General features: G+C 71.2%; 50 protein-coding genes and 7 tRNA genes (1 of these 57 only partly in view). 16 read left to right on the top strand and 41 right to left on the bottom strand.

Features of this window, described 5'->3' with window-relative positions; all coding sequences use genetic code 11:
* A protein-coding gene (locus AC07DO_RS26010; protein WP_479063034.1) for an ATP-binding protein crosses the window boundary here: on the top strand, nt 1–1,352 show its 3' portion. It extends 781 nt beyond the left edge of the window; 1,352 of the gene's 2,133 nt are visible here — the last part of the coding sequence; the start codon falls outside the window, past its left edge; the stop codon is at nt 1,350–1,352.
* On the opposite strand, the gene rpsD is transcribed toward AC07DO_RS26010, so the two are convergent.
* From rpsD to AC07DO_RS25985, 5 genes are all read right to left on the bottom strand, one after another.
* On the bottom strand, nt 1,340–1,954 hold the full coding sequence (rpsD, locus tag AC07DO_RS26005) for a 30S ribosomal protein S4 (protein ID WP_055563995.1): 615 nt from the start codon (nt 1,952–1,954) through the stop codon (nt 1,340–1,342). The two genes, AC07DO_RS26010 and rpsD, sit on opposite strands and share 13 nt — an antisense overlap.
* A gap of 384 nt (nt 1,955–2,338) precedes the next feature.
* Nucleotides 2,339–3,700 carry a replication-associated recombination protein A gene (locus AC07DO_RS26000; RefSeq protein WP_479063032.1) on the bottom strand — a complete coding sequence of 454 codons (1,362 nt, stop codon included), beginning with the start codon at nt 3,698–3,700 and terminating at the stop codon, nt 2,339–2,341.
* Between the two features lie 46 nt (nt 3,701–3,746).
* The gene (locus AC07DO_RS25995) at nt 3,747–4,388 is read right to left on the bottom strand and encodes a vitamin K epoxide reductase family protein (protein ID WP_479063031.1); all 642 of its coding nucleotides are present in this window, start codon (nt 4,386–4,388) and stop codon (nt 3,747–3,749) included.
* Nucleotides 4,389–4,516: 128 nt separating this feature from the next.
* The gene (gene hisS / locus AC07DO_RS25990; RefSeq protein ID WP_479063030.1) at nt 4,517–5,779 is read right to left on the bottom strand and encodes a histidine--tRNA ligase; all 1,263 of its coding nucleotides are present in this window, start codon (nt 5,777–5,779) and stop codon (nt 4,517–4,519) included.
* A 13-nt stretch (nt 5,780–5,792) separates the two neighbouring features.
* Nucleotides 5,793–6,506: an MBL fold metallo-hydrolase gene (locus AC07DO_RS25985; protein WP_479063029.1), complete on the bottom strand. Its 714-nt coding sequence runs from the start codon at nt 6,504–6,506 to the stop codon at nt 5,793–5,795.
* Between the two features lie 167 nt (nt 6,507–6,673).
* On the opposite strand from AC07DO_RS25985, the gene AC07DO_RS25980 reads away from it, so the two are divergent.
* Together AC07DO_RS25980 and AC07DO_RS25975 are read left to right on the top strand one after the other, a co-directional pair.
* Complete coding sequence (locus AC07DO_RS25980; protein ID WP_479063028.1) at nt 6,674–7,495, top strand: peptidylprolyl isomerase; 822 nt, start codon at nt 6,674–6,676, stop codon at nt 7,493–7,495.
* Nucleotides 7,496–7,629: 134 nt separating this feature from the next.
* Nucleotides 7,630–8,862, top strand: coding sequence for a DUF349 domain-containing protein (locus AC07DO_RS25975; protein WP_479063026.1), 1,233 nt, complete (start codon nt 7,630–7,632; stop codon nt 8,860–8,862).
* A gap of 70 nt (nt 8,863–8,932) precedes the next feature.
* On the opposite strand, the gene AC07DO_RS25970 is transcribed toward AC07DO_RS25975, so the two are convergent.
* The 15 genes from AC07DO_RS25970 to pgsA all read right to left on the bottom strand — a co-directional run bounded on the left by AC07DO_RS25970 (nt 8,933) and on the right by pgsA (nt 24,568).
* Nucleotides 8,933–11,473: a RelA/SpoT family protein gene (locus AC07DO_RS25970; RefSeq protein WP_479063023.1), complete on the bottom strand. Its 2,541-nt coding sequence runs from the start codon at nt 11,471–11,473 to the stop codon at nt 8,933–8,935.
* A 295-nt stretch (nt 11,474–11,768) separates the two neighbouring features.
* A complete protein-coding gene (locus AC07DO_RS25965) occupies nt 11,769–12,317 on the bottom strand; it encodes an adenine phosphoribosyltransferase (protein WP_479063021.1) in 549 nt (182 codons plus the stop codon).
* A complete protein-coding gene (secF, locus tag AC07DO_RS25960; protein WP_479063019.1) occupies nt 12,314–13,441 on the bottom strand; it encodes a protein translocase subunit SecF in 1,128 nt (375 codons plus the stop codon). The genes AC07DO_RS25965 and secF overlap by 4 nt, the downstream gene beginning before the upstream one ends.
* 1 nt (nt 13,442) lies before the next feature.
* Nucleotides 13,443–15,212, bottom strand: a complete 1,770-nt coding sequence (secD, locus tag AC07DO_RS25955; protein WP_479063017.1) for a protein translocase subunit SecD — start codon at nt 15,210–15,212, stop codon at nt 13,443–13,445.
* A 162-nt stretch (nt 15,213–15,374) separates the two neighbouring features.
* Nucleotides 15,375–15,839, bottom strand: a complete 465-nt coding sequence (gene yajC, locus AC07DO_RS25950) for a preprotein translocase subunit YajC (protein ID WP_479063016.1) — start codon at nt 15,837–15,839, stop codon at nt 15,375–15,377.
* A gap of 196 nt (nt 15,840–16,035) precedes the next feature.
* Complete coding sequence (gene ruvB, locus AC07DO_RS25945) at nt 16,036–17,118, bottom strand: Holliday junction branch migration DNA helicase RuvB (protein WP_479063014.1); 1,083 nt, start codon at nt 17,116–17,118, stop codon at nt 16,036–16,038.
* Nucleotides 17,119–17,179: 61 nt separating this feature from the next.
* On the bottom strand, nt 17,180–17,791 hold the full coding sequence (gene ruvA, locus AC07DO_RS25940; RefSeq protein ID WP_479063012.1) for a Holliday junction branch migration protein RuvA: 612 nt from the start codon (nt 17,789–17,791) through the stop codon (nt 17,180–17,182).
* Nucleotides 17,788–18,417: a crossover junction endodeoxyribonuclease RuvC gene (gene ruvC, locus AC07DO_RS25935; protein WP_479063010.1), complete on the bottom strand. Its 630-nt coding sequence runs from the start codon at nt 18,415–18,417 to the stop codon at nt 17,788–17,790. The genes ruvA and ruvC overlap by 4 nt, the downstream gene beginning before the upstream one ends.
* 127 nt (nt 18,418–18,544) lie before the next feature.
* On the bottom strand, nt 18,545–19,297 hold the full coding sequence (locus AC07DO_RS25930) for a YebC/PmpR family DNA-binding transcriptional regulator (protein ID WP_479063008.1): 753 nt from the start codon (nt 19,295–19,297) through the stop codon (nt 18,545–18,547).
* A gap of 83 nt (nt 19,298–19,380) precedes the next feature.
* Nucleotides 19,381–19,983: a pyridoxal 5'-phosphate synthase glutaminase subunit PdxT gene (gene pdxT / locus AC07DO_RS25925; RefSeq protein WP_479063004.1), complete on the bottom strand. Its 603-nt coding sequence runs from the start codon at nt 19,981–19,983 to the stop codon at nt 19,381–19,383.
* A complete protein-coding gene (gene pdxS, locus AC07DO_RS25920) occupies nt 19,983–20,897 on the bottom strand; it encodes a pyridoxal 5'-phosphate synthase lyase subunit PdxS (protein WP_479063003.1) in 915 nt (304 codons plus the stop codon). The genes pdxT and pdxS overlap by 1 nt, the downstream gene beginning before the upstream one ends.
* Before the next feature lie 165 nt (nt 20,898–21,062).
* Complete coding sequence (locus AC07DO_RS25915; protein ID WP_479063001.1) at nt 21,063–21,608, bottom strand: hypothetical protein; 546 nt, start codon at nt 21,606–21,608, stop codon at nt 21,063–21,065.
* Between the two features lie 211 nt (nt 21,609–21,819).
* Nucleotides 21,820–22,983, bottom strand: a complete 1,164-nt coding sequence (locus tag AC07DO_RS25910; protein WP_479063000.1) for a glycosyltransferase family 4 protein — start codon at nt 22,981–22,983, stop codon at nt 21,820–21,822.
* On the bottom strand, nt 22,980–23,900 hold the full coding sequence (locus AC07DO_RS25905; RefSeq protein WP_479062998.1) for a phosphatidylinositol mannoside acyltransferase: 921 nt from the start codon (nt 23,898–23,900) through the stop codon (nt 22,980–22,982). Before AC07DO_RS25905 ends, AC07DO_RS25910 begins: the two co-directional genes overlap by 4 nt.
* Nucleotides 23,897–24,568, bottom strand: a complete 672-nt coding sequence (pgsA, locus tag AC07DO_RS25900) for a phosphatidylinositol phosphate synthase (protein WP_150182884.1) — start codon at nt 24,566–24,568, stop codon at nt 23,897–23,899. Before pgsA ends, AC07DO_RS25905 begins: the two co-directional genes overlap by 4 nt.
* Nucleotides 24,569–24,826: 258 nt before the next feature.
* Between pgsA and AC07DO_RS25895 the strand changes: the two genes are divergently transcribed.
* Together AC07DO_RS25895 and AC07DO_RS25890 are read left to right on the top strand one after the other, a co-directional pair.
* The gene (locus AC07DO_RS25895) at nt 24,827–27,034 is read left to right on the top strand and encodes an elongation factor G-like protein EF-G2 (RefSeq protein WP_479062996.1); all 2,208 of its coding nucleotides are present in this window, start codon (nt 24,827–24,829) and stop codon (nt 27,032–27,034) included.
* Nucleotides 27,035–27,214: 180 nt separating this feature from the next.
* Nucleotides 27,215–28,882, top strand: a complete 1,668-nt coding sequence (locus tag AC07DO_RS25890; protein WP_479062995.1) for a hypothetical protein — start codon at nt 27,215–27,217, stop codon at nt 28,880–28,882.
* A gap of 16 nt (nt 28,883–28,898) precedes the next feature.
* Here the strand turns inward: AC07DO_RS25890 and AC07DO_RS25885 are convergent, their stop codons facing one another.
* The 6 genes from AC07DO_RS25885 to AC07DO_RS25860 all read right to left on the bottom strand — a co-directional run bounded on the left by AC07DO_RS25885 (nt 28,899) and on the right by AC07DO_RS25860 (nt 38,391).
* Nucleotides 28,899–32,087, bottom strand: coding sequence for a M20/M25/M40 family metallo-hydrolase (locus AC07DO_RS25885; RefSeq protein WP_479062993.1), 3,189 nt, complete (start codon nt 32,085–32,087; stop codon nt 28,899–28,901).
* Nucleotides 32,088–32,305: 218 nt separating this feature from the next.
* The gene (locus AC07DO_RS25880) at nt 32,306–33,724 is read right to left on the bottom strand and encodes a helix-turn-helix domain-containing protein (RefSeq protein ID WP_479062991.1); all 1,419 of its coding nucleotides are present in this window, start codon (nt 33,722–33,724) and stop codon (nt 32,306–32,308) included.
* 146 nt (nt 33,725–33,870) lie between these two features.
* Nucleotides 33,871–34,437, bottom strand: coding sequence for an HIT family protein (locus AC07DO_RS25875; protein ID WP_479062989.1), 567 nt, complete (start codon nt 34,435–34,437; stop codon nt 33,871–33,873).
* 60 nt (nt 34,438–34,497) lie between these two features.
* Nucleotides 34,498–36,477 (bottom strand): threonine--tRNA ligase, encoded by a 1,980-nt coding sequence (thrS, locus tag AC07DO_RS25870; RefSeq protein WP_479062988.1) that lies wholly within the window; start codon nt 36,475–36,477, stop codon nt 34,498–34,500.
* A 106-nt stretch (nt 36,478–36,583) separates the two neighbouring features.
* Complete coding sequence (locus tag AC07DO_RS25865; RefSeq protein WP_479062987.1) at nt 36,584–37,825, bottom strand: hypothetical protein; 1,242 nt, start codon at nt 37,823–37,825, stop codon at nt 36,584–36,586.
* Nucleotides 37,825–38,391, bottom strand: coding sequence for a DUF4365 domain-containing protein (locus AC07DO_RS25860; RefSeq protein ID WP_479062985.1), 567 nt, complete (start codon nt 38,389–38,391; stop codon nt 37,825–37,827). Before AC07DO_RS25860 ends, AC07DO_RS25865 begins: the two co-directional genes overlap by 1 nt.
* Before the next feature lie 168 nt (nt 38,392–38,559).
* Between AC07DO_RS25860 and AC07DO_RS25855 the strand changes: the two genes are divergently transcribed.
* Nucleotides 38,560–39,285 (top strand): exonuclease domain-containing protein, encoded by a 726-nt coding sequence (locus AC07DO_RS25855; protein ID WP_479062983.1) that lies wholly within the window; start codon nt 38,560–38,562, stop codon nt 39,283–39,285.
* 78 nt (nt 39,286–39,363) lie between these two features.
* On the opposite strand, the gene AC07DO_RS25850 is transcribed toward AC07DO_RS25855, so the two are convergent.
* Both AC07DO_RS25850 and AC07DO_RS25845 read right to left on the bottom strand, forming a co-directional pair.
* Nucleotides 39,364–39,435 (bottom strand) — tRNA-Val (locus tag AC07DO_RS25850).
* A gap of 39 nt (nt 39,436–39,474) precedes the next feature.
* Nucleotides 39,475–39,921, bottom strand: a complete 447-nt coding sequence (locus AC07DO_RS25845; protein WP_479062981.1) for an SRPBCC family protein — start codon at nt 39,919–39,921, stop codon at nt 39,475–39,477.
* A 67-nt stretch (nt 39,922–39,988) separates the two neighbouring features.
* Here AC07DO_RS25845 and AC07DO_RS25840 point away from each other — a divergent pair, with 67 nt between their 5' ends.
* A complete protein-coding gene (locus AC07DO_RS25840) occupies nt 39,989–42,415 on the top strand; it encodes an SCO7613 C-terminal domain-containing membrane protein (protein WP_479062979.1) in 2,427 nt (808 codons plus the stop codon).
* Nucleotides 42,416–42,525: 110 nt separating this feature from the next.
* Here the strand turns inward: AC07DO_RS25840 and AC07DO_RS25835 are convergent.
* Both AC07DO_RS25835 and AC07DO_RS25830 read right to left on the bottom strand, forming a co-directional pair.
* Nucleotides 42,526–42,597: transfer RNA gene (locus AC07DO_RS25835), tRNA-Val, on the bottom strand.
* Between the two features lie 62 nt (nt 42,598–42,659).
* A complete protein-coding gene (locus AC07DO_RS25830) occupies nt 42,660–43,094 on the bottom strand; it encodes a TIGR02611 family protein (RefSeq protein ID WP_479062977.1) in 435 nt (144 codons plus the stop codon).
* A 191-nt stretch (nt 43,095–43,285) separates the two neighbouring features.
* On the opposite strand from AC07DO_RS25830, the gene AC07DO_RS25825 reads away from it, so the two are divergent.
* Nucleotides 43,286–43,699 (top strand): SsgA family sporulation/cell division regulator, encoded by a 414-nt coding sequence (locus AC07DO_RS25825; protein WP_003959770.1) that lies wholly within the window; start codon nt 43,286–43,288, stop codon nt 43,697–43,699.
* A gap of 214 nt (nt 43,700–43,913) precedes the next feature.
* Entirely contained in the window at nt 43,914–44,483 is a 570-nt protein-coding gene (locus AC07DO_RS25820) for a CGNR zinc finger domain-containing protein (protein WP_479062975.1), read from the top strand.
* Here the strand turns inward: AC07DO_RS25820 and AC07DO_RS25815 are convergent.
* Both AC07DO_RS25815 and AC07DO_RS25810 read right to left on the bottom strand, forming a co-directional pair.
* Nucleotides 44,480–44,728 (bottom strand): hypothetical protein, encoded by a 249-nt coding sequence (locus tag AC07DO_RS25815; protein WP_479063280.1) that lies wholly within the window; start codon nt 44,726–44,728, stop codon nt 44,480–44,482. The two genes, AC07DO_RS25820 and AC07DO_RS25815, sit on opposite strands and share 4 nt — an antisense overlap.
* A 263-nt stretch (nt 44,729–44,991) precedes the next feature.
* A complete protein-coding gene (locus tag AC07DO_RS25810; protein WP_479062973.1) occupies nt 44,992–45,438 on the bottom strand; it encodes a hypothetical protein in 447 nt (148 codons plus the stop codon).
* 207 nt (nt 45,439–45,645) lie between these two features.
* Between AC07DO_RS25810 and AC07DO_RS25805 the strand changes: the two genes are divergently transcribed.
* The gene (locus tag AC07DO_RS25805) at nt 45,646–46,176 is read left to right on the top strand and encodes a DsbA family protein (protein ID WP_479062971.1); all 531 of its coding nucleotides are present in this window, start codon (nt 45,646–45,648) and stop codon (nt 46,174–46,176) included.
* A 24-nt stretch (nt 46,177–46,200) separates the two neighbouring features.
* Here AC07DO_RS25805 and AC07DO_RS25800 read toward each other — a convergent pair whose 3' ends face one another.
* The 3 genes from AC07DO_RS25800 to AC07DO_RS25790 are packed head-to-tail and all read right to left on the bottom strand — an operon-like array spanning nt 46,201 to nt 48,925.
* A complete protein-coding gene (locus AC07DO_RS25800; protein WP_479062969.1) occupies nt 46,201–47,028 on the bottom strand; it encodes a GNAT family N-acetyltransferase in 828 nt (275 codons plus the stop codon).
* Nucleotides 47,029–47,081: 53 nt separating this feature from the next.
* Complete coding sequence (locus AC07DO_RS25795) at nt 47,082–47,903, bottom strand: aminotransferase class IV (RefSeq protein ID WP_479062967.1); 822 nt, start codon at nt 47,901–47,903, stop codon at nt 47,082–47,084.
* Nucleotides 47,900–48,925, bottom strand: coding sequence for a chorismate-binding protein (locus tag AC07DO_RS25790; RefSeq protein WP_479062965.1), 1,026 nt, complete (start codon nt 48,923–48,925; stop codon nt 47,900–47,902). The genes AC07DO_RS25795 and AC07DO_RS25790 overlap by 4 nt, the downstream gene beginning before the upstream one ends.
* Before the next feature lie 187 nt (nt 48,926–49,112).
* On the opposite strand from AC07DO_RS25790, the gene AC07DO_RS25785 reads away from it, so the two are divergent.
* From AC07DO_RS25785 to AC07DO_RS25765, 5 genes are all read left to right on the top strand, one after another.
* A tRNA-Gly gene (locus AC07DO_RS25785) sits at nt 49,113–49,185 on the top strand.
* A 40-nt stretch (nt 49,186–49,225) separates the two neighbouring features.
* A tRNA-Cys gene (locus tag AC07DO_RS25780) sits at nt 49,226–49,299 on the top strand.
* 1 nt (nt 49,300) lies between these two features.
* A tRNA-Val gene (locus AC07DO_RS25775) sits at nt 49,301–49,372 on the top strand.
* A 39-nt stretch (nt 49,373–49,411) separates the two neighbouring features.
* Nucleotides 49,412–49,483, top strand: a tRNA-Val gene (locus AC07DO_RS25770).
* A 29-nt stretch (nt 49,484–49,512) separates the two neighbouring features.
* Nucleotides 49,513–49,587, top strand: a tRNA-Val gene (locus tag AC07DO_RS25765).
* Nucleotides 49,588–49,644: 57 nt separating this feature from the next.
* Here AC07DO_RS25765 and AC07DO_RS25760 read toward each other — a convergent pair.
* From AC07DO_RS25760 to AC07DO_RS25745, 4 genes are all read right to left on the bottom strand, one after another.
* Entirely contained in the window at nt 49,645–49,947 is a 303-nt protein-coding gene (locus AC07DO_RS25760) for a TFIIB-type zinc ribbon-containing protein (protein WP_479062963.1), read from the bottom strand.
* Nucleotides 49,948–50,017: 70 nt separating this feature from the next.
* On the bottom strand, nt 50,018–50,965 hold the full coding sequence (locus AC07DO_RS25755) for a phosphotransferase (RefSeq protein WP_479062961.1): 948 nt from the start codon (nt 50,963–50,965) through the stop codon (nt 50,018–50,020).
* Between the two features lie 777 nt (nt 50,966–51,742).
* Nucleotides 51,743–51,946: a hypothetical protein gene (locus AC07DO_RS25750; protein WP_055569527.1), complete on the bottom strand. Its 204-nt coding sequence runs from the start codon at nt 51,944–51,946 to the stop codon at nt 51,743–51,745.
* A gap of 199 nt (nt 51,947–52,145) precedes the next feature.
* Nucleotides 52,146–52,424: a hypothetical protein gene (locus AC07DO_RS25745; protein ID WP_150219720.1), complete on the bottom strand. Its 279-nt coding sequence runs from the start codon at nt 52,422–52,424 to the stop codon at nt 52,146–52,148.
* A 196-nt stretch (nt 52,425–52,620) separates the two neighbouring features.
* Here AC07DO_RS25745 and AC07DO_RS25740 point away from each other — a divergent pair, with 196 nt between their 5' ends.
* Nucleotides 52,621–54,018 (top strand): serine/threonine-protein kinase, encoded by a 1,398-nt coding sequence (locus AC07DO_RS25740; RefSeq protein ID WP_479063269.1) that lies wholly within the window; start codon nt 52,621–52,623, stop codon nt 54,016–54,018.
* On the opposite strand, the gene AC07DO_RS25735 is transcribed toward AC07DO_RS25740, so the two are convergent.
* Both AC07DO_RS25735 and cobA read right to left on the bottom strand, forming a co-directional pair.
* Complete coding sequence (locus AC07DO_RS25735; protein ID WP_479062959.1) at nt 54,019–54,837, bottom strand: TrmH family RNA methyltransferase; 819 nt, start codon at nt 54,835–54,837, stop codon at nt 54,019–54,021. It lies immediately after the preceding gene.
* Between the two features lie 90 nt (nt 54,838–54,927).
* Nucleotides 54,928–56,160: a uroporphyrinogen-III C-methyltransferase gene (cobA, locus tag AC07DO_RS25730; protein ID WP_479062957.1), complete on the bottom strand. Its 1,233-nt coding sequence runs from the start codon at nt 56,158–56,160 to the stop codon at nt 54,928–54,930.
* Nucleotides 56,161–56,396: the final 236 nt, after the last annotated feature.

The following is a 56,396-nucleotide window of genomic DNA, read 5'->3' as shown; positions in this document are numbered from 1 at the left end:
TGTGGTCACGCCTCTCGGTGTTCGCCGGACAGTTCGACCTGGAGGCCGCCGAGTACATCTGCGCCGGGGACGGACTGCCCGCCGAGGACGTGCTCGACGTCCTGGACGAGCTGCTGGCCCAGTCCGTCGTGAACCGTGAGGACGGCCCTTCGGGCGTGCGCTACCGCATGCTCGACACCGTCAGGGCCTATGGCGCCGACTGGCTGGAGGCGGCGGGCGAGAGCGACCGGATGCGGCGCAGGCACCGCGACTGGTACATGGGGCTCGCCACCTGGTGCGAGCTGGACTGGTTCTCGCCGCGCCAGCCGGAGGTCGCCGCTCTCGTCGATCTCGAACTGCCCAATCTGCGTGCCGCGTTGGAGTTCTGCCTGACCGAGGGCGACCAGGCCCATCTGGGGCAGTACCTCGCCGGCACGCTCTGGTTCTACTGGGCGGGCTGCGGCCGTCTCGCGGAGGGCAGGCACTGGCTCGACCGGGCCCTGGAGCTCGACGGCGGGCACGACGACTCCCGGCTCAAGGCGCTGTGGGTGCTCGGCTACGTCGCGGTGCTGCAGGGCGACACGGTCGCCGCGCTCGCCGCCCTGAACGAGTGCCGTGACGGCGCGGAGCGCACGGGCAGCGCGCTCGCGGCGGCGTACGCGGAGCACCGCATCGGCTGTCTGGCCCTGGTCACGGACGACCTGCCGCGCGCGGAGGCGCTGCTGCGCTCGGCGCTGGAGCGGTACCGGGAGATCGGTGAGCTCAACAGCAACGTCGTCATGGGGCAGACCGAGCTCGCCATGGCACTGGCCTTCCGGGGTGAGCTCGCGGTCGCGGTGGAGCTCTGCGAGGAGGTGCGCCGGATCTGCGACGACCACGGCGAGCGCTGGACCCTCGCCTACGCCCTCTACGTACTGGGTTTCGCTGCGTGGACCCGCGGCGAGGCGGGGACGGCGCGGGAGCTGCTCGCCGAGTCGCTCCGCCTCGATCACCGTTTCCACGACCTGCTCGGCACGGTCCTGTCCATCGAGCTGCTCGCCCTGTTCACCGCGGCGGAGGGCGATCCGGCGGAGGCGGCGGTCCTCCAGGGCGCTGCGGCGAGCATCTGGCCGTCGGTGGGGCTGCCGCTGTTCGGCTCGGTGCACTTCGGCGGGCCGCATCTGATGTGCGAGCGGCAGGCACGCGAGGCGCTCGGCGACGTGCGGTACGAGGAGTGCGTGCGGGCGGGTGCGGGCCTCGGCCTGGACGCGGCGGTCACCCGGGCGCTGAACAGCGGCCCCGGAAACGAGCGAACCCGCCGCCTGCCCCGCCAGGAAGGGCGGGGAGGCGACGGGCTGCAGCAGGGTGAGCTACGTCCGGGTCAGCGGGCGTAGTACTCGACGACGAGCTGCTCGTCGCAGATCACGGGGATCTCCTTGCGGTTCGGGTCGCGGTCCAGGCGGAAGGCCAGGGCCTTCAGGTTCACCTGGAGGTAGCGCGGGGTCTCACCGTCGGGGGCGAAACCACCCTCGCGCGCAACCTGGAACAGCGGCTTCTCGCGGCTGCGCTCGCGGACCATCACGACGTCGTCGGGACGGACGCGGTACGACGGCTTGTCGACCTTGCCGCCGTTGACCTCGATGTGGCCGTGCACGACCATCTGGCGGGCCTGGTAGATCGTGCGGGCGATGCCCGAACGCAGAACCAGGGCGTCGAGGCGACGCTCCAGCTCGATGACCAGGGCCTCACCGGTCTTGAGCTGCGTCTTGGACGCACGCTCGTAGGCACGGACGAGCTGGCGCTCCGAGAGGTCGTACTGCGCGCGCAGCCGCTGCTTCTCGAGCAGACGGACCTTGTAGTCCGAGTTCTGCTTGCGCCCACGGCCGTGCTCGCCCGGCGGGTAGGGGCGGGCCTCGAAGTACTTGACGGCCTTCGGGGTCAGCGCGATGCCGAGGGCACGCGACTTCTTGACCTTGGGGCGGGACTGGTTCGGCATGAACCAACCTCTCTGTTCTCTGTGAAATCGGCTTCACCAGGGTTAGGGGAGGTCGCAATCCGCAGCCTGGGAAACCTCGCGGGCCGTGGGCTCGAAAGCCGTGGGGCCGTGAGGCAGCCGCTCCCTGGTCTGGGCACAATGTGCAGCACGCGAGTGGCCCACCGACCGATTCCCGGGGCTGTGGGCTCCGGGTGGTGGTGGGCTGCCCGCGACACCTTCAACGGTGCGCGACGCTCCTGGATCCCCTCGCCTCACGGCGGCGGGGTTCCGGCTGGATGTCCCGTTCTGGTGGTGCCGGTACGAGACCGGACACGGGACGCAGCACTTCGGGCAAGTGTACCGGGTGCGGCGAGGTGCCTCAGCCGCGGGTGTCCGGCCCGTACCTCAGCCCTCGGACTGTTCGCCCTTGAGGCGGGCGCGGACCCGCTCGACCACGTCGGCGTACCGGGCCTCCGCCCCGTACCTCGTCGGCTGGTAGTAGCGCTTGCCCTCGATGGTGTCCGGTGCGTACTGCTGGGTGGCGATGCCGCCGGGGACGTCGTGCGGATACACGTACCCCTGGGCGTGGCCCAGCTTGGCCGCGCCCTTGTAGTGCCCGTCGCGCAGGTGGGGCGGGACGGGGCCCGCGAGGCCGCCGCGGACGTCGGCCTGTGCCTGCTGGATCGCGATCGTCGCGGCGTTCGACTTCGGGGCCAGGGCCAGGGCGATCGTGGCGTGGCTGAGGGTGAGCGCGGCCTCCGGGAAGCCGATCATCGCGACGGCCTGGGCGGCGGCGACCGCGGTGGGCAGCGCCGTCGGGTCGGCGAGGCCGATGTCCTCGCTGGCGGAGATCATCAGGCGCCGGGCGATGAAACGGGGGTCCTCCCCCGCCTCGATCATGCGGGCCAGATAGTGCAGGGCGGCGTCCACGTCCGAGCCGCGGATGGACTTGATGAGGGCGCTCGCCACGTCGTAGTGCTGGTCGCCGTCGCGGTCGTACTTCACGGCGGCCCGGTCGACGGACTCCTCCAGGGTCTGGAGGGTGATCGCCTCGTCGCCCTTGGCGAGCGCCGAGCCCGCGCCCGCCTCCAGCGCGGTGAGCGCACGCCGGGCGTCGCCGCCCGCGATCCGCAGCAGGTGCTCCTCCGCCTCCTCGGGCAGCTCGACCGCGCCGGCCAGGCCCCGCTCGTCGACGAGCGCCCGGCGCAGCAGGCCGCGCAGATCGTCGTCGGTGAGCGGTTCGAGGGTGAGGAGCAGGGAGCGGGACAGGAGCGGGGAGATGATCGAGAAGTACGGGTTCTCGGTGGTCGCCGCGATCAGCGTGACCCAGCGGTTCTCCACGGCGGGCAGCAGGGAGTCCTGCTGCGCCTTGCTGAAGCGGTGGATCTCGTCGAGGAAGAGGACGGTCTCCTTGCCGTGACCGCCCATCGCCCGGCGGGCGCCGTCGATCACGGCGCGCACTTCCTTGACGCCCGCGGTGATCGCGGAGAGCTCGACGAAGCGCTTGTTGGTGGCTTTGGAGACCACGTACGCAAGGGTGGTCTTGCCGATGCCCGGCGGGCCCCACAGGAACACCGAGGAGGGTCCGGCGGGTCCTCCGCCGCCCTCGCCGACGAGGCGGCGCAGGGGCGATCCCGGCTTCAGCAGGTGCTGCTGGCCGACGACCTCGTCGAGGGTGCGGGGGCGCATCCGGACGGCCAGGGGGCTGCTGGACGGGTCCTTCTCCTGGCGGTCTTCGGCTGCGGCGGTGAACAGATCGGGCTCCACGTCAAGAACCCTATGTCACCCCACTGACAATCCTTCCTGGCGCCGGTCAGGCCCAGAGGTCGGCGCCCCAGCGGGTGAGGATCAGCATCGCGATGACGCCGGTGTGCATCACCGGCAGCGCCCAGGTGAAGTCCGCGAGGAAGCTCCTGGCCCAGGCGGGCGCGGGCAGGAAGCCGGCGCGGATGTTGGACGACGTGACGTACCAGAAGATCAGGAGTGTCACGACCCAGGCCAGGGTGCACCAGAGGCAGAGCGCGTTGATGTGGTAGAGCGACTGGATCATCAGCCAGGTGCAGAAGCCGACGCCGAAGAGCGCGCCCGCGTTGAACGTCAGCCAGTACCAGCGGGGGAAGCGGGCTCCCGCGAGGAGGCTCATGCCGACGCAGATCACCATGCCGTAGGCGACCAGGCCCAGCATCGGGTTCGGGAAGCCGAACGCCTCCGCCTGCTCGCTCTTCATGATGCTGCCGCAGGCGACGACGGGGTTGATGCTGCAGCCCGGCTGGAAGTTCGGGTCCTTGAGGAGCTCGAACTTGTCGAGGGTGATGACCCAGGAGGCGAGCAGACCGGCCGCGCCGGTGATCACCAGGAGCAGGGCGAGCGCGCGGCTGCCGCCGACGGAACCGGGAGCGGCCGTACGCTCCCGCTCGTCCAGGGCGCCGTCCTTCGCTGACATCGTTTTGCTCATCACGCCGTTCCGTCGCTTGTGGTGGCCGCGGGCAGGGACATTGTGCCGTACGTACCTGTGTGTCCGTCCCGGGAACGGCATCGCGGGGTCCGTTTCCGGACCCCGCGTGGGAAAGCGTCTCGCGCGCGTTACGCCAGCTTCGCCGTGAGCACCGCGACGACCTCGTCGAGCGCGACGGCGCTCTGCTCCCCGGACTCCATGTCCTTGAGCTGGACGACGCCCTCGGCGAGGTCACGTTCACCGGCGACGACGGTGAAGCGCGCACCGCTGCGGTTGGCGTTCTTCATCGCGCCCTTGAGGCCCTTCCCGCCGTACGAGAAGTCCGCCGCTACGCCCGCCCTGCGCAGCTCGGTCACCTTGGCGAACAGGACGCGGCGCGCCTCGTCGCCGAGCGGCACCGCGAACACGCTGGTGGCCGCGGGCAGTTCGAGCTCGACGCCCTCCGCCTCCAGGGCGAGCACCGTGCGGTCCACGCCGAGGGCCCAGCCGACCGACGGCAGCGAGGGGCCGCCGATCATCTCGGAGAGGCCGTCGTAGCGTCCGCCGCCGCCGACCGCGGACTGCGAGCCGAGGCCGTCGTGGACGAACTCGAAGGTCGTGCGGGTGTAGTAGTCCAGGCCGCGGACGAGCTTCTCGTCGTCCTCGAAGGCGACGCCCGCCGCCGTGATCAGCTCGCGGACCTGCTCGTGGTACGCCTTGCACGCGTCGCACAGGTAGGCGCGCAGAGAGGGCGCGCCCACCAGCTGCTTCTGGACGTCGGCCCGCTTGTCGTCGAGAACCCGCAGCGGGTTGATGTCGATACGTCGACGTGTCTCCTCGTCCAGGTCCAGGCCGCGCAGGAACTCCTGCAGCGCGGCGCGGTAGACGGGGCGGCACTCCTGGTCGCCGAGCGAGTTCAGCAGGATGCGGAAGTTCCGCAGGCCGAGGGCGCGGTACGCCTGGTCGGCCAGGATGATCAGCTCGGCGTCGAGCGCCGGGTCCTCGGCGCCGATCGCCTCGGCGCCGACCTGGGAGAAGTGCCTGTAGCGGCCCTTCTGGGGGCGCTCGTACCGGTAGTAGGAGCCCGAGTACCAGAGCTTGACGGGGAGGTTGCCCGCCTTGTGGAGGTTGCCCTCCAGGGCCGCGCGCAGCACGGAGGCGGTGCCTTCGGGGCGCAGCGCGAGTTCGTCGCCGCCCTTGGTGGTGAAGGCGTACATCTCCTTGGTGACGATGTCGGTGGACTCGCCGACACCGCGCGCGAACAGCTCGACGTTCTCAAACCCGGGCGTCTCGATGTAGCCGTAGCCGGAGTTGCGCAGCGGCGCGGCGATGGCCTCGCGGACCGCGAGGAACTTCGCGGAGTCCGGCGGAAGCAGGTCGTACGTGCCCTTGGGGGCCTTGAAGGTGCTCACGGAATTTCTCTCGTCACATTCCTCGTCGCGGGCCGGACGTGTCGTCCGCGCCCAGGCCGGAGGCCACCTGCCGCATGTACGGATTGGTGGCGCGCTCCTGGCCGATGGATGTCTGGGGGCCGTGGCCGGACAGCACCACGGTCGAGTCGTCGAGCGGCAGGCACACGCGGCCCAGCGACTCGAGGATCTCGGTGTGGCTGCCACCGGGCAGGTCGGTGCGTCCGATGGAGCCGGCGAAGAGCAGGTCGCCCGAGAAGAAGACCGAGGGAACCTCCTCGGTCTCGGGCATCCGGAACGTCACCGACCCCTTCGTATGGCCCGGAGCGTGCGCGACGGAGAAGTCGAGGCCCGCCAGCTTCAGGTCGGCGCCGTCGGACAGCTCCCGCAGGTCGTCGGGCTCCCCGACCGTCAGCTCGCCCATGAGCGGCATCCCGATGGAGCGGCCGAGCGCCTTCTCGGGGTCGCTCATCATGTACCGGTCGGAGGGGTGGATCCACGCGGGTACGTCGTGCGCCCCGCAGACCGGGACGACGGACGCGACGTGGTCGATGTGGCCGTGGGTGAGGATGACCGCGACGGGCTTGAGCCGATGCTTCTTGAGTGCGTCCTCGACTCCCTGGGCGGCCTGGTGGCCCGGGTCGATGATCACGCACTCCTCGCCTGCGGCGGGGGCGACCAGGTAGCAGTTGGTGCCCCAGGCCCCGGCGGGGAACCCGGCAATGAGCACGATCGTCCTTCGTTCGTCGTCGGGTGGCGGGTGACCGCGGCCCCCGGCGGGAGAACGCGGCAGATCAGAGCCTACCGGCGCTGCCGATTTCACAGGTAACCCATATACGGTACGGGGCACTGTGCGGCGCATGCCGAGACATGCGCGGGAGAAGGGGAGAAGAGCCGGTGGTCAGCCAGGAACAGCGGCGCAAGCAGCTCGCTCGGGAGAAGTTGGCGCGCCAGCAGGAGCGGCGGGAGGCCGCGCGGCGCAGGGCACGGGCGCGCAACGCGGTGATCGCGGGCGCCCTCGCGGTGGTCGTGGCGGGCGGCGCGGTGTCGTACGCGGCGGGAGCCTTCGACGGGGACGACACCAAGGACGACGCGAACGCGCGGCCCAGCGGCGCCCCGAAGGATCCGTGCGCGAAGGCGGCGCCCGGCAAGGTGAAGCCGCTGACGTTCGACAAGGAGCCCGGGCTCGGCGTCGACAAGTCCGCCGACTACGCGATGAACTTGAAGACGACGTGCGGCGACATCGCCCTCGACCTGGACGCGGCGAAGGCCCCGCACACGGTCAACTCCTTCAACTTCCTGGTGAACAAGGGCTACCTCGACCACACCAAGTGCCACCGGCTCACGACGGGCGGCATCTACGTCCTGCAGTGCGGCGACCCGAAGGGCGACGGCACGGGCACTCCCGGGTACACGATCCCGGACGAGAACCTCAAGGACGAGCGCCTCAAGGGCAAGGTGTATCCGGCGGGCACGGTCGCGATGGCGAACCAGTACAACGCGCAGACGAAGAAGGGCAGGAACAGCGGCGGCAGCCAGTTCTTCCTCGTCTACCAGGACAGTCAGCTGCCGCCCGACTACACACCGTTCGGGACCATTTCCGATTCGGGGATGAAGGTCCTGAAGAAGATCGCCGCCGCGGGCGAGAGCAGCGGGCGGGGTGACGGCGCCCCGAACGCGACCGTCGTCATCGACAAGGCGACCGTCACGAAATCCTGACCGCTGGCGGGCAAACTTCGGTCGCGCGGGATGCGGACAGCCGCCCCGCCGGTCGCCTATGTTGGCGGAGACGAAACTGTGGACGATGCCGGGGGCCCCGAGGCCCTGCGCAGGCATCATGTGGAGGAGGCGCTGTGAGCAGCGACCCGTGGGGCCGCGTCGACGAGACGGGCACCGTGTACGTGCGTACGGCCGACGGCGGCGAGCGAGTGGTCGGTTCGTGGCAGGCAGGATCTCCGGACGAGGCCCTGGCCTACTTCGAGCGCAAGTACGAAGGTCTGGTCGTCGAGATCGGACTCCTCGAGCGCCGGGTGAAAACCACCGACCTGTCGACCAAGGACGCGATGACGGCCATCGAGCACCTGCGCCAGCAGGTCGACGAGGCGCACGCGGTCGGCGATCTGGACGCCCTGGGCAAGCGGCTCGACAAGCTCGTGGAGAGCGTCGAGGAGCGCCGCGAGGAGCGCAAGGTCCAGAAGGCCAAGCAGTCCGACGAGGCGCGGCACGCCAAGGAGGCGCTGGTCGTCGAGGCCGAGGAGCTGGCCCAGAGCGAGCAGTGGCGGGCGGCCGGCGAGCGGCTGCGGGCCCTGGTGGACACCTGGAAGGGGCTGCCGCGGCTCGACCGCAAGTCGGACGACGAACTGTGGCATCGCTTCTCGCACGCCCGCTCGGCGTTCTCCAAGCGACGCAAGGCGCACTTCGCGTCGCTGGACGCGCAGCGCGAGGAGGCCCGCAAGGCCAAGGAGAAGCTGGTCGGCGAGGCCGAGGCGCTGTCGAACTCGACGGACTGGGGCCCGACGGCCGCGCGCTACCGCGAACTGATGGCCGACTGGAAGGCCGCGGGCCGCGCCCAGCGCGAGCACGAGGACGACCTGTGGAACCGCTTCCGCGGCGCCCAGGACGTGTTCTTCGCGGCGCGCAGCGCGGTCTTCGCGGAGCGCGACGCGGAGCAGGGCGAGAACCTGAAGCTGAAGGAGGAGCTGGCCGCGGAGGCGGAGAAGCTCCTCCCGGTGACGGACCTGAAGTCGGCCCGTGCCGCCTTCCGTGCCATCAACGAGCGGTGGGAGGCCATCGGCCACGTCCCGCGTGACGCACGGCCGAAGGTCGAGGGCCGGATGCACACCGTGGAGCGGGCGCTGCAGGAGTCCGAGGAGGCCGAGTGGCGCCGGACGAACCCGGAGGCACGGGCTCGGGCCGAAGGCCTGACGGGGCAACTCCAGGCGGCGGTGGACAAGCTGACGGAGCAGATCGAGAAGGCTCGCGCTGCGGGCAACAACGCCAAGGCGGACAAGCTCCAGAAGGAGCTTGACGGTCGCCGGGCGCTTCTCGACCAGGCCCTCAAGGGTCTGCACGAGTTCGGCGGCTGACACGGCCTTCACGACACATGGGTCCGCCCCCGGCGCAGAGCGCCGGGGGCGGACCCATGTGTGACAAGAGTCAGGGTCTGCGCGCCGAGGTGACCCGGTAGACGTCGTAGACGCCCTCCACCCCCCTGACGGCCTTGAGCACATGGCCGAGGTGTTTCGGGTCGCCCATCTCGAAGGTGAAGCGGGACGTGGCGACGCGGTCCCGGGAGGTCTGTACGGCCGCCGACAGGATGTTCACGTGCTGGTCCGAGAGGATGCGCGTGACGTCCGACAGGAGGCGCGAGCGGTCGAGGGCCTCGACCTGGATGGCGACCAGGAAGACCGAGGACTGGGTGGGCGCCCACTCGACCTCGAGGATGCGCTCGGGTTCGCGCGAGAGCGAGTCGACGTTCACGCAGTCGCTGCGGTGCACCGATACGCCGCTGCCGCGCGTGACGAAGCCGATGATGGGGTCGCCCGGCACGGGCGTGCAGCAGCGGGCCAGCTTGACCCACACGTCCTCGACGCCCTTGACGACGACGCCCGGGTCGGCGTTGGAACGCCGCTTGCTGCGGCCGCGGGACGGCGGCGCGCTCTCGGCGATGTCCTCGTTGGCGGCCTCCTCGCCGCCGAGCGCCTGGACGAGCTTCTGCACGACGGACTGCGCGGTGACGTGGCCCTCGCCGATCGCCGCGTACAGCGAGGAGATGTCGGGGTAGCGCATCTCGTGGGCGAGGGTGACCAGCGAGTCGCCGGTGAGGATCCGCTGGATCGGCAGGTTCTGCTTGCGCATGGCGCGCGCGATGGCGTCCTTGCCCTGCTCGATGGCCTCGTCGCGGCGCTCCTTGGAGAACCACGCACGGATCTTGTTGCGCGCCCGCGGCGACTTGACGAAGCCGAGCCAGTCGCGGGACGGGCCCGCGCCCGCCGCCTTGGAGGTGAAGACCTCCACGAGGTCGCCGTTGTCCAGGGTCGATTCGAGCGGTACGAGACGGCCGTTGACCCGTGCCCCTATGGTGCGGTGGCCGACCTCGGTGTGCACCGCGTACGAGAAGTCGACGGGGGTGGCGCCCGCCGGAAGCGCTATGACATCGCCCTTCGGGGTGAAGACGAAGACCTCGTTGCGCGACAGGTCGAAGCGCAGCGACTCCAGGAACTCGCTGGGGTCCTCGGTCTCCTTCTGCCAGTCGAGGAGCTGGCGCAGCCACGCCATGTCGTTGAGGTGGTCGTCCTTGCCGCCGGCCTTCTTCGGCACGTCGGTGCGCACCTTGGAGGCGCCGGCGACGGCTTCCTGCTTGTACTTCCAGTGCGCGGCGATGCCGTACTCGGCGCGGCGGTGCATGTCGAACGTACGGATCTGGAGCTCGACGGGCTTGCCGTTGGGGCCGATGACCGTCGTATGCAGCGACTGGTACATGTTGAACTTCGGCATCGCGATGTAGTCCTTGAACCGGCCGGGGACCGGGTTCCATCGCGCGTGCACGGTGCCGAGGGCGGCGTAACAGTCCCGGACCGTGTCGACAAGGACACGAATCCCCACCAGGTCGTAGATCTCCGCGAAGTCACGGCCGCGGACGATCATCTTCTGGTAGACGCTGTAGTAGTGCTTGGGGCGTCCCGTGACGGTCGCCTTGATGCGGGCGGCGCGCAGGTCCGCCTGGACCTCGTCGGTCACTATGGCGAGGTACTCGTCGCGCTTGGGGGCGCGCTCGGCGACGAGCCGCACGATCTCGTCGTACATCTTGGGGTAGAGGATCGCGAAGGCGAGGTCCTCCAGCTCCCACTTGATGGTGTTCATGCCCAGGCGGTGCGCCAGCGGAGCGTAGATCTCCAGGGTCTCGCGGGCCTTCTTCTCCTGCTTCTCGCGCTTGAGGTACCGCATCGTGCGCATGTTGTGCAGGCGGTCGGCGAGCTTGATGACCAGGACGCGGGGGTCCTTGGCCATGGCGACGACCATCTTGCGCACGGTCTCGGCCTGCGCGGCCTCGCCGAACTTGACCTTGTCCAGCTTGGTGACGCCGTCGACGAGCAGGGCGACCTGGTCGCCGAAGTCGCGCTTGAGGGTGTCCAGGCCGTACTCGGTGTCCTCGACCGTGTCGTGCAGGAGGCCGGCCATCAGGGTGGCGGGGTCCATGCCGAGCTCGGCGAGGATGGTCGTCACGGCGAGCGGGTGCGTGATGTACGGATCGCCGCTCTTGCGCTTCTGGCCGCGGTGCCAGCGCTCCGCGACCTGGTAGGCCCGCTCGATCTGGCGGAGCGTCGACGTCTCGATCTTGGGGTCGTTGCTGCGCACTATGCGCAGCAGGGGCTCCAGGACGGGGTTGTACGGGTTCGAGCGCTGGACGCCGAGGCGGGCGAGCCGGGCCCGCACGCGGTTGGAGGAGCCGGAACGCGCCGGCTGGCCGGTGGCCGGCCTGATCGCCGGAGCCGTCGGATGGTGGTCCGCGGGCGGCTTCGGGCGGGGCTGCTCGGCCGGCTTGTCGCCCCGGGAGACCTCTCCCTGGACGCGCTGTGCGGATGTGCCGCTCTGACCGCCCGCAGCCTTCTTCGCGGGCGCGACAGAGTCCGCCGAGGCCTGCTGGACCTTCTGTGCGGCCTTGGCGGCGGTGAGTGGCTGGGACTCGTCTGGCAAGAGCGCTCCCTGTGCGCGATCGGGGTCCCCCGGACAGGCCCCGAAGAGTCCATGGTATCGATCCCGGGCCGTTGGCTCCCCTCCGGCCGGTGAGACGGCTCTGTACTGGAGAAACGCGAGGGACGTACGACGGATTCCCCCCGGAACCTCCCCTCCCGTCCGCAGCGGTCTGCCCGGGCAGCAGGACCGCCCGGGGCACCCGACGTGCGAGCCGTCCGGAGCGCGAACCGGCCTGAACGACGACGGGCGCCCCGGTGGGTACCGGAACGCCCGTCGTGCTGTCCTGCGAGCTGTCTCAGACGGTGATCAGCGCCTCGAGCGGCGCCCCGTCCAGAGCCTGCTCCAGCCTGCGGCGGCCGTCGAGGAAGCCGAGCTCCATGAGGACCGCGACTCCGGCCACCTCGGCGCCCGAGCGCCGGACCAGGTCCAGCGAGGCCGCCGCGGTGCCGCCGGTGGCGAGGACGTCGTCGATGACCATGACGCGGTCGCCCGCGGCCAGGTCCTCGGCGTGCACCTCGATCTCGGCGCTGCCGTACTCCAGGTCGTAGCTCTGCCGGAGCGTCGCCCCGGGGAGCTTGCCCGCCTTGCGCACGGGGATGAACCCGAGGCCCGCGCGGAGCGCGACGGGGGCGCCGAGGATGAAGCCGCGGGCCTCCAGGCCGACGATCTTCGTGGCGCCGTGCCGCACGCTCAGGTCCGCGAGCGTCTCCGTGAGCGCCGCGAACGCGGCCGGGTCGGCAAGCAGCGGCGTGATGTCCTTGAACATCACGCCCGGCTTCGGGTAGTCCGGGACGTCACGGATGCGGCTGAGCAGCAACTCCGTGACGCCTGCGAGCTCGGTCATCGGCGCTTCCCCGAGGGCCGGCCACGGCCGCGGTTGCGCGACGCGGGCTGGCTGCGGGGACCGACGACGGCCGGTGCGGCGTCACCGGGCACGGCGTCGTCCTCCGGCTCCTCGTCGGCGAAGGACTCCGGCGTCTCCGCGGACTCGCCCTTGGCGGCGGCCGCAGCGCGCTTGGCGAGCACCCGCTTCTTGAGGGCCTTCATCTGCGGCTCGCGCTCCTTGAAGTCGGCGACGAGCGGCGTGGCGATGAAGATCGAGGAGTACGCACCGGCCGCGAGGCCCACGAACAGCGACAGCGAGATGTCGTTGAGCATGCCCGCGCCCAGGGCGCCGCCACCGATGAACAGCAGGCCCGCCACCGGGAGCAGCGCGACGACCGTGGTGTTGATGGAGCGCACCAGGGTGCCGTTGATGCTGCGGTTGGCGAGTTCGCTGTACGTGTACCTCGTCTGCTTGGTGATGTCCTTCGACTGCTCCTTCAAGCTGTCGAAGACCACCACCGTGTCGTAGAGCGAATAACCGAGGATGGTCAGCAGACCGATCACCGTGCCCGGGGTGACCTCGAAGCCGACCAGTGCGTACACACCCACGGTGATGGTGATGTCGTGGATCAGCGCGATCAGTGCCGCCAGGGCCATGCGCCATTCGAAGGCGATGGCCAGGTAGATCACGACGAGGACCATGAAGATCGCCAGGCCCTGCCAGGCCTTGTTGGCGATCTGGTCGCCCCAGCTGGGGCCGACGAGGTCGGCGTCGATGTCGCCGGCCTTGACGTCCAGGTCCTCGGCCAGTGCCTTCTTGATCTGGTCGGACTTCTTGATGTCGACGCCCGCGATCTGGATGCGGAGCTTGTCGTCACCCAGCTTCTGGACGATCGCGTCGTGACCGGACGCCTTCTCCGCGGACTCCTCGGCCTGGGAGACCGAGACGCTGGTCTTCGGCGTGTTGAAGACGGCGCCGCCCTCGAACTCGATGCCCATGTTCAGGCCGCGCACCGCCAGGCCGACGATGGCCGTGATGGTGATCAGTATCGAGATGCCGTACCAGATCTTGCGCTTGCCGACGAAGTCGTAGCCGACCTCACCGCGGTAGAGCCTGGCGCCGAGATTGCCGAGCTTCGACATCTCACGCCTCCTTCGGGTCGACAGGGCCGGCGGGGGGAGCGGTGGTGCGGCGGGACCGGCGCAGCGGCGGCTTGGCGCCGAGCCGCTTCGGGTCGAGACCGGACCACTTGTGGCCGCTCGCGAAGAACTTCTTGCGCGCCATCAGTGTCATCAGCGGCTTGGTGAAGAAGAACACCACGACGACGTCGAGCAGCGTGGTCAGGCCGAGCGTGAACGCGAAGCCCTGCACCTTGCCGACCGTGACGACGAAGAGCACGGCGGCGGCGAGGAACGACACGAAGTCGGAGACCAGGATGGTGCGCCGGGCGCGCGGCCAGCCCCGCTCGACGGCGGGCCGCAGCGTGCGGCCCTCACGGATCTCGTCCCGTACGCGTTCGAAGAACACGATGAACGAGTCCGCCGTGATGCCGATCGCAACGATCGCACCACACACCGCGGGCAGGTTGAGCGCGAACTTAATGGTCGGGCCGAGCAGCGTCATGATCGTGTACGTCAGCGCCGCGGAGACCAGGAGGCTCGCGATGGCGATGAGCGAGAGACCACGGTAGTAGGCCACCAGATAGATGATGACCAGCGCGAGGCCGATGGCGCCCGCGATCAGACCCGCCTTGAGCTGCTCGCCGCCGAGGGCCGGGCTGACCGTGGTGACGCTCTGCTCGTGGAAGGTCAGCGGCAGGGCGCCGTACGACAGGATGTTCGCCAGGTCCTTGGCGGACTCCTGGTCGAAGCTGCCGGAGATCTCGGCGTTGGCGCTCAGGGTCGTGCGGACGCTGGGGGCCGAGGCCACTTCGCCGTCGAGGACGATCGCGAACTGGTTCTGCGGGGGCTGCTGCTGCGACAGCTTGGTGGTGGTCTTCGAGAACTTCTTCGAGCCGCCCTTGGTGAATTCCATGTTGACGACCCAGCCGCCGGACTGCTGGTTGATGGCAGCGTTGGCGTCGTCGACGTCCTTACCGTTCAGCTCGGCCGGGGCAAGGATGAACTTGTCCCAGGTCTTGCCGTCGGGGCTCTTGCCGCACGCGATGGTGGGCTCGGAGGGCTTGATGCCGCGGCCGGCCCCGGCGCGGGCCTTCTTGTCGGTGCAGTCCAGCTTGGTGAACTGCTCCTGGAGCTTGGCGGTGGCCGGGTCGGGCTTGGGCGTCTCGTCCTTCTTGCCGCCCTTGTCCTTGCCCTTGTCCGAGGCGGACGGCGTCGGGTCGGCCTTCAGGGCCTCGCTGACGGCGCGGCCCTGGGAGGTCGGGGTGGCGTTCGGGGAGTCCGCCTTGTCCGTGGCCTTGTCGGTGGCCTTGTCCGTCGCCTTGTCCTTGCCCTTCTCCTTGTCCGTCCCGGACGAGGGGCTGGTGGACGGCTCCGGCGTGGGCTGACCGGGGGCCTGCGTGATCACCGGGCGGAAGTAGAGCTGAGCGGTCGTACCGACCTGCTCGCGTGCCTGCTTCTCGTTCGAACCCTTGGGGATGTTGACGATGATGTTCTTGTCGCCCTGGGTCTGAACCTCGGCCTCGGAGACACCCAGACCGTTGACACGGTTGTTGATGATGTCAACCGCGGTGTTCATGTTGTCCGGGTTGATCGCGTTCTTCTGACCCGGCTCGTTCTTCGCCTCGAGCGTGATGCTCGTGCCACCGGCGAGGTCGATGCCCAGGCGCGGCGTGGTGTGCCCGGAAAGGAACATTCCCCCGGTCAGCGCCACGAGGGCAATCAGGATGAAGACCAGCGAGCGTCCCGGCTTACCCGGGGCGCTCTGCCTTCGGCCCTTCTTCGGTGCTGCCACCTTCTCGTTCTCCCTGTCCAACCGCCCGGACTCCGGTCTGCCCCCCTGCAGTGCGGGAGCCCGGGCGGGCGGCCATGAAGTGGTGTCGAGATTCGGCGCGAAATGCACGTGGTCCGGGGCCCGTGGTGCGCGAGCGGCGCGCCCCACGGGCCCCGGTCGTGACTACTTCGCGTCGGACTCGCCGTCGGTCTTCTTCGGCTCCGCGTCGTCGACCCCGGCGGCCGCGTCCTTCTTGCCGAGGTCGATGGGCGAGTCGTCGGAAGCGTCGGCGGGCTCGTCGGTCTTCTCGGTGAGGGAGGAGGCGTCGTCCGGGACGACGGGGGCGTCCTCGTTCAGGTCGTCCTCGGTGCCGTGCACGATGCGGTTGTACTCGTCGTCGTCAAGGACGGCGCCGATCGAGTTCTTCGCGTAAACCGCGTGGACACCGGGGGCCACCTCAAGGAGGACGGCTTCGTCGTGAACCTCCTTGACGGTGGCGTACATGCCACCGATCGTGCGGATGCCGGTGCCGGGCTGCATCTCGTTACGCATCTGCGCGGCGGCCTGCTGCTTCTTCTTGGCAGACCGGGTCATCAGGAACATGGCCCCGATGAGCACGATGAACGGGAGGAGGGTCACGATATTCACGGGACGGAGTTTCCTTCGCAGACCGCGCAGGTAAGCGGCCATGGGGATGGGGGTGGGTACACCGCCCGCAAGGGCGGCATCGGCGGAGTCTAAGCGAGTCCGCGCCTAACGAACAACGCTCAGCATGGCACCGCAGTTCCTGACGGGTCGACTCTCCGCGCCGTTGTTCTCCGGCCGCGGCACTGTCCCGCCGTTATCACGTACCGAACAGGTCCTGTTGTCCCTTTCCGCCCGCCTGCCGCGGAGGCACCAGGCCGAGGTGCGCCCACGCGGCGGGCGTCGCGACGCGGCCGCGCGGGGTCCGGGCCAGCAGTCCCTCCCGTACCAGGAAGGGCTCCGCCACTTCCTCGACCGTCTCGCGCTCCTCCCCCACGGCGACGGCGAGCGTCGAGAGACCGACGGGGCCGCCGCCGAACAGCTTGAGCAGCGCCTCCAGGACGGCCCGGTCCAGGCGGTCGAGGCCGCGCCCGTCCACTTCGTAGACGGCGAGGGCCGCTCCCGCGATGTCCCTGGTGATCGAGCCGTCGGCCTTCACCTGCGCGTAGTCCCTGACGCGGCGCAGCAGGCGGTTGGCGATACGGGGCGTGCCGCGCGAGCGGCCGGCGATCTCGGCGGCACCCTGCGGGTCGATCTCCACGTCGAGCAGCTGGGCGGAGCGGTGGACGACGCGCTCCAGCTCTGCGGGTTCGTAGAACTCCATGTGCGCGGTGAACCCGAAGCGGTCGCGGAGCGGCGGCGGGAGCAGTCCCGCGCGCGTGGTGGCGCCGACGAGCGTGAACGGGGGCAGTTCGAGGGGGATGGCGGTGGCACCGGGGCCCTTGCCGACGATGACGTCGACGCGGAAGTCCTCCATGGCCATGTAGAGCATTTCCTCGGCGGGCCGCGACATCCGGTGGATCTCGTCGAGGAAGAGGACCTCTCCCTCCTGGAGGGAGGAGAGGATCGCGGCCAGGTCGCCCGCGTGCTGGATGGCGGGGCCGCTGGTGATGCGGATGGGGGCGCCCATCTCGGCGGCGATGATCATCGAGAGGGTCGTCTTGCCGAGGCCTGGGGCGCCGGAGAGCAGCACGTGGTCGGCGGTGGCGCCGCGCGCGCGGGCCGCCCGCAGGACGAGGTCGAGCTGCTCGCGTACCTTCTCCTGGCCGATGAACTCGCCCAGGTCCTTGGGGCGCAGGGCGGCCTCGACCGCCTGGTCCTCGCCGTCGGCGGACGCACCGACGAGCCGCTCGGCCGCGTCGGCGGCTTCGACGGCGTCGTGGGTGGGGTCGTCCCAGTTCATGCGGTGTGCCTCGCGATGCGGTCGGTTCCGGTGGGCCGTCGGGGGGCTGACGGGTGCCGGGTCAGCGGGTGCGGTTCAGGGTCTGGAGTGCGGCCTTCAGGAGCTGGCCGACCTGCGGCGCGCCCTCCGTGGCCTCGGCCTGGGGGGTGACGGCGACGACGGCCTCGTCCGCCTCGCGCGTGGCGTACCCGAGGCCGATCAGGGCCGCGTGCAGCTGGTCGCGCCAGCCGGCGGTGACGGCCTTGCCGATCGCGGGGCCGCCGGTGCCGAGGGGCTCGCCAAGACGGTCCTTGTACTCCAGGAGGAGCTTCTGGGCGCCCTTCTTGCCGATGCCGGGGACGGCCGTGAGGGCCTTCTCGTCGCCGGTGGAGACCGCGCGGCGCAGGGCGTCGGGGCTGTGCACGGCGAGCATGGCCTGGGCGAGGCGCGGGCCGACGCCGCTCGCGGTCTGCAGCAGCTCGAAGGTCTGGCGCTCGTCGTCGTCCGCGAAGCCGTACAGGGTGAGGGAGTCCTCGCGCACGACCAGGGAGGTGGCGAGCTTGGTCTGCTGGCCGACGCGGAGGGTGGAGAGCGTGTTCGGCGTGCACTGGACGGCCATGCCGATGCCGCCCACCTCGACCACCGCGGCATCGGGGGCGAGGGCGGCGACGGGGCCGCTGACGAAGGCGATCATGCGGTACGGCCTTTCTGTGCTGTCGGGGCTGTCGGGGCTGTCTTTGCTGGCTTGGCTGTCGGCGCCGGTGGAGCCGCTGGTGTCCTGGCCGCGTGTGCGGCCACGGCCTGCTGGAGACGGTTCTGCGCGACGGCCTGCTGAAGGCGGTTCTGCGCGGGGGCGCGCCAGATGTGGCAGATGGCCAGGGCCAGGGCGTCGGCGGCGTCCGCGGGCTTGGGCGGTGCGTCGAGCCTCAGGAGGCGGGTGACCATCGCACCGACCTGCGCCTTGTCGGCGCGGCCGCTGCCCGTGACGGCGGCCTTGACCTCGCTGGGGGTGTGCAGGGCGACGGGGATGCCGCGGCGCGACGCGCAGAGCATGGCGACGGCGCTGGCCTGGGCGGTACCCATGACCGTGCGGACGTTGTGCTGGCTGAAGACGCGCTCCACGGCGACGCATTCCGGCTCGTACTCGTCGAGCCACTGCTCGATGCCGCGCTCGATGGCGACGAGCCGGTGCCCCAACTCGGCGTCGGCCGGGGTCCGCACGACTCCGACGCCGCGCATGGTCAACGGGCGGCCCGCGACGCCTTCGACGACTCCCACACCGCACCGGGTCAGCCCCGGGTCGACCCCCAACACGCGCACGCAGCCCCTCCAATCGCCTGTCCGTGCAGGCTATCGGGTCCCTCTGACAACGCGATGGGCCGACGGGGCGTGTCCCGTCGGCCCATGCACACCCCGAAGGGGCGCGGGGAACTGCGCGAGCTTTCGCTTACGCGTCGACCTTCGCCATGACCTCGTCGGAGACGTCGAAGTTGGCGAAGACGTTCTGCACGTCGTCGCTGTCCTCCAGGGCGTCGATGAGCTTGAAGATCTTCCGGGCGCCGTCCTCGTCCAGTTCGACCTGCATGGTCGGGACGAAGTTGGCGTCGGCCGAGTCGTAGTCGATGCCGGCGTCCTGGAGGGCGGTACGGACCGCGACCAGGTCGGTGGCCTCGCTGAGCACCTCGAAGCTCTCCCCGAGGTCGTTGACCTCTTCGGCGCCCGCGTCGAGGACGGCACCGAGCACGTCGTCCTCGCCCAGCTCGCCCTTGGGGACGATGACGACGCCCTTGCGGTTGAAGAGGTACGAGACGGAGCCCGGGTCGGCCATCGAGCCGCCGTTGCGCGTCATGGCGACACGCACGTCCGAGGCGGCGCGGTTGCGGTTGTCGGTGAGGCACTCGATGAGCACCGCGACGCCGTTCGGTCCGTAGCCCTCGTACATGATCGTCTCGTAGTCGGCGCCACCGGCTTCGAGACCGGCACCGCGCTTGACCGCGGAGTCGATGTTCTTGTTCGGGACCGAGCTCTTCTTGGCCTTCTGGATGGCGTCGAAGAGGGTCGGGTTACCGGACACGTCGGCGCCGCCCGTGCGGGCCGCGACCTCGATGTTCTTGATCATCTTCGCGAAGAGCTTGCCGCGCTTGGCGTCGATCACGGCCTTCTTGTGCTTCGTCGTAGCCCATTTAGAGTGGCCGGACATCTGCCTGTCTCCTTCGCGTTACCCAACAACCAGTACGAACTCTCCCAGACCTTAAGGCCCCGGGGGGATCCCGGGAGATCCTACTAGGATCCCGCCCGCGGGTTACCCCGCGCCATCTCCACGAACAGCGCGTGGATCCGGTGGTCGCCCGTCAGCTCGGGGTGGAACGACGTGGCGAGGGCGTTGCCCTGACGGACGGCGACGATGTGGCCCCCGTGTTCGGCGAGCACCTCGACCTGGGCGCCGACCGACTCGACCCAGGGCGCACGGATGAAGACACCCTCCACGGGGGCACCGTCGACGCCCTTGACGTCGACGGCGGCCTCGAAGGACTCGTTCTGCCTGCCGAAGGCGTTGCGGCGCACGATCATGTCGATGCCGCCCACCGTCTCCTGGCCCGAGCGCGGGTCGAGGATCTTGTCGGCGAGCATGATCATGCCCGCGCAGCTGCCGTAGACCGGCATGCCGTCCCGCACGCGCGCGCGAAGGGGCTCCATCAGGCCGAAGAGGGTGGCCAGCTTGGAGATGGTGGTGGACTCGCCGCCGGGGATGACCAGGCCGTCGACCTCGGCGAGCTCTTCGGGGCGGCGGACCGGCCTGGCCACGGCGTCCGCCGAGGCCAGGGCGATCAGGTGCTCCCGTACGTCCCCCTGGAGGGCGAGGACGCCCACTACGGGAGTGGTCATCACCAGCCCCGGTTCGCGTAGCGCTCGGTCTCCGGCAGGGTGTCGCAGTTGATGCCGACCATGGCCTCGCCGAGGTTGCGGGAGGCGTCGGCGATGACCTTCGGGTCGTCGAAGAAGGTGGTGGCCTTCACGATGGCGGCGGCGCGCGCGGCCGGGTCGCCCGACTTGAAGATGCCGGAGCCCACGAAGACGCCCTCGGCGCCGAGCTGGCGCATCAGGGCGGCGTCGGCGGGGGTGGCGACGCCACCGGCGGAGAACAGGACCACCGGGAGCTTGCCGAGCTCGGCGGTCTCCTTGACCAGCTCGTACGGGGCGCGGAGGTCCTTGGCTGCGGCGTACAGCTCGTTGTTGTCGAAGCCGCGCAGCTTGGCGATCTCGTTCTTGATCTGGCGCAGGTGGCGGACGGCCTCGACGACGTTGCCGGTGCCGGCCTCGCCCTTGGAGCGGATCATCGCGGCGCCCTCGGCGATGCGGCGCAGGGCCTCGCCCAGGTTGGTGGCGCCACACACGAACGGGGTCGTGAAGGCGAACTTGTCACTGTGGTTGACCTCGTCGGCCGGGGTGAGGACCTCGGACTCGTCGATGTAGTCGACGCCCAGCGACTGCAGGACCTGGGCCTCCACGAAGTGGCCGATGCGGGACTTGGCCATGACCGGGATCGAGACGGCCTCGATGATCTCTTCGATCATGTTCGGGTCGGACATCCGGGCCACGCCGCCGTCCTTGCGGATGTCGGCGGGCACCCGCTCCAGCGCCATGACGGCGACCGCGCCGGCGTCCTCGGCTATCTTCGCCTGCTCGGCGTTGACGACGTCCATGATCACGCCGCCCTTGAGCTGCTCGGCCATGCCGCGCTTCACGCGCGCGGTGCCGGTCTCGGGGGACGGGTTGCTGCTGGAGAGGGTGCTGGACACGGAGTTGACCTCACTCGCTGAAGACGTTTTCTGCAGCTCCGAGGAAACTCCCGGCGACCAGGCCACAGCAAGGGCCAATGGATGACCGGTGGCTCGTTTTTTGGGAATGTGCCTGGTCAGCGCCGTTTGCGGCCGTGTGCCGACGGGCGCCTACGAAGGTTGGCGCTAGGCGGTCGCGCGGTCGGCCAGGGCCGTCGGCGGCTCGTCGTCCATCTCGAACGCCATCGGGAAGGGCGCGTGGCCAGCGAGCCGGAACCAGCGGACCTTGCGGTGGCGTCGCAGCGCGCGGGCGGCGCGTACGGAGTCGTTGTGGAAGCGCCGGGCCATCGGTACGCGACGTACGGCCGCGGCCAGCTCGGTGGCCGCCTCGTCGCCACCGGGGGCCTCCCGTACGGCCTCGACCTGCTGGACCTCTCCGAAGATGGCACGCAGCGCCTGGCTGAGCTCGCTCTCGGCGACCTCGCGGTGTTCCTCCTCCGCCTGGCGGGCCGCGTGCGCCGCTTCGTAGAGCACGATCGACGCGGCCGGATCGAGCACTCCGGAGGTGGCCAGTTCCTGGGCGACCGAGGCGCGGCGCAGCAATTGGGCGTCCAGGGCGGCGCGTGCGGCGTCGATCCGCGCGTGCAGCCGGTCGAGTCGGCCGGCGGTCCAGCTCAGGTACAGGCCGATCGCGAAGAGGGCCGCCGCGATCCAGATCAGGGTGGAGGTCACAGCTCGAGGCTACCTTCGGGCGAGGGCGCCCTTGACCGGGTTACGGCGCCCGGCGCCCACGCGTCGTCCTCGGGGGCTCCGCCCCCGCACCCCCGGTCCTCAAACGCCGGACGGGCTGAAATTCAGCGCCCGGCACCGCACGCGCCCTCTCCGGGGACTCCGCCCCCGGACCCCCGCTCCTCAAACCCGGACGGGCTGAAAAGCAGCCCCCTCACCCCTTCGAAGCCAACCCGAACCGCGCCCGCAGCCCCGAGCGTTCGTCCTCGGCGACCGAGGTCGCGCCGTCCGTCACCGTTTCGTAGACCGCGAGGATGTCGGCGCCGACCGTCGACCAGTCGAAGCGGCGGACATGGGCGCTGCCGCGTTCGCGCAGGCCCTCGCGGCGTTCGGGGTCGGCGAGCAGGCGTACCGCGGCCTTCGCGAGGGACTCCGCGTCCTCGTTGCTGAAGAGGTCGCCCGCCGCGCCCTGGTCCAGGACCTGCGCGAACGCGTCCAGGTCGCTGGCGAGCACGGGCGCGCCCGCGGACATCGCCTCGACCAGGATGATCCCGAAGCTCTCGCCACCGGTGTTGGGTGCCACGTACAGGTCGACGCTGCGCAGCAGCCGCGCCTTGTCCTGGTCGCTGACCATGCCGAGGAACTCCACCCGGGAGCGCAGTTCGGCGGGGAGGGACGCGACCGCCTCCTCCTCGTCGCCGCGGCCCGCGACCAGCAGACGGGCGCCGGGGCGCTCGGCGAAGATCTGCGGGAGGGCCCTCATGAGGACCGGCAGGCCCTTGCGGGGCTCGTCGATGCGTCCGATGAAGCCGATGGTCTCGCCCTGCCACTCGGGCCGCGGCTCGGCGTCGGCGAAGAAGTCGACGTCGACGCCGTTCGGGATGACGACGGCGTCGCCGCCGAGGTGTTCGACGAGGGTGCGCCGCGCGTACTCGCTCACCGCGATGCGTGCGCTGATCTTCTCGAGCGCCGGCTGGAGGATGGGGTACGCCGCGATCATCGCCCGCGAGCGCGGGTTGGACGTGTGGAACGTCGCGACGATGGGGCCCTGCGCCGCCCAGCAGGTGAGCAGGCCGAGGGAGGGCGACGTCGGCTCGTGGATGTGGATGACGTCGAACGTGCCCTCGTGGAGCCAGCGGCGCACCCGCGCGGCCGACAGGAAGCCGAAGTTGAGGCGGGCCACCGAGCCGTTGTACGGAACGGGAACGGCGCGTCCCGCCGACACGACGTACGACGGGAGCGGTGTCTCGTCGTCGGCCGGGGCGAGGACGGACACCTCGTGCCCGAGGCGGATGAGGTGCTCCGCCAGATCGCGGATGTGGAACTGGACGCCGCCCGGCACGTCCCACGAGTAGGGGCAGACGATGCCGATTCTCACGACGCCTCCTCCGCCGGGTCGGCATCGGCGCGGGGTTCCAGGTCGGCGAGCCACAGACGCTGCAGCATGTGCCAGTCCTCCGGGTGTTCGGCGATACCGGTGGCGAAGGCGTCGGCCAGCGCCTGTGTCATGACAGACGTCTTCTCCGCCCGCGTACCTGTCTCGGGGACGTCGACGGGCGGGTGGACGCGGCCCTTCATGACGGGCGAATCGTCATACCAGAGGGTGACGGGCAGCAACAGGGCTCCGGTCTGCTGGGCGAGCATCGCGGGGCCCGCCGGCATCCGGGCGGTGTCTCCGAAGAACTTCACCTCGACTCCGGAGGCGGACAGATCGCGGTCGGCGACGAGACAGACGAGGCCGCCGGCGCGCAGGCGCCGTGCCAGGGCTCCGAAGGCGGAGCCTCCGGTGTGCGGCAGGACCTCCATGCCGAGGCTCTCGCGGTAGGCGACGAAGCGGTCGTACAGCGTCTCGGGCTTGAGGCGCTCGGCGACCGTCGTGAAGGGGGTCTCCAGTTCGGTGGTGACCCAGGCGCCCGCGAGGTCCCAGTTGCCCAGGTGCGGCAGGGCGAGGACCACGCCTTTGCCCGCGGCGAGCCCGTCGGTGAGGTGGTGGACGTCCTTGACGTCGAAGCCGTTCCTGATGCGCTCCCTGCTCCAGGACGGCAGCCGGAAGGACTCCATCCAGTAGCGCAGGTAGGAGCGCATGCCCGCCTTGGAGAGCTCGGAGAGCCGCTGCGGGCTCGCGTCGGGCACCACGCGCGCGAGGTTGGACTCCAGCCGGAGCACGCCTTTGCCGCGGCGCTTCCAGACCGTGTCGGCGATGGTCCTGCCGAGCCGCGCGGCGACGGGTTCGGGGAGCTTCTTGACGGTGCTCCAGCCGAGCCCGTACAGCCCGTCGGTGAGTCGGTCCTTCACTGCGCGGCCTCACTCTCCTGGGCCCCGGACGCCGTGGCGGCGTCCGCCTCGGCGGACTCCCGGCGCACGGTCACGACACGCTGGACGAGGGTGACCATGCTGCCGGCCGCGACGGCCCACAGGGCGATGGGCAGCAGGATCTGGATGCCGGGGACGCCGAACTTGTGCAGGCCCGCGAGGCCCGCGGCGACCAGCGTGATCACCAGGCGCTCGGCGCGCTCCACCAGGCCGTTGACGGCGACGGGCAGGCCGATGGCCTCGCCGCGCGCCTTCGTGTACGAGACCACCTGGCCGCTGGCCAGGCAGAAGATGGAGACGGCGCAGAGGATGTTGTCGTCACCCGATCCGGCGTACCAGAGGGCGAGGCCTCCGAAGATCGCGCTGTCCGCCACCCGGTCGAGCGTCGAGTCCAGGAACGCGCCCCAGCGGCTGGAGCGGCCGAGCTGGCGGGCCATGTTGCCGTCGACGAGGTCCGAGAAGACGAACGACGTGATGACGATCACGCCCCAGAAGAGCTCGCCCCGGGGGAAGAAGACCAGCGCTCCCGCCACCACACCGGCGGTACCGATGAAGGTGACCGCGTCGGGGCTGACCCCGCGGCGGATGAGAAACGCGGCGAACGGCGTGAGGACACGCGTGAAGAATGCACGCGCGTACTTGTTCAGCATGGCCTTCCCGAGGGTTCGGTGCGCCGCGCGGCCCCGTTGGCCACCGGCTGGCCCATCGTAGTCACGCTGTTGACGGACCGGCTCGCCCCCTCACGATCGCGTACGACGTATGGACGCACAGTGACCCGAGTGGAAAGCTCGAAAGCATGACGGGCGCCGCCGGAGCCGCCCCGCACTCGGCCCCGCGCGTCCGCGAGCAGCCAGCATCCCCGAGGGGGCTGAGCCTCCTCACCGTGCACGTAACCGGGAGGCCAAGGCATGGGCGACAAGGCGAACGCACACCCCGGAGCCGCCGGCAGGGCAGCGTCGGCCGACCACCCCGCGTCCGTACGGAATGTGGTGCTGGTCGGCCACAGCGGTTCCGGCAAGACGACTCTGGTGGAGGCCCTCGCGCTGACGGCGGGGGCGGTGAACCGGGCGGGCCGTGTGGAGGACGGCGGCACCGTCTCCGACTACGACGAGATAGAGCACAGGCAGCAGCGTTCGGTGCAGCTGTCACTGGTTCCCGTCGAATGGGACGGGTTCAAGATCAACCTGTTGGACACCCCGGGTTACGCCGATTTCGTCGGGGAGCTGAGGGCCGGTCTGCGCGCCGCGGACGCGGCCCTTTTCGTCGTCTCGGCGGCCGAGGGCATCGAGGGCATCGCCGGCGCGACGCGCATGGTGTGGGAGGAGTGCGCGGCGGTCGGCATGCCGCGGGCCATCGTGATCACGCACCTGGAGTCGGCCCGCGCGGACTTCGCCGCGATGACCCGCACGTGTGCGAAGGCGTTCGGCGGGGACGACCCCGACGCCGTGGTGCCGCTGTACCTGCCGCTCCACGGCGCGCAGGGGCCGGACGGCCACGCCCCGGTGACCGGCCTGATCGGGCTCCTGTCGCAGCGGATATTCGACTACGCCTCCGGGGAGCGCAAGGAGTCGGAGCCGGGCGCGGACCAGCTTCCGCTGATCGAGGAGGCGCGCAACACGCTGATCGAGGGGATCATCGCCGAGAGCGAGGACGAGTCCCTCATGGACCGGTACCTCGGCGGCGAGGACATCGACTTCAAGACATTGGTGGACGACCTGGAACGGGCGGTGGCGCGCGGCATCTTCCATCCGGTGCTCGCCGCCGCGCCGGCCGCGGAGGGCGCCCGCCAGGGCATCGGCACGGTCGAGCTCCTCGAGCTCATCACGGGCGGCTTCCCCACGCCGCTCGAACACCCGGCACCGGCCGTGACCACCCCCGGCGGCACGGCGCGCCCCGCGCTGACCTGTGACCCCGAGGGCCCGCTGGCCGCCGAGGTCGTGAAGACCGCCTCCGACCCGTACGTGGGCCGGGTCTCCCTCGTCCGTGTCTTCTCCGGCACCCTGCGGCCCGACGAGACGGTGCACGTCTCCGGGCACGGCCTCGCCGACCGCGGTCACGAGGACCACGACGTCGACGAGCGCGTAGGCGCCCTCTCCTCTCCCTTCGGCAAGCAGCAGCGCACGCTCACCCGGTGCGTCGCGGGCGATCTGGCGTGCGTGGCCAAACTCAACCGCGCGGAGACCGGCGACACCCTCTCCGCCAAGGACGACCCGCTCCTGATGGAGCCCTGGGACATGCCGGACCCGCTGCTGCCGCTCGCCATCCAGGCGCACAGCAAGGCTGACGAGGACAAGCTGTCGCAGGGCCTGGCGCGGCTGGTCGCCGAAGATCCGACGATGCGGCTCGAACAGAATCAGGACACGCATCAGGTGGTCCTGTGGTGTCTGGGCGAGGCGCACGCGGACGTGGCTCTGGAGCGGCTGCGCAGCCGGTACGGCGTGCAGGTCGACGTGGTGCCGTACAAGGTCTCCCTTCGGGAGACGTTCGCGGGCAGGTCCGGTGGCCGGGGCCGCCATGTGAAGCAGTCCGGCGGACACGGGCAGTACGCGATCTGTGAGATCGAGGTCGAACCGCTGCCGGGCGGCAGCGGCATCGAGTTCGTCGACAAGGTCGTGGGAGGGGCGGTCCCGCGGCAGTTCATCCCGTCCGTCGAGAAGGGCGTGCGCGCGCAGGCGGCGAAGGGCGTCGCCGCCGGGTACGCGCTCATCGACGTGCGCATCACGCTCCTCGACGGCAAGGCGCACTCGGTGGACTCCTCCGACGCCGCGTTCCAGACGGCGGGCGCGCTGGCGCTGCGGGAGGCCGCGTCAGGCGCGAAGATCCATCTGCTCGAACCGGTCGCCGAGGTGCAGGTTCTGGTCGGCGACGACTACGTCGGGGCGGTGATGAGCGACCTGTCGGGGCGGCGGGGCCGGGTGGTCGGCACCGAGCAGGCGGCCGGCGGGCGCACCCTGGTGCGGGCGGAGGTGCCCGAGATCGAGATCGGCCGGTACGCGGTGGACCTGCGCTCCCTCTCGCAGGGCACCGCGCGTTTCAACCGTACGTACGCACGCCACGAGCCGATGCCCCCGCAGCTCTCCGAGAGGATCCGCGAACGGGCGCACGACGCCTCGTAGTTGCACAGCACACGCGCATGCCGTCCGCCCTCCCCCGGGGCGGTCGGCATGCGGCTGCCCCCTGACGGATGTCGGTGCGCCCGGATACGCTGATGACCTGATCAACAGACGCGCCGGGCGGCAACAGGTGTGCCGGGCAGGGAAGTCGGGAAGAGCCGCAGCAGCGAAGGCACCGCGGCGATGGGGGCGGCAGTGGCGGACGACGTATTCGACTTCAGGCCCGGGGCCCAGGTTCCGCTCTCGGGCGCCGCGGGACAGACGGCGGCGACCCACGCCCTGGCCTCGGCCGCGTACCGCGACGGTGATGTCGACGGCATCCTCGCGGCCAACAACGAGTGGCACAAGTCCGTGGTGAAGCCCGGCATCTGGTCGCTCTTCAAGCCGAACCTGGGCGAGGCGTTCGCGCGGACCGTGCAGGTGCGGATGCTGGGCGGCGGGCGCAGTCCGCTCATCCAGTCCTTCGGGACCGAACCGCAGGCGGTCGTCGAGCACTGCCTCGCGGCGAACCGCATCCGCAAGGAGCGCGACAGCTGGCTGACCGCGGTGACGGTCCTGTGCGGCGTGCTCTTCCTGCCCGGCTTCATCTTCTGGCTCCTCGTCTTCACCATCCGGCGACAGGTCGCCAAGAGCGAGGACAAGCGCGCGGGCGCGCTCGCGACGGCCGTGCTGGTCGCCGTGGGCGTGCTGGCCGCCGTCGCCCTGCTCAAGCTGCCGTTCGGCGGCTTCTGGGCCTGGTATCTGCGCGCGGCGATCGTGCTGCCCGTGGTGGGCTGGTTCTGGGCGAAGCAGATCGCCGAGCGCACCGCCAGGGACCTGCGCGACCGCTGGTCCGGCCTGCTCGCGGGCGGCGGGATCGGTGCCAAGATCCCCGAGGCGGTGCCCGGCAGCCCGGGCGAGACGGCGGCCGAGCGGCTCCGGCAGGGGCTGGCCAGGCTCTCCGCGGAGCAGCAGAGCAACTCCGTGTTCTACGCGGGCCCCAAGGGCATATTGGGCATGGGCACGCGGTGGGGCAGCTGGCAGCTGGCGGAGGAGCTGGTGCCCGCGGACCCGAACAAGGAGATCCACCCCTTCCGCAGCTGGGACGTCATAAAGGCGGTGCACGACAAGCTGCGCATGCTGGAGCGCGGCCCGCTGCACACCGGGGGCTTCCCCACCCCCGACATAAACCACTGGATCGTCTCGCCCATCGGGGAGAACGCGAAGTCGGTGTCCCGCCCCACCGGCACGGACGTCGAGGCCTTCCAGATCCGCGGCCACGAGATACAGCGGATCTGCAACGAGCAGCAGTTCGGCAGCGGCAACCGGCACTACCTGGGCGTGCAGTTCACGCTCTGGGACGGCCAGTTGGTCATCACCATGCTGATCACGGTGACCGTGCTGCACGAGACGCTGCGCATCGAGGTCACCGGACACGCCCTGGGCCCGGTGCACCCGCTGTTCACCACGAAGCCCTCACCGAAGACGAAGACGGTCGCCAAGCCGATCAGGTTCTGGGAGACCACCACCCGCAACCTGCCGCTGATCGACGCGGACGAGGTCGTGCGCCTCGCGGTCCGTGCCCCCTTCACCTGGTATCCGCCGATCCTGGACCACCTCGGCGGCCAGCTGATCCTGCCCGAGCCGTTCGGCCTGCGGCACGCCTGGGCGGACAAGCCGTGGCGGCACCGTTTCATGGCGGACGACGCGCTGCGCGCCGCCACGCCGGTGCTGCGCGTGGTGCACTCCGCCGCGATCAAGGTCCTCGACGAGAACGGCGTGAACACGGAGAAGTTCGGCGCGCGATCCGGCTTCCTCAGCGGGGCCATCCAGGACCCGATGCCGAGGAAGGCGGATCTCTACGACGCGTGAGCGGGCGGGCCTACTATCAGATGGCCTGCCACAGGGCGGGGACGTTCGGCGGCTCCCAGCCCGGATAGGCGGTGTGGCCCTGGATGCAGCGGTAGCGGACGCCGTTGTAGGTGACCACGTCCCCGGCCGCGTAGGTGGCACCCAGCCGCCAGGTGGTCCCGCCGCCGCCCGGCACGGTCAGGGTGTAGGTCGTGGTGTGGGTGACCTGTCCTTCACCGGTGAAGGACAGCGTGTAGGTGCCGGCGGTGGTGCCCGCGGCGACCTCGACGGTGGCCGTCGCGGACTCGCCCGAGAGCACCGACGCCGGGCTGATGGAGACGCTCACTCCGGCGGGGGCACCCGAGGCCGAGAGGCCCACCTTCTGTGCCTCCCCACTGGTCGTGGCGGTGGTGAGGGTGACCTTCGCGGACGAGCCGGGTTCGACCGTTCCCGAGGCCGGGTCGGCGGCGAGGGAGAAGTCGTCCGTCGGAGCGGGCCTGTCGCCGACCGAGGTCTTCCAGAGTGCGTACGCGACACCGTCCGAGCTGCGGTCGAGCGCGGTGGCGCTCACGTTGGCGGTGGTGTCACAGGCGGAGTGGTAGCACGGGTCGTACGAACGGCCCGCGGTGCCGCCCCACTTCGCAGCCTCGGCGGCGGACTTCGTGGCGGAGGCGCCGGTGGCGTAGCCGGACGTCGGGATGCCGACGCGCTGGAAGGACGCGTCGTCCGACCGCCCCTGCCCCTCGACGTTCTCCTGGGGTGCGAGGTTGAGGGAGGTCCAGTAGTCCCGCAGCGGGACCGACGCCGTGGAGTTCAGGTTGTTGACGAAGTAACCGGCATTCGTCGAGCCCACCATGTCGAAGTTGTAGTACGCCTTGATCTTGGCGCGCTCCGCGGCCGGCAGTGACGAGGCGTAGTAGTCCGAGCCGTTGAGGCCCTGTTCCTCATCGGTCCACCAGGCGAAGCGGACGCGGTTCTTCATGGCGGGGTTGTTCTGCGCCAGGGACAGCGCCGCCTCCAGGATCGCGGCGGATCCGGAGCCGTTGTCGTTGATGCCGGGCCCCGCGGCGACGCCGTCGAGGTGCGCGCCGAACATGTAGACGTTGTCCGCGTCGCCCTGCGGCCACTCGGCGATCAGGTTGTTGCCCGCGCCGGCGGAGCAGCCGGAGGCGCAGCTCTGCTCGGTGACCTTGTATCCGGCGGCTTCGAGCTTGCCCTTCACGTACGCGAGGGAGGCGCGGTAGCCGGCGCCGGTGGCGCGGCGGTTGCCGCCGTTCTGCGAGGCGATGGTGTTGAACTGCGCGAGGTGCGCCCGCACCTTCTCGACGTCGATGTCCGGCGGGGGCGTGGGGTTGCCGCCGCCGCCCACGGTCAGCGTGTACCGGGCGGTGTGCGTCTTGGTGCCCGCGGTCCCGGTGACGGTGATCGGGTAGGTGCCGGCCGTGGTGGACCCCGCGGTGGTGATCTTCATGGTGGCGTTGGTGCCGGACGTGACGGTCTTCGGGTCGAATGTGACGTCCACGCCCGCCGGGGCGCCCGCGGCGGTCAGCGTGATCTGCTGGGCGCTGCCGGTGACGGTCGTGGTGTTGACCGTGCCGGTGGTCGAGGCGCCGGGTTCGACCTTCCCCGAGGCGGGGCTGAGCCCGAGGGAGAAGTCGTTCTGCTGCCCGGTGCAGGTCGGGTCACCGCTCTGCGCCGGGATGCTGATGGCGTCCCAGGCCGCTTTGGTGGCGTTGAACAGGTCGCAGCTCGCGTCCAGGTTCTTCGCCGCGGTGAGCGTCGCGGTGCGGTAGCGCTTGTACGTCATGCCGCTGGTCTTGAGCAGCATGGCGCCGTAGAAGATCTTGCCGGCGTTCTTGATGCCCACGCCGGTCACCTGCTGGTTGTTGCAGGTGGGGCTCGAGGGCTTGCCGCCGCCGGGGTTGGAGCCCTCGGCGAGCAGGTAGAACCAGTGGTTCATCGGCCCGGCCGCCTTGTGCTCCTCGGTGTTCGGGATCGAGGCGGAGTAGCAGTTGGGGTCGTTGTTGACCCGGCTCGGGTCGTACATGTTGCGGATCGGGCCGCGGCCCTGGAGGTTGATCATCTCCCCGACCGTGTAGTCGGGGGTGTCGTAGGGGGCGGGCTGGTTGATGTAGGCCTCGGTCAGGGCGCCCATGATGTCGCCGGTCGCCTCGCCCAGGCCGCTCTCGTGGTTGGCGCCGCCGGGCGTGTTGGAGTCGAGGCCGTGGCCGAACTCGTGGGCGACGACGTCCACTCCGGCGATCCACTCGTTGGCGCTGTTGTGGCCGATGGTGACGGAGGAGCCGTCCCAGTAGGCGTTGAGCTCGTTGAGGCCCACGCTCACCGGCCAGCTGCCGCCGTTGCCGTTGTGACCGTTGCGGCCGACCCACTCCTTGAGCATGTTCCACTGCTTCTGCGCGGCGAACATCACGTCGACGCAGCCGGTCTCCCGGCTCGTGGGGTTGCCGGTGCCCCAGTCGTCGGTCGCCTTGGTGAACACCCCGCCCTGGTAGCTCGAACACTGGAGACCGGGACGGGTGGTGTCGCGCAGCACGTAGTTGCTGCCCGAGCGCGAGGTGTCGATGGTCAGCGGGTCGGGGCCGTTCCACTTGCTGTGGCCGGTGCCGGCGCGCACGTCGTCGTAGGTGTCGATGACCTTGCCGGTGAGCGCGTCGACGAAGACGTGCAGCCTGCTGGGGTCGCCCGCCTTCGTACGGCCGGTCAGCTCGGTCTCCCAGGCGAGCGCGGGCGCGTCCTTCCTGACCCTGACCACCAGGCGCTTGGAGTCGACCTTCTTGACCGTGGCGAGCTTCGTACGGCTCGTCCTGACCGCCTGCGCGGCCGTCACCTTCGCCTCGGTGGTGACCGAGATCGTCGCGTCGGTCGCCGCCCGGACGGAGCGGACCTTCCCCTTGCCGTCGGCGAGGACCACCGCGTCGCCGCCCACCACCGGCAACCCACGGTAGGTGCGTTCGTACGCGACCGAATAGAGGCCCTTGAGCCAGGGGGTGACCTGCTGCCGGTCGTACTGCTCCTCCGGCCCTCTGGCCAGTGAGTCGAGGCCGCTGCGCACCGCCTTGTCGGCGGCGGCGACGGCTTTCGCGAGGGGGTCCGGTCTGTCGGCGGTGGGTGCGGTCTGCGCCGCCGAGGCGAGGGACGCCGGTACCGTCACCCCCGCCAGTGCCAGGGCCAGGGTTATCCCGGCCGCTGCGGATCTTCTGAGCATCACGGCTCCTTGTGAGAGGTGTTGCGGCTCGTTCGAGCCAGGGGGAGCCCGTGCGTCAGGCTGTGCGGTCGTGCCCGCTGCTCCGCTTTCGACCTGGCGGTGACATGACACCCTCGTGGCTGGCGGAACCCTCACACCGGCCCGGTCGGCGGTCAATGGATTCCCGGCTTCCGGCACGCCCTGTCAAGAACTGGCAAGCGCGACGCGACCGCACCGCCTCACTCCGACACGGCCCGCACCCGCTCCCGGTACTCCCGGACCTCCGGCAGATCGCCCCACCGCCCGGCGAGCCGCCGGTGCAGTCCGCGCAGCTCGACGGCGACCGTCAACTCCCGCGCGTCCACCGCCTCGTCCAGGACGGGCCCCGCCAGGGTCACCGCCGCGACGGGGTCACCCGCGCATGCCCAGCTGTCCGCGAGACGTAGGGTGAGCAGCAGGCGCGTGGAGCGCATCACCGGCGGCAGCAGCGCGTACGACCGGGCGGTGGCCTCGACCGCCCGCCGGGCCGGCGCCGGGTCCCCCGTCGCCACCGCCAGGTCACGCAGTGCCCCGCCGACCGCCGACTCCACCCGCAGCACACCCTCCGCACCCCAGAGCCAGGGCGCTTCGAGCCGGTCCCGGTCGTCGAGCCGGGCGAACCTGCGCCGCGCCATCGCCAGATGCCGTCGGCACGCGGCCGCGTCGTGCCCGAGCGCGTACGCACGCGCCTGATACAGATCCGCGAGCGTCATCATCCAGCGCCGCTTGACGTCCACCGCCCCGATGGCCCGCGCGTACACGAGCATCGATGCGGGGTCCCCGTCGAGCCGCACGAGAGTCGACATGTCGCTGAGGAGAGTGGCCCGGGCCTCGGCGTCCTGCGCCGCGTCCGCCCACCGCAGGCCGTGTCCCAACCAGGCCATGGCGACGCCGCTCTGCCCGCGCTCCATCCGCAGCCGCCCCGCGACCTGGGCGTACTGCGCGGAGAGCCGCAACTGCCCGTACGGCAGCCGGCCCCCGGCGTTGACCGCCTCGGCCCACCGCACCACCCCGCCCAGCAACCGCTCCACGGTGCTCACGCACGCGTCGGTGGTGTGGCCGAACGACTCACGGACCAGACAGGCCAGCACGGCGGTCAGCCCGTGCAGCAGCTCGGCCTCCGCCGCCGTCTCTCCGACGCGGTCGTACGGTCCCGTCAGCCCGGCAAGAAGGTCCGTCACCGCGCCCCGGTCGGGCGTCGCACAGCCCACCCTGCCGTGCAGCGGACAGGCCAGACCCTCGGCGGGCAGCCGCGCCGGCCAGGGCTGCACGGTCAGCGAGGCCGTGTCACCGGGGGTGTCGGCCCCGGGGATCGGCGAGAACAGCGTGGGGGCCACCGGAGACAGACCGGGCGCGCACGGCGACGCGGGCGGCGAGGCGACCAGTGCGGCGAGCCGGCCCCCGGTCCCCAGGACGGCGTCGAGCCGGTTCACCAGGTCGAAGGGCGGCTCCCGCCGTCCGCCCTCGAGCCTGCTGATGAAGCTGTGGTGGTAGCCCACCCTCCTGCCGAGCTGCAACTGGGTGAGCCCGGCCCGGCGGCGGTGGAAGCGCAGCAGCCGTCCGAACTCCGCCCACCCCGGATCGACCGGGTCGGCCGCCCGTGACATGCCGACGGACATGACCCCTCCCTGACCAGGTGCTCCGCGAGGTGCTCCGTGAGGGCAGGGTGACAGGAGAGGTCGGCGCCCCCAACCCCTCTGTTGGACAGGGGGGTTGACGGTATGGACGGCATGGACGGCGCGGCCGGTGCGCCGAGGTGTCGCCGCTAGCTCGCCGGCGTCGGCCAGGCGTCCGCCAGCATCTTGCGCGTGTCGGCGAGCAGCTGCGGCAGCACCTTGGTGTGCCCGACGACCGGCATGAAGTTGGTGTCGCCGCCCCAGCGCGGAACGATGTGCTGGTGCAGGTGGGCCGCGATACCGGCGCCCGCCACGGCTCCCTGGTTCATACCGATGTTGAAGCCGTGCGCGCCGGACGCGGTGCGCAGCGCCTGCATCGCCTGCTTGGTGAGCTCGCCGAGCTCGGCCGTCTCGGCGGCCGTCAGGTCCGTGTAGTCGGCGACGTGACGGTAGGGCACGACCATCAGGTGGCCGCCGTTGTACGGGTACAGGTTGAGGACCGCGTACACCTGCTCGCCGCGCGCGATGACGAGCCCGTCCTCGTCGGACTTGGCCGGGATCGAGCAGAAGGGACAGCCGTCGTCGGCCCCCGGGCCCGTGGGCTTGTTCTCGCCCTGGATGTACGCCATCCGGTGGGGCGTCCACAGGCGCTGGAACGCGTCCTGCGACCCGACTCCGATCTGCTGCTCCGGCTCACTCGTCATGAGGTGAAGCATATGACTTGGCCCCGGGGAGAGGTCCCCGGGGCCCGAGCTCACCGCCGTGTCACCGTGGCGTCAGACCTGGACGCGGTCCTCGACCGCCTTCACGATCTTCGCGATGGCCTCGTCGACGGGGATGCCGTTCTCCTGCGAGCCGTCGCGGTAGCGGAAGGACACGGAGCCGTTGCTCATGTCCTCGTCGCCCGCGATGACCATGAAGGGCACCTTGGCCTTCTGCTGGTTGCGGATCTTCTTCTGCATGCGGTCGGACGACGCGTCCACCTCGACCCGCAGCCCCTGCTCCTTCGCCTTCTCGGCGAACTCGCGGAGGTAGGGGATGTGCGTGTCGCCGATCGGGATGCCGACGGCCTGCACGGGCGCGAGCCACGCCGGGAACGCGCCGGCGTAGTGCTCCAGGAGCACCCCGAAGAAGCGCTCGATGCTCCCGAACAGGGCCCTGTGGAGCATGACCGGCTGCTGCTTGGACCCGTCCGCCGCCGTGTACTCGAGACCGAACCGCTTGGGCTGGTTGAAATCGACCTGCAGGGTCGACATCTGCCAGGACCGACCGATCGCGTCCTTGGCCTGCACCGAGATCTTCGGGCCGTAGTACGCGGCGCCGCCCGGGTCGGGCACCAGCGGAAGGTTCTGCTTCTCGGCGGCGAGCCGCAGCTGTTCCGTGGCCTCCGCCCAGTCCTCGTCCGTGCCGATGAACTTGTCGGAGTCGTCGCGGGTGGACAGCTCCAGCTCGAACTCGGTCAGGCCGTAGTCCCGCAGCAGGTCGAGCACGAACGTCAGGAGCGTGTCGAGCTCCTGCGGCATCTGTTCCTTGGTGCAGTAGATGTGCGAGTCGTCCTGCGTGAAGCCGCGCGAGCGGGTCAGGCCGTGCACGACGCCCGACTTCTCGTACCGGTACACGGTGCCGAACTCGAAGAGGCGCAGCGGCAGCTCACGGTAGGAACGCCCGCGCGACTTGAAGATCAGGTTGTGCATCGGGCAGTTCATCGCCTTGAGGCGGTAGTTCTGCTCGTCGAACTCGATGGCCGGGAACATGCCCTCCCCGTAGTGCGGGAGGTGACCCGAGACCTCGAAGAGCTTCTCCTTCGAGATGTGCGGGGTGTTCACGAACTCGTACCCGGAGGATTCGTGGCGGCGCCGCGAGTAGTCCTCCATGACCTTGCGGATCACGCCGCCCTTGGGGTGGAAGACCGCGAGGCCCGGGCCGAGCTCCTCCGGGAAGGAGAAGAGGTCGAGCTCGGAGCCGAGCTTGCGGTGGTCGCGCTTCTCGGCCTCGGCGAGGAACTCCAGGTGCGCCTTCAGCTCGTCCTTGGACGGCCACGCGGTGCCGTAGATGCGCTGGAGCTGCGGGTTCTTCTCACTGCCGCGCCAGTAAGCGGCGGCGGAGCGCATCAGCTTGAACGCGGGGATGGCGCGGGTGCTGGGCAGGTGCGGGCCCCGGCAGAGGTCCTTCCAGCACAGTTCGCCGGTCTTCGCGTCGAGGTTGTCGTACATGGTCAGCTCGCCCGCGCCCACCTCGGCGTCGGCGCCGTCGGCGGCCTGCGCGGCATTGCCCTTGAGGCCGATGAGCTCCAGCTTGTACGGCTCGTCGGCGAGCTCGACGCGCGCGTCGTCGTCGGTGGTGACGCGCCGCGAGAACTTCTGCCCGCGCTTCTGGATCTCCTGCATCTTCTTCTCGACGCGCTTGAGGTCCTCGGGGGTGAAGGGCTCCTTGACGTCGAAGTCGTAGTAGAAGCCGTCCCGGATGGGCGGGCCGATGCCGAGCTTGGCGTCGGGGAAGAGCTCCTGCACGGCCTGCGCCATGACGTGCGCGGTCGAGTGGCGCAGGATGTTCAGGCCGTCCTCGGAGGAGATCTCGACGGGCTCGACCTCCTCGCCGTCGGCCGGCACGTACGCGAGGTCCTTCAGCTCGCCGGCCACGCGCACGGCGACGATGGTGCGCTCCCCGGGGAAGAGCTCGGCGGCCGTAGTGCCCGTCGTCACCACGCGCTCTTCCCGCTCGGAATCGCGTTGGATGATCACACGGACGTCTGACACCGGTCTCTCCTACCTGAAGGGGGGTGCGGCGCTTTCCGTTGCGCGCGCACTAGGGATCGTACCGAGCCGCGGGCCCCCGCCGCGAAACGGATCTCTCCGCACCCTCTCAGTCCGTGCTGCACGCCTCCTCGAAGAAGTCGAGGTTCTCCTGGAGCGACTTCATGAGCCGGTCGCGCGCCGCCTCGTCCACCTGTACGGGCACCACCCCGCTCGCCCCCGTGAGCCTGCGGAACCCGCCCCTGCTCTCCAGCCTCCCCTGCACCCGGATCGGCAGCCCGACCAGATGGGCGTGGCCCGCGATGCGGTACGCCTCCTCGTCCAGCGTCATCCGCACGTACGGGACGTCGGCGCCCGCGATCACCCTGATCCGCACGGTGCCGTCCTCGTGGGGTGCCGACCGCCGCATCCGCACCACGGCTCCGGTGACCCGCACCGGCACCGACGGCTCGTCGCGGAGGTAACGGGCGCCCGCCTCGCGCAGCGCGGGGAGGTCGCCGGGCGAGAACTCGACGGGTTCGGCGTGGGCCGCGCACCCCTCGGGCACCCCCGCTCCCGGCGCCCACTGCACGGCGACGCGCGCCCCTTCGGTGCCGCGCACCAGGGCGACGATCGCTTCGGTCAGCTCGTGACTGACGCCTGCCTCGACCGCGCCGTCGAAGGCGTCCATGCCGCCGGTGGCGCGCTGGTAGTCGATGGCCTCGCGGGCCGCGCAGAGCGCCTGGTGGAGGCGGACCGCGAGGGGACGCCCGGTCATGACGGGCACGAAGGCGGTGAGCTGCTGCCCACCGGTGGCGGGACCGACGAGCACGTTCTCCAGGGACGCGACGGCGGGTCCGCGGTGCCGCGCGCCGTAGTAGCCGGCGCGGCCGCGTGCGGCGAGCGCGCCGGCGAGGAGCATCTGCCGGGCGGCGGAGCGCAGCTGTTCCTCCTCGGGCCAGGTCGCGGTGTCCGCGGGACCGGTCCACACGTCGCGCGACCAGTGGATCTCGTCGCTGGGCACGGCGAGTCCGACGAGTACCTCGCGGGCGGCGGGCGACGCGCTGCGGGACAGTGCGACGAGCGCCTCCGCGAGGAGGTCCTCGCAGTCGGGGAAGGCGCGGCTCTCGGGGACGAGCAGGCTGGTGCCGGCGCCGCCGGGGCCGGGGGGCGTCCAGCGCGCGTAGCGGCCGGGGGCTCCGCCGCGGCGCTGCCAGCCGTGCCGGGCGAGGAGCGCGCCGAGGACGGAGGGGTCGACGCGGGAGGGTTCGGGGGGCTCGGTCCAGCCGCCCGCGGCCGGGGCCGGGTGCGGGCGGACGGGCGGCATCGACTCGTGGTGGTCGAACTCGTCGTGGCCGAAGGGGCGCTGCATCAGGGTTTCCCTCCCGTTCCAACGCGCGTCATGATCTCGCAGAGGGCGCGGTCGTCGAAGATCCGCGAGGTCGGGACGCGCACGGTGGTCCTGCGCCGGCCGGTCACGGGGTGCCCGGCGAGATTGGCCCAGTAGCAGCAGTGCCGCAGGTCGAGCCGGTCGTGGCCGGCGCGCAGCCAGTCGTCCTGGGAGCGGGGCACGAGCATCACGACCAGGATCTTGTGGACCGAGACCGGGGTGCGGGCGAGCTTCTCCAGGTGCGCGTTGTCGAGCGTGAAGGAGAAGGCGGGCCCGGCGGGCTTCGGCGGTATCTGGTACGTGCACTTGAGCTGGACCTTGATGGTGACCTCGTCGTCGACCGTGTGCCCGGGGGCGCTGTGGCTGACGTGCCAGTCGATGCCGTTGTCCGGAAAGGGCTGGGAGAGCGAGCAGCCCGCGGCTGCCGCTACGGCGTGCAGGTAGCCCACCTGAAGCGTCTCCATGCAGGCGGTGGTGGCGAGTGTGCCGCGCGGCGGTGCGATCCGCTCGGGCAGCAGCCCACCCTGGTCGGGCTGCGCGAGCGCCATGGTCAACGTGCCTTCCGAGCCGGGTCGTTCTGCGCCGGGACGGTGAATTCCAAAGCCCCTCACCTCTGTTGTCTCCGGGCCGCGTACAGCGCAAACGGCCCGGGTATCACCAGCGTGGGCAGGGGACCGAACGTCATCTGCCGGGACTGAACGAGGAGTTGCGTCACCATGACGTGCTGGTACGAGGGCCCCTTGGCCGCATTCGACACGGAGACCACGGGCGTCGACGTCGAGACCGACCGGATCGTGTCGGCCGCCGTCGTCGTCCAGCAGGGCGCGGGAACCCGGCCGCGCATCACCCGCTGGCTGGTGAACCCGGGCGTACCCGTGCCCGCGGCCGCCACCGCGGTGCACGGACTGACGGAGGATCACCTTCAGCGCACGGGTCGCTGGCCCGCGCCGGTGATGGAGGAGATAGCGCGCGATCTGGCCGAGCAGGGAGCGGCGGGCCGGCCGATCGTGGTGATGAACGCGCCGTTCGATCTGACCATCCTGGACCGGGAGTTGCGCAGGCACCGCGCCTCGTCGCTGAGCCGCTACACGGAGGGCTCTTCGCTGTGCGTGATCGACCCGCGGGTCCTGGACAAGCAGCTGGACCGCTACCGCAAGGGCCGCCGGACGCTCACGGATCTGTGTGCGCACTACGAGGTGGAGCTGTCGGAGGCGCATGACGCGGCGGCGGACGCGCAGGCGGCCATGGATGTGGTGCGCGCGGTGGGGCGGCGCTTCGCCGGCCGTCTGGAGCGTCTCTCGCCTGCCGAGCTGCACTCGTTGCAGGCGGTCTGGCATGCGGCTCAGGCGCGCGGCCTGCAGGCGTGGTTCGCGAAGAGCGGCACTCCGGAGACGGTGGACCCGGCGTGGCCGCTGCGCGCCGATTTCCCGGCGGCGGCCTGAGGTCGGGCACCGGGCACGTACGCCCGGCGCGGGCAAGAAAAAACCGGTCCGTCTGCTGACGGACCGGCATTCTCCGGGTGGGCGATACTGGGTTCGAACCAGTGACCTCTTCGGTGTGAACGAAGCGCTCTCCCACTGAGCTAATCGCCCGGGAACGCACTGAACAATACAGGTCCGGGCGCCTTTCCTTCAAACCGCTTGCAGACGGGCCGCGAGGCCGCGCCGCCCGGCGCGCATCATCAGGGCGTGATTGAGCCGGAACAGTGGACGTCCGGGGACGGCGAGGCGCCGCAGCAGGGCTTTGTGGACGTCGACCTCCTGGTCGTAGCGGACCCGTGTGCCGGCGGGGGTGGCCGTGAGCATCCAGCGCGCCCAGCCGTCCAGGTCCCCGCTCATGGCGATCTCCAGGACCCCGGCCGCCGGGTCGTTGCGCCGCTCCCGTGCGGTGACGACCAGGTCGTACGGCAGGAAGGACCGGAAGCGGACGATGCCGCTTCGGTCGTCCAGCGGTGTCACCTCGCGCACCTGCGGCCACCACAGCGGATAGTCCTCGGCCCGTTCCAGGGCGGCGAAGACGCCGGTGGGCGCGCCGGGCAGTTCCCAGACGCTGCGGAAGCGGTAATGGCACCAGTCCATGGGCAGCAGTCTGCCGGACGCACCGGGACCCGTACCGGATCTGAGTACGTTCTGAGTATCCGCACCCATGCCGCGCGGTGTGCCGCGGACCACACTCCCTGGCATGACGAACATTCCGCCTCCTGCCGAGGAGCTCCGCATCCTCGACATGGAGCTGCGCCAACTGGAGGCGCGCAGGACGCAGTTGCTGCAGCGCCGGGCCTGGCTGCTCGGTGTCCTGCGCGCGGCGGTCCCGGCCGGGCCGCCCCCTCGTCCGGCCGGGCCGCCCGCCCCCGACGCCACGCCGCCGAGCGTGCAGAACGTCCTGCTCGCGCTGGGCGGGGTGCTCCTGACGGTCGCCGCGATCGCGTTCACGGTGGTGAGCTGGGGCCATCTGGGGATCGGCGGCCGCAGCGCGGTCCTGGGCGCGGTGACGCTCGGCGCGCTCGGCACGCCCGCGTTCCTGCTGCGGCGCTCGCTGCGCTCGACGGCGGAGGCGGTGGCGGGCCTCGGCCTCGCGCTGACCGTCCTCGACGCGTACGCGCTGCGCTACCTCGCACTCCCGGACGTGAGCGCCTTCGGGTACGCGGCCGTCACCTCCGCGGTTCTGGCCGCGGTCTGGGCCGCGTACGGCCTGCTGCTCCGGGAGCTGCGCCTGGCGCTGCCGACGGCGGTCGTGACGGCGCAACTCCCCCTGGTCCTGTGGGCGGGGGCAGCGCACGCAGGTGCGTACGTGATGACGGCCGCGCTGCTCGTGACGGCGGCCTTCGACGCGGCGCTCGCGCTGTGGGCGGGGATCCGTTCGGTGCGTGTCGTCGCCACGGCCGGCGCCGGTGTGCTGGGGCTGTGGGGTGCGGCGAGCGCCGGCTGGCTCTCCGTCCAGGCCTCGGGTCCTGGCGGGGCGGCTCGCGCGGGCGTGCTGCTGCTGTTCGCCGCGGGGATCGCGCTGGCGGTCGCGCGGTGGGCGAAGGGCGCCGAGGTGGTGAGCGGTGCGGCCGGTGCGTGCGGTCTGCTGGTGGTGGCCGCTTCGGGCGGGGTGCTGCGGACCGTGCTGCCCGCGGCGTGGACGGTGCCGGCGTATCTCGCGTGCGGCATGGCGCTGTTGGCCGTCGTCCGCACCTCACTGCCGTGGACGCTGCGGCGCGGGGTCCTCGCGGCGTCCGCCGTGGTGCAGGGAATCGCGGTGCTGTGGGCGCTGCCGGTCGCGGCGATCGCTCTCCTCGGCCCGTTCGGCTGGGGGACCCGTGTCTGGTCGGGTGCGCCCGGCGACGCCCGGTCGGCGCTGCTGCTCGAACTGCCGCTCGCGCACCCGCTCATGGCCCCGCTTGTGCTCGGCGCCGTCGCCGCCGTGCTCGGCGTGACGGCCGGACCGCTGGGCGAGTCGGCGCGGCGGGCGGCACGGTACGGCGCGCCGGTGCTCCTGTGGTCCGCGGCGGTGGCGCTGCCGGCCGCGCTCCGCCTTCCGTACGGGGCCGGGGTGGCGGCCCAGCTCCTGTCGACCGCCGTCCTCCTCGCCGTGGCCGCGCGTGCCACGTCGGCCGTTCCCGCGGTGACCGCTTCGGTCCTCGCGCTGGTGTCGTCGGCGAGCGTCGCGTTCCTGTCGCTGGCCACCACGACGGCCACCCTCACCGCACTCGGCGTGCTGACGGCGCTGCACCTCTCGGCCTGTGTGCGCCTGGCACGGGCAGGGGCGCCCGCTCCGGGCACGGCCGCGCTCGCCGCCTGCGCCTCCCTGGCCTCCGCCACCGCGCTGGTCTGCGCCTCGGGGGCCGCGTGGGGCCTGCGTCCCGAGCACATCGGGCTGCTCTCGCTGCTGGTGCCGGCGCTTGCGGCCGCGGCCGCGGCCCGTCTCGGTACGCATCCTCTGACGCCGCCCGTGGAGGTCATGGCGGCCGTCTCCGGAGCCGTCGCGGTCGTCCTCGCCGCGGGGGACGCCCCGATGCTGGCGCTGGTCCTGGCGCTCTGCGGGGTCATCGCGTCCGGCACCGCGCTGCGGGCGGACCGCCGTTCCGTCGGGTACGCGGCCGGGGTGCTGTTCGTCCTGGCGAGCTGGGTGCGCCTGGCGTCGTGGGAGGTGTCGGCCCCGGAGGCGTACACCCTGCCGGTGACCGTCCCCGCGCTCCTCATCGGGTGGCTGCGGCGGCGCCGCGACCCGGCGGCCTCCTCCTGGACGGCCTACGGTCCGGGCCTCGCGGTGACGCTGCTCCCGAGCCTCGCGGCCGCCTGGAGCGACGTGCACTGGCAGCGTCCGCTGCTGCTCGGCACGGCGGCCCTCGCCCTGACGCTGGTGGGCGCCCACCACCGGCTGCGCGCCCCGCTGGTCCTCGGCGGCACGGTCCTCGCCCTGGACGCGCTGCACGAACTCGCCCCGTACATCGTGCAGGTCGTGGACGCGCTTCCCCGCTGGCTGCCACCCGCGCTCGCGGGTCTGCTGCTGCTCGCGGTCGGCGCCACGTACGAGCAACGCCTGCGCGACGCACGCCGGTTCCGGAATGTCCTGAACCGAATGCACTGATTACCGGCCGCCGACCGCCGCGGAACATGTGGACCCGTCAATTCCCTTAAAGGGCGCGGGAATACGAGAACGGCCCGGAGGCTCAATAGCCTCCGGGCCGTAATCCGGGGTGGGCGATACTGGGTTCGAACCAGTGACCTCTTCGGTGTGAACGAAGCGCTCTCCCACTGAGCTAATCGCCCCGGGCGCAGGAAGAACATTACCGCATGTCAGCGGGTGCTCCCGACCGCCCAGGAGCCGACGGTCACTCCTTGATCTTCCACGGCATCGTGATGCCGAACTTCCACACGTAGACGGCGACGAGCACCGCGACGATCACGAGGCCGATCGTGGTCAGGATGATGTTGCGGCGGCGCACCTTCGGGTCGAGTGCGCGCTGTGCCGCCTCGGTGACCTTGCGTTTCGTCCAGCGCAGCACCAGCTGGGCCCAGACGAACTCGGTCGCCCAGATCGCCATGCCGCCGAAGATCACCAGCCAGCCGGGGCCCGGCAGCGGCAGCATGATGATGCCCGCGACGACGACCGCGAGACCGACGATGAAGACGCCCACCTGCCAGCTCAGGTGCAGCATCCTGCGGGACTGGACGTACTGCGGAGCCCGCGAGCCGAGCGGCGGTTCGGACGTGGCTCCGGCGGTCGGATCCGTGACCCCCGCCGAATCGTTACTCCCCGTATTCATGCGGCCAAACCCTACCGGACGGAAACCCATCACCGGAATGGGTGCACAAGCGGATGGGACAATCCGCCATACGGGGCGTCTAAAGACACGCAAATCCCTCAGAGGGGTTTACAACGGCACCGTAGGTGGCATGTCGATTTCGCCGACGTGCGAATCCCCGAGCGCACACTGAGCGAAAGGCCCTGGCGCTTATGAACACCACGGTCAGCTGCGAGCTGCACCTGCGCCTCGTTGTGTCGAGCGAGTCCTCACTGCCTGTTCCCGCAGGACTGCGGTATGACACGGCCGATCCCTATGCCGTGCACGCCACCTTCCACACCGGAGCCGAGGAAACCGTCGAGTGGGTGTTCGCCCGCGACCTCCTCGCCGAGGGCCTGCACCGGCCCACCGGTACCGGCGACGTCCGAGTCTGGCCGTCCCGGAGCCACGGTCAGGGCGTCGTATGCATCGCCCTGAGCTCCCCGGAGGGCGAGGCTCTGCTCGAGGCCCCGGCGCGGGCCCTGGAATCCTTTCTCAAGCGAACGGACGCAGCCGTGCCACCCGGTACGGAACACCGCCACTTCGACCTCGACACGGAGCTCTCCCACATCCTTGCCGAGAGCTGAGCGCCGCCCGGCGCGTCGAGAACCGCCACGCCGTCCGACTCGGGGCGACGGCGCAAGCAGTGACGACACAACGACACAAGGCGAACAGATGCAGCACCGGCGCCGTCGCCGCGGGTTTCCCGCGACGACGGCGCCGGTGCGTCCCGTGGCGGAGCCGCTAGCATCGGCCAGCATCGGCGGGCACCGGCCCGACCCCCAGGCCAGGGAGCAAATCGTGCTGATCACCCACGACACCCGGTGTTCTCTCGACGCCGTGGTCGATCTGGTGAACACCGCACCGGAGACGAACGGCACGGACGGGCTCGCGAACGTGGCGGCGCTCGGTGATTTCGTACGAAACCACGACGTGAGCGACGTCGGGACGCTCTCGGAGGGCGACCTCGCCGACGTGCACCGCATCCGCGCCCGCTTCGGCGAGGTCTTCGCGCACCCCGAACCGCAGGCCGCCTCCACGATCCTCAACGACCTGATCGCGCGGGCCGGCACCACGCCGCGCCTCACGGACCACGACGGTTACGACTGGCACATCCACTACTTCGCACCCGGTGCGTCCGTCGCGGACCACCTGGCGGCCGACTGCGGGATGGCCCTCGCGTTCTTCGTGGTCGCGGGCGAGCAGGAGCGGCTGCGGCGCTGCGAAGCCCCGGACTGCCGCCACGCCTTCGTCGACCTCTCGCGCAACCGTTCGCGCCGCTACTGCGACAGCCGCACCTGCGGCAACCGCCTGCACGTCGCCGCGTACCGCGCCCGCCGCAAGGAGGCCTCGGGGCAGAGCGTCCCCTAGAGCAGCAGCAGGTCGTGGAGCGTGGCCACCAGAATCAGGGTGCTGATCACCGCCAGGAAGATCATCAAGGGTGGCTGGGAGAGGGCGTAGAGGCATCCCTGCCGCTCCTCGTCACCGTGGGGCCGCTCCGCTTCGCCGTCGGTGGCGTGCCGCTCCGCGGCCGCAGGTCGTCGCTCATGGGCCGGTGCCGTGTGTCCGCCGTCGTCCGACGGAGCGGCATCGCCCTCTGTGGTGGTGTCAAGCATCTCGTCGTGATGATGACGCAGCCGCGGGCAGGTTGCCGACCAACACGCCCGATCGGGGCGGGAGTTCGCCGGAACCCGTGAACAGGGAAAACTCCAGCTTCGGGCCCGTTCCACCGCTCGCTCAGGGGCACTTCGTCCGCGCTGCCGGGCCGCCCCGTCCGTACCCGAACGAGGGATCCGAGCAGGCCGCACGCCGCGAGGCAGTGGCGGCGGTGCCAACGGCGGTGATGGTGGCAGGGGCGGCGGTGAAGCGGTGGCCGCCGTCAGATGCCGTGCTTCTTCAGGATGGCCTCGATGTCGCTGAAGTCCTCCGCGGGCGCGGCCGACTGCGGCTTGGCCGCGGGCCGGGCCGCGCTCTGCCGGGTGCTGCCGCCGAGCGAGGGTGCCGAGGCGGCCGGGGCGACCGCCTCGCGCTGGGCGGCCTTCGCGGCCTTGCGCTCCTTGCGGGTTCCGCCGGTGCGACGCTCCACGGCGCGCGTGCCCAGGAACATCAGCCAGGCCGCGCCGAGCACGCCGAAGCCGACCCATGCCTTGAAGCTGAACGCCGTGTCCGCCGCCCACCCCACGACTCCCGTCAGCACCAGGCCTATCGGAACCAGTGAGTACGCGGCGAGGCGGGCCGCGGAGAGGAGGCGCTTGCGGTAGGCCATGACCGCGGCGATGCCGAGCCCGGCCGCGGACACGGCGGAACAGACGGTCTCGGCAATCATCCGGTCCTCCAGGCATGCAGGCGTACGTCGGGAAAAGACGCTGTCGTCCCTTCCATGCTGCACCGGGTGGGCGCCGCTGAGCCATGTCCGGAGCGGACCTCAGGGACATTTCCGGGTCATCTAGGGGTCGCGCCTCCTCCGCAGGTGCCGGTCGGTGAGGCGCCGTCCCGGTTGGGGGGTGGATCCGCGGGCTGGGAGACTGTGCCCATGAGCGACTCCCCTGCCGACCGCCCCGCCCGTCCCGTCGTCATCGACGTCTGGTGCGAGCTGCAGTGCCCCGACTGCCGTACCGCCCTCGACGACGTGCGCGCCCTGCGCGCCCGCTACGGCGACCGCGTCGAGCTGCGCCTGCGGCACTTCCCCCTCGAGAAGCACAAGCACTCCTTCGCCGCCGCCCAGGCCGCCGAGGAGGCGTTCGAGCAGGGCAAGGGGTGGCCGTACGTGGAGGCAGCACTGGCCGGGGTCGAGAAGCTCGACCGCGAGGGCGAGGCCCACCTGGTGGACACGGCCCGCGAACTCGGTCTGGACGCGGAGGAGTTCGACACCGCCCTGATCGACGGCCGGCACATCCTGATCGTCGACGCCGATCAGGCCGAGGGCAAGGCCATCGGCGTCACCGGCACCCCCACGTACGTCGTCGGCGGCGAGCGCCTGGACGGCGGCAAGAGCCAGGAGGGGCTGCGCGAGCGCGTCGAGGAGATCACCGACCGGCTTCTCGCGGCGGACACCTCCTCCTAGACGCGTTCTCCCGGACGCCTCCTCCTAGAGGAGCGGTTTCCAGAAGTAGTACGACGCCGGTTCGTAGCCGAGCGAGGCGTACAGGCGCAGGGCCGGGGTGTTGTCGGCGAGGACGTTGAGGCCGATGCGGTCGCGGCCCGCCACCAGGTGGCCCTGCGCCTCCGCGAGGTGCATCAGGGACCGCCCGTGCCCGTGCCCGCGGTGCTCGGCATGGACCGCGACGTCGTAGACGAACGCGTCGCCGTCGGCCACGGAGAGCCACAGCGTGCCCACCTGGGTGCCGCGATGCATGAGAACGCTCAGCCATGTGTCGGGCGTCGCGACGCCGTTCGGGAGGGCCCGGGCGTGGTCGGCCTCGGCCTTGGCGCGCGCCTCGTCCTCGGGGAGGCCGCGGTCCGTCCAGGTGCTCGCGTAGAGCTCCTTCGCGCGCACCAGCCACGGTCCGGCCTCGGCCTCGGTCATCGGCCGCCCCTCGGTACCGACGGGCAGCGTGGGCACCGGGTCCGTCAGCGGCTTCGTCAGGCGGCGGCTCCGCTCCACGTAGCCGAGCGCCGTGACGAGCCGCAGCGCCGCCGCCGCGTCGGCGGGGACGGTCGCCTCGATGCGCGCACACCCCCAGCCGCGCGCCACTTCCTCGGCGGCCAGCGCCGCGACCGTGCCGCGGCCGCGCCTGCGGTCCGGCTCCGCGATCCGCAGATCGTGGAGGCGGCAGACGCGGGGGCCGAAGACCTCGTGCGTGGCGAGGCCTATGGACCCCACGGGACGGCTGTTGACGCAGACGTCGTACGTGCGCGCCTTGGCGCCGTCGGCGCCCTGCTGAAGCGGCCCGGTCGGCCGCAGGGTCGTGGTCATCCCTCTGGTTCTACCCGTCCCCGGCCCGTACCGTCACCGAGGTTTCCCCGGACTTAGGGATCCAGGTCGTCGGCGGCACGCTCGTCGAAGATCCGCATCGCCTTGGCGGTCACCGGGCCCGGCGCGACGGAAAGTTCGCGGTCGTCGACGCGGTGCACGCCCTGGACGTCGCGCAGCGTCGACGTCAGGAAGACCTCGTCGGCGCGCTCGAGGACGTCCAGCGGCAGGTCGGTCTCGCGTGCGCCCGTCCACTCGACGGCCAGCGCGCGCGTGATGCCCGCGAGGCAGCCGGAGGCGACCGGCGGGGTGTGGATCTCGCCGTCGAGCACGACGAAGACGTTGGAGCCGGTGCCCTCGCAGAGCTGTCCGACGGTGTTGGCGAAGAGGGCTTCCGTGGCGCCGTGTTCGTGCGCGCGGGCCAGGGCCACGACGTTCTCCGCGTACGAGGTGGTCTTCAGGCCGGTCAGCGCGCCGCGTTCGTTGCGGGTCCACGGCACGGTGATCACCGCGGTGGTGTCGGGACGCCGCTTGGTCTCGCCGAGGGCGACGACGAGCGTGGTGCCCTGGTCGCCCCGGTCGGAGCCGAGCGGTGAGAGGCCGCCGGTGTACGTGATCCGGAGCCGCCCGAGCGGGAGCGGATTGGCGTCGAGGACGGCGGCGCAGGCGTGGCGCACCTCGTCGAGGTCCGGCTCGGGCAGTCCGAGGCCGCGCGCCGACCGCGCGAGCCGGGCCAGGTGGCGGGTCAGGGCGAAGGTGCGGCCCTCGACCGACTTCACCGTCTCGAAAATGCCGTCGCCCACCGTCAGCCCGTGGTCGAGCACGGAGACGCGGGCGTCGTCGAGGTCCTGCAGCCCGCCATTGAGCCAGATCTTCACGTGGGGATTCCTTCGCTCGCTTCGTACGTGCCCGACGCTACCGCCAGCAGGCGCGCGGCCTTCAGCTCGGTCTCCCGCCACTCCCCCTCGGGGTCCGAGCCCCAGGTGATGCCCGCTCCGGTCCCGAAGCGCAGGGCGCCCTCGTCCCTGTCGATCCAGAAGGTACGGATCCCCACGGCGAGCTCTCCTGTCCCCCGGTCGGCGTCGACCCAGCCGATGCCGCCGCAGTAGGGGCCGCGGGGCGCCGTTTCCAGCTCGTCGATGATCCGCAGGGCGCTGGACTTGGGGGCGCCGGTGACGGAGCCCGGCGGGAACGCCGCGTCGAAGAGGTCCGGCCAGCCCGCTCCGGCGCGCAGCTCGCCGGCGACGGTGGAGACGAGGTGGACGAGTCCGGGGTGCTTCTCCACCACGCAGAGGTCGGGGACGGTGACGGAGCCGGTGGCGCAGACGCGTCCGAGGTCGTTGCGGACGAGGTCCACGATCATGACGTTCTCCGCGTAGTCCTTCTCCAGGAGGTCCGCCTCGGTGCGGCCCGTGCCCTTGATGGGGCCCGACTCCACGTGGCGCCCGTCGCGGCGCAGGAACAGCTCGGGAGAGGCGGTGGCGAGCTCCACGCCGTGCTCCGGCAGCCGAATCGTTCCCGCGTACGGGGCGGGGTTCCCGCGCGCGAGGAGGGAGGTGAGGGCGTCCACGTCGGCGTCGGCGGGGACGGGCGCGGACAGGACGCGACAGAGGTTGGCCTGGTAGACCTCGCCGGCGGCTATGTACGCGCGTACCCGCCGCACGCCTTCCGTGTACGCGGCGCGGTCGAGGGACGACGTCCAGTCCCCGGCGGCCGGGCCGTGCCAGCCGCCCGGCACGGGGGCGGGCACGGCTTCCTCGCGCACGTCGTCGAAGCGGGCGCAGACCGTGCCGCCCTCGAAATCCGCGGACACGGCCCAGAAGCCGGTGGAGTCCAGGGCCGCGGGATCGCTGGTCACGTCGCGCAGCCCGGTGGCCACGAGACGGCCGAAGCGCGCCATGGGAGGGAGCGCGGGAGACGATGTCAGAGGGGGGTTGTGCACGGCTGCGAGTCTATGACCGGTGTGCCGACGGCGCCCCGGACCAGGGACAGCGCAGCACGCTGCGCAAACGCGTTTTTGTACTGGCCCAGGAATCCGCTAGAGTTCAACACGTCGCCGGGACGCGCAAGCGGAACGGGAAAGACAAGCGGACGTAGCTCAGTTGGTAGAGCGCAACCTTGCCAAGGTTGAGGTCGCCAGTTCGAACCTGGTCGTCCGCTCGCAGGAAAGTGGGGGATCTTCCCGAACCCTCATACTCCTGGTGGAGTGGCCGAGAGGCGAGGCAACGGCCTGCAAAGCCGTCTACACGGGTTCAAATCCCGTCTCCACCTCCAAGGACGATTAGCTCAGCGGGAGAGCGCTTCCCTGACACGGAAGAGGTCACTGGTTCAATCCCAGTATCGTCCACTGGATCTTCGAGAAGATCATCTTCGTGAAGGTCGTCCCGCGCGATTAGCTCAGCGGGAGAGCGCTTCCCTGACACGGAAGAGGTCACTGGTTCAATCCCAGTATCGCGCACGCAGTACGCAGCACACGCAGGTTCACCTGCGCGATTAGCTCAGCGGGAGAGCGCTTCCCTGACACGGAAGAGGTCACTGGTTCAATCCCAGTATCGCGCACCATCCACACGAAGCCCCGGCCGTCTCCACGGCCGGGGCTTCGTCGTGTGTCGCTTTGGCTTACGACGAGAAGAGCATGTGCCCGAAGCTCTTGTGACGCTGGTGGCCGTAGTGGCCGCCGTGAGTGCCGTGGCCGCCGTGCGGGGCGCCCCAGGCGGGGGCCGGGGCCGCGGGGTAACCCTGGGGGGCGGCCGGCGGGACGGGCGGGGGCGGGGCCTGCTGGCCCCACTGGGCCTCCAGGCGGGTCAGGGACTCCAGCTCGCCGTAGTCCAGGAATATCCCGCGGCAGCCGCTGCACTGCTCGATCTGGACGCCATTGCGGTTGTACGTGTGCATAGGTGCGTGACACTTGGGGCACTGCATGGAACGGCTCAACTCCTCGCCGGTGGTGACTGCTTCGCCGGGAGACTGCCCGGCTTCGGTGCGTTGCACCCTACTTCGTGGTGTCCGGGGCCAACTCCGGCGGGCGGACCTCGACTCCACTCATGCGCGCACAGGCGTCCACCAGGGCTTGCTCGACTTCGTCCAGGGCGCGGTCGGCCGCGACGGCCTTGGTGATCGCGAGTGCCGCGGTCTGCACGGTCAGGGCGCGGGCGGGGACGTCGAGGGCGGGCCAGGGGTCGGCGCCATCGACGGGGACGGCCGGACCGCGGGCGTTCCGATAGGCGTCCAGGAAACGGGCCCACTCCTCCGGGGAGAGCAGCCCGCACGCGAACCAGGCGGCGGGACGGGCCAGGTCCCACGCGGGGTCGCCCGCCCCCAGGTCGTCCACGTCGATGAGCAGCCAGTGCCCGTCGGGGGCGCGCACGAGCTGCCCCAGGTGGAGGTCGCCGTGGCAGAGGGCGTGGGGGCCGGGTGCGGGGGCTTCGTCGCGGGCCCAGGGCGGCAGGCCCGCCCAGGCCCGCAGGACCGGAGGCGCGGCGGGGTGCGGACCGGCGGCGCGCAGCCGCGCCACGGCACGGGCGGCCTTGGCGGGCCCGCGCATGGGCGGGAGCGCATGGGGCAGCGGGGCGGCGTGGAGCCGGGCGAGGAGGGCGCCGGCGGCTTCCCAGGGGGCGGAGTCGGGATCGTCGCGGTCGACGGGGGTTCCGTAGGGCCAGAAGGTGACGAGTCGGCCGTGGAGGCGGGTCACGCCGGGCGCGGAGGGCGCGAGGAGGATTCCGGGCATCCGGGCGGCCACGTCGAGCCGTACGGCGAGGTCCGCGAGGTCGGTGTCCACGGCGTGCGCCTTGGCGACGACGTCCCCGTGCCGGACGACGCCGGCATCCGCCCGGTCCGCGAGCACGGCGTCCCTGTCCCCGCAGACACAGGACCCACCGGACCTCCGATGGGCAACGGCACGGGCGGAGTCGGCAAGAGCGGCAAGAACGGCGGCGGTCACGGAACTCCGTAGGTCGAGAGGAACACGCCCGAAGCGTACGCACCCGGGCGAGGCCCGGGCTCACGTCTCCCGTCACCGTTCCGCCCCTCTGGCCGCCCCGGGGAGCCGGGGCAGCCAGAGGGGCAGCTCCGGGCGCCCTGCGCGCGGCAAGGCGAGCTACTGGCGGGACAGGGTGAATGGGGCAACTGGATCGCGAGGCGCAGCGGTGAACCCGCAGGGCGTCCCGCTCCGAGGCCCCCGTCAAGGAACCCCCGGCGTACCCGGCGAGGTGACTTTCCGACGTGCCAGGTGCCGGGGTGGCCCCGGCCGCCGACGTGCCCGGCAAGGCGAGCCGTCGGCAGGCCAGGTGCAGAGGTGCTCCTCACATGCCAGGCACAGCGGTGAACCCGTAGGGCGTCCCGCTCCGAGGGCCCGTCAAGGGGCACCCGGTCTCCCCTGGCGAGGTGACTTTCCGACGTGCCAGGCGCCGGGGTGGGCCCATAGGACACACCCGGCGAAGCGCGCTTCTCGCGTGTCGGGGCAGGGGTGGACCCGTAGGGCGCCCCGCTCCGGAGCCCGCGAGGGGGGGGCGGCCCCCCCTCGCGTGCGTGCGCGGCACGGTGGGCCTGTCGTGGGCCGGGGCTGGGGTAGGAACGGTGGGTGCCCCGCCAGACGTGGCAATGCCCGCGCAGCTCCCCAGCTGCGCGGGCATTCTGCCGTCCGCCGCACCCCCGTCCCCACGGGGTTTCATGGCCGGATGTCCCCGCCCGGACCGCTCTTCCGGGCCTGGGGCGCCGCTCAGCGCCCCAGCATCACGCCCACGGACGACGCTTGTGTGACCACTGCTTCCCAGCCGCCGAAGACGACCACGAGCAGGGCTGCCAGGGGGAGGACCATGGCCGTCGCCACCAGAGGGTGGCGCGTGCCGGACGGGCGGACGCCGAACGCGGAGAACCTGCGCCCTTGCGTGCGGATCATGGTCCGCGGTGCCGTGTCCGCCATGATTCCTCTCCTGACCGCTTCGATGTGGTTTTGGCAAGCGGCGAGTGTCTGACCTCGGGGGACGAGTGCTACACCCGCCGCTTGACCTCAAATCTAGGTCCGCGCGACCTGCCGGGCGTCATGCCCTCGTACCGATTGCCTGGCCTCCCGGAGGATGACCGATCGACGCGCACGTACTCCCGTGGGTGGAGATGGGGGCCTAGGACGTGGTCCTAGGACTCGGGGAAGACCCTGAGGGGGCGGCCCTGACCTCGGAGGAGTCCTCCCGGGGGACCGGTTGCTCGACCAGGGCCAGGACCCGCGTGGCCATGAACCGTGCCGTGCGGACCACCGAGCCACTACGGGTGACTTCGCTCACTTCCACCACTCCCCTGCGCACCGCCGTCTCCACCCGGCGACCCGCCCTGCTCGCCACCACTTCGTACGTCCGGGTCGTGTCACCGGCATCCACGACTATCTCCACGCGATCACCCTTCACGGGATCAATCCCCCTTCAGTGATGGTCGGTTGGGGTACGGGGTGGCGACAACGGCCCCGGCTTCCCCGCCCCCTGACCACTCTTCAAGTTTCCCACCCGGCACTGACAATCGATCGCCCCGCGAGGGCGCGGCCTCTGCACGTGCCCGGCCGCGGAAACGTAAGCTGTGGCTCGTCAGACGGACCGGGTAGCGGGGATGGACATGGCGATGATGCGGCTCCGGCGCGAGGACCCGCGTGTCGTCGGCTCGTTCAGGTTGCACAGGCGCCTGGGCGCCGGCGGCATGGGGGTCGTCTATTTGGGGTCGGACCGGCGGGGGCAGCGCGTCGCCCTCAAGGTGATCCGGCCCGACCTGGCGGAGGATCAGGAGTTCCGGTCGCGGTTCGCCCGCGAGGTCTCCGCGGCCCGCCGCATCCGCGGCGGCTGCACCGCGCGGCTCGTCGCCGCCGACCTCGACGCGGACCGGCCGTGGTTCGCCACGCAGTACGTCCCCGGGCCCTCGCTGCACGACAAGGTCGCCGCCGAGGGCCCGCTCTCCGCGGCCGACGTGGCCGTGGTCGGTTCGGCTCTCGCCGAGGGGCTCGTGGCCGTGCACGAGGCCGGTGTCGTACACCGTGACCTCAAGCCGTCCAACATTCTGCTGTCCCCCAAGGGGCCGCGGATCATCGACTTCGGGATCGCGTGGGCCACCGGCGCCTCGACGCTGACGCACGTCGGGACGGCCGTAGGCTCCCCCGGCTTCCTCGCTCCCGAGCAGGTGCGCGGCGCCGCCGTCACCCCCGCCACCGACGTCTTCGCGCTCGGCGCCACGCTCGCCTACGCGGGCATGGCGGACTCGCCCTTCGGACACGGCAGTTCCGAGGTCATGCTGTACCGGGTGGTCCACGAGGAGGCGCAGCTGCACGGCGTGCCCGACGCGCTCGCGCCGCTCATCAGGGCCTGCCTGGCCAAGGACCCGGAGGAACGGCCCAGCACGCTGCAGCTGTCGCTGCGGCTGAAGGAGATCGCCGCCCGCGAGGCGCAGGGGATCAGCGACGTCCGGCCGCCCGCACCCCGCCAGGACCACGACCGGCCCACCGGCCGGCTCGCCGAGAGCTACCTGGACGAGCGCACACAGCGGCGTGCCGCCCCCGGCTCCACTCCCCCGCCCCGGTCCGGGGCGTCCCGGACGGCGGCGCCGCGGACCGGTCCTTCGCGGACCGGCTCGTCCCGGACGGGCGGCTCTCGTACCGGATCGTCGCGGACCGGATCGTCGCGGACCGGATCGTCGCGGACCGGGGCCTCCCGGCCCGGTGCCTCGCGCTCCGGCTCCCGGCCCTCGGGGCCCCGCAACACGACGCGCGGTGGCTCGGGACGTCCGGGTCCGCGGACCACGGGAACGGGACGCAGGGGTCCCGCCAATCCGCGGCTGCTGCGTCAGCGGATCTTCGTGTTCGTGGTCGTGACGCTGCTGGTGGCACTCGGCATCGCGGCGGCGCAGGGGTGTCAGGGACCCGCGCGGAGCCTCGGTGACACGGGCGTACACCAGCAGCAGCAACAGCAGCAGTCACAGAGTGGGGCGGTCGAGACGGGGCAGGACGGCGCCCGCGGCTGATCAGAGGTGCGGGCGGCCCGTCGCCACCGCGTAGAACGCGACCGCCGCCGCCGCGCCCACGTTGAGCGAGTCCACGCCGTGGGCCATCGGGATGCGGACCCATTCGTCGGCGGCGACCAGCGCCTGCGTGGAGAGGCCGTCGCCCTCCGCGCCGAGCATCAACGCGACGCGGTCCATGCGGTGCGGCGCCGCCTCGTCCAGTGACTTGGCCTTCTCGTCGGGGGTGAGGGCGAGCAGGTTGAAGCCCGACTCGCGCACTCCCTCCAGACCCTTGGGCCAGGACTCGAGCCGGGCGTACGGGACCGAGAAGACGGCGCCCATCGAGACCTTCACCGAGCGGCGGTACAACGGGTCCGCGCAGTCCGGGGAGAGCAGCACCGCGTCCATGCCGAGCGCGGCGGCCGAGCGGAAGATCGCACCGATGTTGGTGTGGTCGTTGACCGCCTCCATGACGACCACCCGGCGGGTCGTCGCGAGGAGCTCGTCGGCGGTGGGCAGCGGCTTGCGCTGCATGGAGGCGAGGGCGCCGCGGTGCACGTGGTATCCGGTGACCCGCTCGGCGAGGTCGGGGCTGACCGCGTACACCGGGGCCGGGAGTTCGTCGATGACGTCGCGCATGACGTCGACCCACTTCGCCGAGAGCAGCATCGAACGCATTTCGTACCCGGCGTCCTTGGCCCGTCTGATGACCTTCTCGCCCTCCGCGATGAACAGCCCCTCGGCCGGTTCGCGCTTGCGGCGCAGCTCTACGTCGGTCAGGCCTGTGTAGTCGCGCAGGCGCGGGTCGTCGGGGTCGTCGACGGTGATGAGATCAGCCACAGGGTGATACTGCCTTGTCCTGGGTGTGGTGCCAACGGCTGCGGACCGGTTCCGTTACCGCTGGTTACTTGGAGGTGGGAGGGACGGGCGCTACGCGAGGGGCTCGGGGCCGACCTTCACGACGTCGCCGATGACGATGACGGCGGGGGGCTTCACCTCGTGGGTGCGGACCGCTTCGGCGACCGTGCCGAGCGTCGCGTCGACGCGGCGCTGGGCGGCCGTGGTGCCCTCCTGGATCAGGGCGAGCGGGGTGTCGGCCGCCTTGCCGTGGGCGATCAGGGCCGCCGCGATCTTGCCGATCTTGTCGACGCCCATGAGGATCACGAGGGTGCCGCGCAGCTTGGCGAGGGACTCCCAGTCGACCAGGGAGCGTTCGTCGTCCGGCGCCACGTGGCCGCTGACCACCGTGAACTCGTGGGCGACGCCGCGGTGGGTGACGGGGATGCCGGCCGCCGAGGGGACCGAGATCGAGCTGGAGATGCCGGGTACGACGGTGCAGGTGATGCCCGCTTCGGCGAGTGCCTGGAGCTCCTCCATGCCGCGGCCGTAGACGTAGGGGTCGCCGCCCTTCAGGCGGACGACGGCCTTGCCCTGCTTGGCGTGCTCGATCAGGGCGTTGTTGATCGCCTCCTGGGCCATGAAACGGCCGTACGGGATCTTGGCGGCGTCGATGATCTCGACGTGCGGCGGCAGCTCGTCCAGGAGGTCGCGGGGGCCGAGCCGGTCGGCGATGACGACGTCCGCGGCGGCGAGGAGGCGGCGGCCGCGGACCGTGATCAGGTCGGGGTCGCCGGGGCCGCCGCCGACGAGGGCGACGCCGGGGGTCCGGGTGCGCAGGTGCGGAGCGACGAGGCTGCCGTCGCGCAGTCCCTCGACGACCGCGTCGCGGATGGCTGCGGTGCGGCGGGGGTCGCGGTCGTTGATGTCGGAGGAGAGGACGGCGACCGTGACGCCCTCCGAGCGCCCCGTGGCCGGGGTCCACGCGGTGGCCTGCTCGGCGTCGTCGGAACGCACGCACCAGACGCGGTGGGCCTCGGCCTCCGCGGAGGCCTGGGTGTTCGCCTCCGCGTCGCTGGTGGCGATCAGGGCGTACCAGGCGTCCTGGAGGTCGCCCGTCTCGTACCTGCGCCGGATCCAGGTGAGCTCGCCCGCGTCGGCCATCGCTTCCACGGAGGGCGTGGCCGAGGGGGATACGAGGGTGATGTCCGCGCCCGCCTTGATGAGGGCCGGGAGACGGCGCTGGGCGACCTGGCCGCCGCCGAGGACGACGACACGGCGGCCTGTGAGGCGGAGGCCTACGGGGTAGGCGGGGTTTTCGGCCATGGCTCTACGGCTCCTCGTGCGGGCGGAGTCTTGCTGGTGCGGGGTACCGCTGCGGCGCTGGAGCGGCTCTTTGACGTGCGGGTTCAGTATGGCGGGGGGGGGGGGGGGGGGGTTCCCCCCCCCCCCCCCCCCCCCCCAAAAAAAAAACTCCCCCCCCCACAAACGCCCCCTCCTTCCCCCCCCCCCCCCTCCAACGACACCCCCCCTCCCCCCATCAGGCCCCCCCCTCGCAACCC

The organism is Streptomyces sp. NPDC045678 (genome assembly GCF_056432085.1).
This window is presented reverse-complemented; position numbering and strand designations above follow the sequence as displayed.

Excerpts from the sequence above, each read along its gene's own strand:
- AC07DO_RS25740 (WP_479063269.1), top strand. The coding sequence starts at position 52,621 with ATGGACATGGCGATGATGCGGCTCCGGCGCGAGGACCCGCGTGTCGTC.
- AC07DO_RS25845 (WP_479062981.1), bottom strand. The coding sequence starts at position 39,921 with ATGGACTGGTGCCATTACCGCTTCCGCAGCGTCTGGGAACTGCCCGGC.
- AC07DO_RS25750 (WP_055569527.1), bottom strand. The coding sequence starts at position 51,946 with ATGGCGGACACGGCACCGCGGACCATGATCCGCACGCAAGGGCGCAGG.
- AC07DO_RS25860 (WP_479062985.1), bottom strand. The coding sequence starts at position 38,391 with ATGGCGCTCGCGCAGCCCGACCAGGGTGGGCTGCTGCCCGAGCGGATC.
- AC07DO_RS25800 (WP_479062969.1), bottom strand. The coding sequence starts at position 47,028 with ATGACCACGACCCTGCGGCCGACCGGGCCGCTTCAGCAGGGCGCCGAC.
- ruvB (WP_479063014.1), bottom strand. The coding sequence starts at position 17,118 with ATGAACTGGGACGACCCCACCCACGACGCCGTCGAAGCCGCCGACGCG.
- ruvA (WP_479063012.1), bottom strand. The coding sequence starts at position 17,791 with ATGATCGCCTTCGTCAGCGGCCCCGTCGCCGCCCTCGCCCCCGATGCC.
- pdxT (WP_479063004.1), bottom strand. The coding sequence starts at position 19,983 with ATGACCACTCCCGTAGTGGGCGTCCTCGCCCTCCAGGGGGACGTACGG.
- pgsA (WP_150182884.1), bottom strand. The coding sequence starts at position 24,568 with ATGCTGAACAAGTACGCGCGTGCATTCTTCACGCGTGTCCTCACGCCG.
- rpsD (WP_055563995.1), bottom strand. The coding sequence starts at position 1,954 with ATGCCGAACCAGTCCCGCCCCAAGGTCAAGAAGTCGCGTGCCCTCGGC.
- AC07DO_RS25865 (WP_479062987.1), bottom strand. The coding sequence starts at position 37,825 with ATGCAGCGCCCCTTCGGCCACGACGAGTTCGACCACCACGAGTCGATG.
- AC07DO_RS25830 (WP_479062977.1), bottom strand. The coding sequence starts at position 43,094 with ATGAATACGGGGAGTAACGATTCGGCGGGGGTCACGGATCCGACCGCC.
- AC07DO_RS25995 (WP_479063031.1), bottom strand. The coding sequence starts at position 4,388 with ATGAGCAAAACGATGTCAGCGAAGGACGGCGCCCTGGACGAGCGGGAG.
- AC07DO_RS25885 (WP_479062993.1), bottom strand. The coding sequence starts at position 32,087 with ATGCTCAGAAGATCCGCAGCGGCCGGGATAACCCTGGCCCTGGCACTG.
- AC07DO_RS25880 (WP_479062991.1), bottom strand. The coding sequence starts at position 33,724 with ATGTCCGTCGGCATGTCACGGGCGGCCGACCCGGTCGATCCGGGGTGG.
- AC07DO_RS25760 (WP_479062963.1), bottom strand. The coding sequence starts at position 49,947 with ATGCAGTGCCCCAAGTGTCACGCACCTATGCACACGTACAACCGCAAT.
- AC07DO_RS25895 (WP_479062996.1), top strand. The coding sequence starts at position 24,827 with ATGGGCGACAAGGCGAACGCACACCCCGGAGCCGCCGGCAGGGCAGCG.
- AC07DO_RS25890 (WP_479062995.1), top strand. The coding sequence starts at position 27,215 with ATGGGGGCGGCAGTGGCGGACGACGTATTCGACTTCAGGCCCGGGGCC.
- AC07DO_RS25790 (WP_479062965.1), bottom strand. The coding sequence starts at position 48,925 with ATGGCGCGCTTCGGCCGTCTCGTGGCCACCGGGCTGCGCGACGTGACC.
- AC07DO_RS25825 (WP_003959770.1), top strand. The coding sequence starts at position 43,286 with ATGAACACCACGGTCAGCTGCGAGCTGCACCTGCGCCTCGTTGTGTCG.
- cobA (WP_479062957.1), bottom strand. The coding sequence starts at position 56,160 with ATGGCCGAAAACCCCGCCTACCCCGTAGGCCTCCGCCTCACAGGCCGC.
- secF (WP_479063019.1), bottom strand. The coding sequence starts at position 13,441 with ATGTCGAAGCTCGGCAATCTCGGCGCCAGGCTCTACCGCGGTGAGGTC.
- AC07DO_RS25805 (WP_479062971.1), top strand. The coding sequence starts at position 45,646 with ATGAGCGACTCCCCTGCCGACCGCCCCGCCCGTCCCGTCGTCATCGAC.
- AC07DO_RS25840 (WP_479062979.1), top strand. The coding sequence starts at position 39,989 with ATGCCGCGCGGTGTGCCGCGGACCACACTCCCTGGCATGACGAACATT.
- AC07DO_RS25815 (WP_479063280.1), bottom strand. The coding sequence starts at position 44,728 with ATGCTTGACACCACCACAGAGGGCGATGCCGCTCCGTCGGACGACGGC.
- AC07DO_RS25965 (WP_479063021.1), bottom strand. The coding sequence starts at position 12,317 with ATGACCGAGCTCGCAGGCGTCACGGAGTTGCTGCTCAGCCGCATCCGT.
- AC07DO_RS25930 (WP_479063008.1), bottom strand. The coding sequence starts at position 19,297 with ATGTCCGGCCACTCTAAATGGGCTACGACGAAGCACAAGAAGGCCGTG.
- AC07DO_RS25855 (WP_479062983.1), top strand. The coding sequence starts at position 38,560 with ATGACGTGCTGGTACGAGGGCCCCTTGGCCGCATTCGACACGGAGACC.
- AC07DO_RS25810 (WP_479062973.1), bottom strand. The coding sequence starts at position 45,438 with ATGATTGCCGAGACCGTCTGTTCCGCCGTGTCCGCGGCCGGGCTCGGC.
- AC07DO_RS25875 (WP_479062989.1), bottom strand. The coding sequence starts at position 34,437 with ATGCTTCACCTCATGACGAGTGAGCCGGAGCAGCAGATCGGAGTCGGG.